This is a genomic window from Georgenia sp. Z1491, from assembly GCF_057652395.1.
In genome coordinates this window covers 3530428-3587303 of record NZ_CM172729.1, presented here as the reverse complement: position 1 = coordinate 3587303, position 56876 = coordinate 3530428, and the positions used below count along the sequence as shown (strand labels likewise).

General features: G+C 73.4%; 49 protein-coding genes (1 of these 49 running past the window's edge). 26 read left to right on the top strand and 23 right to left on the bottom strand.

Features of this window, described 5'->3' with window-relative positions; translation table 11 throughout:
- Nucleotides 1-260, top strand: the 3' portion of a protein-coding gene (locus AC24HA_RS16555) for a hypothetical protein (protein ID WP_425707539.1). The gene continues 235 nt to the left of window position 1, outside the view; the window shows 260 of its 495 coding nt (coding positions 236-495); the start codon falls outside the window, past its left edge; its stop codon occupies nt 258-260.
- 7 nt (nt 261-267) lie between these two features.
- On the opposite strand, the gene AC24HA_RS16550 is transcribed toward AC24HA_RS16555, so the two are convergent.
- From AC24HA_RS16550 to AC24HA_RS16540, 3 genes are all read right to left on the bottom strand, one after another.
- Nucleotides 268-1620 (bottom strand): CoA transferase, encoded by a 1353-nt coding sequence (locus tag AC24HA_RS16550; RefSeq protein WP_425707540.1) that lies wholly within the window; start codon nt 1618-1620, stop codon nt 268-270.
- 106 nt (nt 1621-1726) lie between these two features.
- Nucleotides 1727-2377, bottom strand: a complete 651-nt coding sequence (locus AC24HA_RS16545) for a 4a-hydroxytetrahydrobiopterin dehydratase (RefSeq protein WP_425707541.1) — start codon at nt 2375-2377, stop codon at nt 1727-1729.
- Nucleotides 2378-2513: 136 nt separating this feature from the next.
- On the bottom strand, nt 2514-3632 hold the full coding sequence (locus AC24HA_RS16540) for an NDMA-dependent alcohol dehydrogenase (protein WP_425707542.1): 1119 nt from the start codon (nt 3630-3632) through the stop codon (nt 2514-2516).
- Nucleotides 3633-3823: 191 nt separating this feature from the next.
- On the opposite strand from AC24HA_RS16540, the gene AC24HA_RS16535 reads away from it, so the two are divergent.
- On the top strand, nt 3824-4237 hold the full coding sequence (locus AC24HA_RS16535; protein ID WP_425707543.1) for an MmcQ/YjbR family DNA-binding protein: 414 nt from the start codon (nt 3824-3826) through the stop codon (nt 4235-4237).
- 92 nt (nt 4238-4329) lie between these two features.
- Here AC24HA_RS16535 and AC24HA_RS16530 read toward each other — a convergent pair whose 3' ends face one another.
- The 4 genes from AC24HA_RS16530 to AC24HA_RS16515 all read right to left on the bottom strand — a co-directional run bounded on the left by AC24HA_RS16530 (nt 4330) and on the right by AC24HA_RS16515 (nt 9338).
- Nucleotides 4330-4971, bottom strand: coding sequence for an SDR family oxidoreductase (locus AC24HA_RS16530; RefSeq protein ID WP_425707544.1), 642 nt, complete (start codon nt 4969-4971; stop codon nt 4330-4332).
- Between the two features lie 161 nt (nt 4972-5132).
- Complete coding sequence (locus AC24HA_RS16525; RefSeq protein ID WP_425707545.1) at nt 5133-6521, bottom strand: FAD-dependent oxidoreductase; 1389 nt, start codon at nt 6519-6521, stop codon at nt 5133-5135.
- 184 nt (nt 6522-6705) lie between these two features.
- On the bottom strand, nt 6706-7659 hold the full coding sequence (locus AC24HA_RS16520; protein ID WP_425707546.1) for an aldo/keto reductase: 954 nt from the start codon (nt 7657-7659) through the stop codon (nt 6706-6708).
- Between the two features lie 155 nt (nt 7660-7814).
- Nucleotides 7815-9338: a catalase gene (locus AC24HA_RS16515; protein WP_425707547.1), complete on the bottom strand. Its 1524-nt coding sequence runs from the start codon at nt 9336-9338 to the stop codon at nt 7815-7817.
- Between the two features lie 533 nt (nt 9339-9871).
- Here AC24HA_RS16515 and AC24HA_RS16510 point away from each other — a divergent pair.
- The gene (locus AC24HA_RS16510; RefSeq protein ID WP_425707548.1) at nt 9872-10300 is read left to right on the top strand and encodes a PH domain-containing protein; all 429 of its coding nucleotides are present in this window, start codon (nt 9872-9874) and stop codon (nt 10298-10300) included.
- 13 nt (nt 10301-10313) lie between these two features.
- Nucleotides 10314-10652: a DUF488 domain-containing protein gene (locus tag AC24HA_RS16505; RefSeq protein ID WP_425707549.1), complete on the top strand. Its 339-nt coding sequence runs from the start codon at nt 10314-10316 to the stop codon at nt 10650-10652.
- Between the two features lie 43 nt (nt 10653-10695).
- Here the strand turns inward: AC24HA_RS16505 and AC24HA_RS16500 are convergent, their stop codons facing one another.
- Nucleotides 10696-11775 (bottom strand): DUF418 domain-containing protein, encoded by a 1080-nt coding sequence (locus tag AC24HA_RS16500; protein WP_425707550.1) that lies wholly within the window; start codon nt 11773-11775, stop codon nt 10696-10698.
- Nucleotides 11776-12012: 237 nt separating this feature from the next.
- Here AC24HA_RS16500 and AC24HA_RS16495 point away from each other — a divergent pair, with 237 nt between their 5' ends.
- Complete coding sequence (locus AC24HA_RS16495; RefSeq protein WP_425707551.1) at nt 12013-13788, top strand: gamma-glutamyltransferase family protein; 1776 nt, start codon at nt 12013-12015, stop codon at nt 13786-13788.
- Between the two features lie 61 nt (nt 13789-13849).
- On the opposite strand, the gene AC24HA_RS16490 is transcribed toward AC24HA_RS16495, so the two are convergent.
- The gene (locus AC24HA_RS16490) at nt 13850-14398 is read right to left on the bottom strand and encodes a YqeB family protein (RefSeq protein WP_425707552.1); all 549 of its coding nucleotides are present in this window, start codon (nt 14396-14398) and stop codon (nt 13850-13852) included.
- A 195-nt stretch (nt 14399-14593) separates the two neighbouring features.
- On the opposite strand from AC24HA_RS16490, the gene AC24HA_RS16485 reads away from it, so the two are divergent.
- The 6 genes from AC24HA_RS16485 to AC24HA_RS16460 all read left to right on the top strand — a co-directional run bounded on the left by AC24HA_RS16485 (nt 14594) and on the right by AC24HA_RS16460 (nt 21045).
- The gene (locus tag AC24HA_RS16485) at nt 14594-14869 is read left to right on the top strand and encodes a hypothetical protein (RefSeq protein ID WP_425707553.1); all 276 of its coding nucleotides are present in this window, start codon (nt 14594-14596) and stop codon (nt 14867-14869) included.
- 2 nt (nt 14870-14871) lie between these two features.
- Complete coding sequence (locus AC24HA_RS16480; protein WP_425707554.1) at nt 14872-16755, top strand: ATP-binding cassette domain-containing protein; 1884 nt, start codon at nt 14872-14874, stop codon at nt 16753-16755.
- Nucleotides 16752-18275, top strand: coding sequence for a phytoene desaturase family protein (locus tag AC24HA_RS16475; protein WP_425707555.1), 1524 nt, complete (start codon nt 16752-16754; stop codon nt 18273-18275). Before AC24HA_RS16480 ends, AC24HA_RS16475 begins: the two co-directional genes overlap by 4 nt.
- Nucleotides 18272-18790, top strand: a complete 519-nt coding sequence (locus AC24HA_RS16470; protein ID WP_425707556.1) for a hypothetical protein — start codon at nt 18272-18274, stop codon at nt 18788-18790. Before AC24HA_RS16475 ends, AC24HA_RS16470 begins: the two co-directional genes overlap by 4 nt.
- Nucleotides 18791-18916: 126 nt before the next feature.
- Nucleotides 18917-19870: a hypothetical protein gene (locus AC24HA_RS16465; RefSeq protein WP_425707557.1), complete on the top strand. Its 954-nt coding sequence runs from the start codon at nt 18917-18919 to the stop codon at nt 19868-19870.
- 53 nt (nt 19871-19923) lie between these two features.
- Nucleotides 19924-21045: a trans-sulfuration enzyme family protein gene (locus tag AC24HA_RS16460; protein ID WP_425707558.1), complete on the top strand. Its 1122-nt coding sequence runs from the start codon at nt 19924-19926 to the stop codon at nt 21043-21045.
- Here the strand turns inward: AC24HA_RS16460 and AC24HA_RS16455 are convergent.
- From AC24HA_RS16455 to AC24HA_RS16435, 5 genes are all read right to left on the bottom strand, one after another.
- Nucleotides 21032-22702, bottom strand: coding sequence for an ABC transporter permease (locus AC24HA_RS16455; RefSeq protein ID WP_425707559.1), 1671 nt, complete (start codon nt 22700-22702; stop codon nt 21032-21034). The two genes, AC24HA_RS16460 and AC24HA_RS16455, sit on opposite strands and share 14 nt — an antisense overlap.
- Nucleotides 22702-23607: an ABC transporter ATP-binding protein gene (locus tag AC24HA_RS16450; RefSeq protein ID WP_425707560.1), complete on the bottom strand. Its 906-nt coding sequence runs from the start codon at nt 23605-23607 to the stop codon at nt 22702-22704. Before AC24HA_RS16450 ends, AC24HA_RS16455 begins: the two co-directional genes overlap by 1 nt.
- Nucleotides 23604-24404, bottom strand: coding sequence for a TetR/AcrR family transcriptional regulator (locus tag AC24HA_RS16445; protein WP_425707561.1), 801 nt, complete (start codon nt 24402-24404; stop codon nt 23604-23606). The genes AC24HA_RS16450 and AC24HA_RS16445 overlap by 4 nt, the downstream gene beginning before the upstream one ends.
- Before the next feature lie 188 nt (nt 24405-24592).
- Complete coding sequence (locus AC24HA_RS16440; protein ID WP_425707562.1) at nt 24593-25360, bottom strand: NAD(P)-dependent oxidoreductase; 768 nt, start codon at nt 25358-25360, stop codon at nt 24593-24595.
- On the bottom strand, nt 25357-26418 hold the full coding sequence (locus tag AC24HA_RS16435; RefSeq protein ID WP_425707563.1) for an EamA family transporter: 1062 nt from the start codon (nt 26416-26418) through the stop codon (nt 25357-25359). The genes AC24HA_RS16440 and AC24HA_RS16435 overlap by 4 nt, the downstream gene beginning before the upstream one ends.
- 79 nt (nt 26419-26497) lie before the next feature.
- Here AC24HA_RS16435 and AC24HA_RS16430 point away from each other — a divergent pair, with 79 nt between their 5' ends.
- The gene (locus AC24HA_RS16430; protein WP_425707564.1) at nt 26498-27364 is read left to right on the top strand and encodes a LysR family transcriptional regulator; all 867 of its coding nucleotides are present in this window, start codon (nt 26498-26500) and stop codon (nt 27362-27364) included.
- A gap of 53 nt (nt 27365-27417) precedes the next feature.
- Here the strand turns inward: AC24HA_RS16430 and AC24HA_RS16425 are convergent, their stop codons facing one another.
- Nucleotides 27418-28371: an AEC family transporter gene (locus AC24HA_RS16425; RefSeq protein WP_425707565.1), complete on the bottom strand. Its 954-nt coding sequence runs from the start codon at nt 28369-28371 to the stop codon at nt 27418-27420.
- A 178-nt stretch (nt 28372-28549) separates the two neighbouring features.
- Nucleotides 28550-29212, bottom strand: a complete 663-nt coding sequence (locus AC24HA_RS16420) for a nucleotidyltransferase domain-containing protein (RefSeq protein ID WP_425707566.1) — start codon at nt 29210-29212, stop codon at nt 28550-28552.
- A gap of 210 nt (nt 29213-29422) precedes the next feature.
- On the opposite strand from AC24HA_RS16420, the gene dnaK reads away from it, so the two are divergent.
- From dnaK to AC24HA_RS16390, 6 genes are all read left to right on the top strand, one after another.
- Nucleotides 29423-31306: a molecular chaperone DnaK gene (gene dnaK, locus AC24HA_RS16415; protein ID WP_425707567.1), complete on the top strand. Its 1884-nt coding sequence runs from the start codon at nt 29423-29425 to the stop codon at nt 31304-31306.
- Nucleotides 31303-32064, top strand: coding sequence for a nucleotide exchange factor GrpE (locus tag AC24HA_RS16410; RefSeq protein WP_425707568.1), 762 nt, complete (start codon nt 31303-31305; stop codon nt 32062-32064). The genes dnaK and AC24HA_RS16410 overlap by 4 nt, the downstream gene beginning before the upstream one ends.
- Before the next feature lie 130 nt (nt 32065-32194).
- Nucleotides 32195-33181: a DnaJ C-terminal domain-containing protein gene (locus AC24HA_RS16405; protein ID WP_425707569.1), complete on the top strand. Its 987-nt coding sequence runs from the start codon at nt 32195-32197 to the stop codon at nt 33179-33181.
- The gene (locus AC24HA_RS16400; RefSeq protein ID WP_425707570.1) at nt 33178-33654 is read left to right on the top strand and encodes a heat shock protein transcriptional repressor HspR; all 477 of its coding nucleotides are present in this window, start codon (nt 33178-33180) and stop codon (nt 33652-33654) included. The genes AC24HA_RS16405 and AC24HA_RS16400 overlap by 4 nt, the downstream gene beginning before the upstream one ends.
- A 158-nt stretch (nt 33655-33812) precedes the next feature.
- Nucleotides 33813-34328 carry a DinB family protein gene (locus AC24HA_RS16395; RefSeq protein WP_425707571.1) on the top strand — a complete coding sequence of 172 codons (516 nt, stop codon included), beginning with the start codon at nt 33813-33815 and terminating at the stop codon, nt 34326-34328.
- Nucleotides 34329-34469: 141 nt separating this feature from the next.
- On the top strand, nt 34470-35090 hold the full coding sequence (locus AC24HA_RS16390; RefSeq protein WP_425707572.1) for a hypothetical protein: 621 nt from the start codon (nt 34470-34472) through the stop codon (nt 35088-35090).
- Between the two features lie 57 nt (nt 35091-35147).
- On the opposite strand, the gene AC24HA_RS16385 is transcribed toward AC24HA_RS16390, so the two are convergent.
- Together AC24HA_RS16385 and AC24HA_RS16380 are read right to left on the bottom strand one after the other, a co-directional pair.
- Nucleotides 35148-37274, bottom strand: coding sequence for a prolyl oligopeptidase family serine peptidase (locus tag AC24HA_RS16385; protein ID WP_425707573.1), 2127 nt, complete (start codon nt 37272-37274; stop codon nt 35148-35150).
- 163 nt (nt 37275-37437) lie between these two features.
- On the bottom strand, nt 37438-37635 hold the full coding sequence (locus tag AC24HA_RS16380) for an antitoxin (protein ID WP_425707574.1): 198 nt from the start codon (nt 37633-37635) through the stop codon (nt 37438-37440).
- Nucleotides 37636-37817: 182 nt separating this feature from the next.
- On the opposite strand from AC24HA_RS16380, the gene AC24HA_RS16375 reads away from it, so the two are divergent.
- Together AC24HA_RS16375 and AC24HA_RS16370 are read left to right on the top strand one after the other, a co-directional pair.
- Entirely contained in the window at nt 37818-39290 is a 1473-nt protein-coding gene (locus AC24HA_RS16375; RefSeq protein ID WP_425707575.1) for an amidase, read from the top strand.
- A 166-nt stretch (nt 39291-39456) separates the two neighbouring features.
- Complete coding sequence (locus tag AC24HA_RS16370) at nt 39457-42267, top strand: ATP-binding cassette domain-containing protein (RefSeq protein WP_425707576.1); 2811 nt, start codon at nt 39457-39459, stop codon at nt 42265-42267.
- Nucleotides 42268-42445: 178 nt separating this feature from the next.
- Here the strand turns inward: AC24HA_RS16370 and AC24HA_RS16365 are convergent, their stop codons facing one another.
- Entirely contained in the window at nt 42446-43525 is a 1080-nt protein-coding gene (locus AC24HA_RS16365; protein WP_425707577.1) for a hypothetical protein, read from the bottom strand.
- 178 nt (nt 43526-43703) lie between these two features.
- Nucleotides 43704-44744, bottom strand: a complete 1041-nt coding sequence (locus AC24HA_RS16360) for a type IV toxin-antitoxin system AbiEi family antitoxin (protein ID WP_425707578.1) — start codon at nt 44742-44744, stop codon at nt 43704-43706.
- Between the two features lie 332 nt (nt 44745-45076).
- Here AC24HA_RS16360 and clpB point away from each other — a divergent pair, with 332 nt between their 5' ends.
- Entirely contained in the window at nt 45077-47683 is a 2607-nt protein-coding gene (clpB, locus tag AC24HA_RS16355; protein ID WP_425707579.1) for an ATP-dependent chaperone ClpB, read from the top strand.
- Between the two features lie 124 nt (nt 47684-47807).
- Here clpB and AC24HA_RS16350 read toward each other — a convergent pair whose 3' ends face one another.
- Both AC24HA_RS16350 and AC24HA_RS16345 read right to left on the bottom strand, forming a co-directional pair.
- A complete protein-coding gene (locus AC24HA_RS16350) occupies nt 47808-49799 on the bottom strand; it encodes a vWA domain-containing protein (RefSeq protein ID WP_425707580.1) in 1992 nt (663 codons plus the stop codon).
- Between the two features lie 13 nt (nt 49800-49812).
- Nucleotides 49813-51246, bottom strand: coding sequence for a sigma 54-interacting transcriptional regulator (locus AC24HA_RS16345; protein WP_425707581.1), 1434 nt, complete (start codon nt 51244-51246; stop codon nt 49813-49815).
- A gap of 155 nt (nt 51247-51401) precedes the next feature.
- On the opposite strand from AC24HA_RS16345, the gene AC24HA_RS16340 reads away from it, so the two are divergent.
- The 3 genes from AC24HA_RS16340 to AC24HA_RS16330 all read left to right on the top strand — a co-directional run bounded on the left by AC24HA_RS16340 (nt 51402) and on the right by AC24HA_RS16330 (nt 53885).
- Nucleotides 51402-52046, top strand: a complete 645-nt coding sequence (locus tag AC24HA_RS16340; RefSeq protein ID WP_425707582.1) for a histidine phosphatase family protein — start codon at nt 51402-51404, stop codon at nt 52044-52046.
- A gap of 172 nt (nt 52047-52218) precedes the next feature.
- Complete coding sequence (locus AC24HA_RS16335) at nt 52219-52899, top strand: SCO1664 family protein (protein WP_487563651.1); 681 nt, start codon at nt 52219-52221, stop codon at nt 52897-52899.
- A 167-nt stretch (nt 52900-53066) separates the two neighbouring features.
- A complete protein-coding gene (locus AC24HA_RS16330; RefSeq protein ID WP_425707584.1) occupies nt 53067-53885 on the top strand; it encodes a serine hydrolase domain-containing protein in 819 nt (272 codons plus the stop codon).
- Here the strand turns inward: AC24HA_RS16330 and AC24HA_RS16325 are convergent.
- The gene (locus AC24HA_RS16325; RefSeq protein ID WP_425707585.1) at nt 53882-54673 is read right to left on the bottom strand and encodes an exodeoxyribonuclease III; all 792 of its coding nucleotides are present in this window, start codon (nt 54671-54673) and stop codon (nt 53882-53884) included. The two genes, AC24HA_RS16330 and AC24HA_RS16325, sit on opposite strands and share 4 nt — an antisense overlap.
- Before the next feature lie 156 nt (nt 54674-54829).
- On the opposite strand from AC24HA_RS16325, the gene exaC reads away from it, so the two are divergent.
- Together exaC and AC24HA_RS16315 are read left to right on the top strand one after the other, a co-directional pair.
- Nucleotides 54830-56353 (top strand): acetaldehyde dehydrogenase ExaC, encoded by a 1524-nt coding sequence (gene exaC / locus AC24HA_RS16320; protein ID WP_425707629.1) that lies wholly within the window; start codon nt 54830-54832, stop codon nt 56351-56353.
- Nucleotides 56354-56412: 59 nt separating this feature from the next.
- Complete coding sequence (locus AC24HA_RS16315) at nt 56413-56865, top strand: DUF779 domain-containing protein (protein WP_425707586.1); 453 nt, start codon at nt 56413-56415, stop codon at nt 56863-56865.
- The last annotated feature ends 11 nt before the right edge of the window (nt 56866-56876 follow it).

Below are 56876 nucleotides of genomic sequence, written 5' to 3'. Positions count from 1 at the left end.
AGGTCGCACCGAACTGGGCCCGCTCCGACCGACCCGCGATCGCGAGGTTCTACGCGCAGGACACCGGCAACCACGAGATCACGTGCAGCTCCGACGGCGTGGATCTCGAGGTCGCCGTCGCCGAGGACGGCGCCCGGGAGTGGGACGAGGAGCGCGACGCGCACGAACACCGGATGATCGCCGCGGTGGTGCTCGTCGCGGTCGTCGGCGTCGCACTGCTGCTGGTCGGGACCCGTCGGGTGGTGCGGAGCAGGACCTGAGCAGGTCTCAGCCGCCCGCCCACGCGAGCTCGTCGTCGCCGTACGGGCGCGGCGCCCAGCGGTGCGCCAGGCGCTCGCCGCCGACCGCGAACGGCGGCGGGACGTGCAGCAGCCGCCCGGACGGCGAGTCCGTCTCCGCGAGCTCCGGCCCGGCGTCGTCCGGCGTGCCGCCCGGGCCGGGCAGCGCGAGGAGCTCGGTCGCAGAGTCGAGCAGGGCGAGGTGCGCCGATCCGGCGCCGTCCCGTGCACGTGCGGCGAGCAGCCGCATCGCCGAGGTCGCCACGCGGAACCCCGTGACGTAGTCCAGCGCCTGCACCGGCAGCGCCCCCGGTCTGCCGTCCGCACCCCGGTAGACGTCGGCGATGCCCGACGCCGCCTGCACGAGGCTGTCGAACCCCCGGCGCCCGGCCCACGGGCCGATCGTTCCCCAGGCGCTGAGCGCGACGACCGTCAGCCCCGGGTGGCGGGCCCGGACGCCGGGACCCTCGAGGTCGAACCGCGCAAGCGCGCCCGGCCGGTACCCGGTGAGCAGGACGTCGGCCCGCTGGAGCAGGGTGTGGACCCGGTCGAGCACCTCGCGCGTCGCGAGGTCCGCCTCCGCGGTGCGGAGCCCGAACCCGGTGTCGAGGTGCTGGTCCGGCAGCTCCGGGAGCGCGGGCGGGTCGATGCGCAGCACGTCGGCACCCAGGCTCGCGAGGAGTCGGGCCGCGCTCGGGCCCGCGAGCACCCGGGTGAGGGCCATGACCCGCAGTCCGCGCAGCGGGAGGTCGCCGTCCGCGAGCGGCGGCAGGCGGTGCGCGGCACCGGGGGCGAGCGCGTGGTCCGGCCGGTGGCCGGGCGTGCCGCGCACCGCGACCGGCTCCGCGGCGGCGAGCTCCGCGGCGGTGCGCACGGCGACCGCCAGCCCGCCCGCGGCGGTGCGCACGGCGACCGCCAGCCCGCCCGCGGCGGTCACGCGCTCCTCGGCCTCGAGGCTCGGCAGCGCACCGAGCGCCCGGGCCACGTCGTCGGGTCCTGCGTCGTCGGGCAGGGAGAGGGCGGAGCGCAGCGCCGCGACGTGGTGCGGGTAGTTGGCGTGCGTGCGGACCCAGCCGTCGGCCGTGGCGAAGAACGCCGACAAGGGGCCGAAGCCGATCCGGCGACGCCCGTCGACGCGCAGGTGGTTCGCGGTCGCGACGGCGTCCCAGGCCCACTCCGGACGCGTCGTGACGACGCCGGCGGAGTCCCGCTGCTGGGCGAGGGCCGTCGCGGCGTCGGCGCAGTCGGCCGCGGCGGTCTCCGCGAAGGTCTCGACGTCGAGCGGGCCGCGCCAGGGGCGGCCCCGGCGCTGCGGGCGAGGTGGTGCGGCGGCGGTGCTCACGCCATCATGGTGCCGACCGCTCGGCGGGGACGCCAGAGCAGATCGACGCCGACGCCACACCCCGCCCTGACCGGTCGCGTCAGGACGGCCCGCCGGACTTCGGCCGTCAGCGGTCGAGCACGGTGCAGAAGCAGGCGCGGTTCCCCTGGGCGTCCTCGACCACGACGAACGCCCGGCCCCGGCCCAGGTCCTCCACACGCCGACCGCCGGCGGCGACCGCCGCCTCGACACGTGCGTCGAGCTCGTCGGCCGGGATCTGGACGTCCAGGTGGAACCGCTGTCGCGGCGTCTCGTGGGCGTCGGTGCGCTGGAACCACATCAGCGGCGCCTGCCCGGCGGGGTCGGCGATCTCGTCCCCGTCGACGTTGTCCGGCGAGCCCGTGAGCACCGACGACCAGAAGGTGTCGATCTCGCCCTGGTCGGCGGTGTCCAGCGCGAGGTCGACCTGGGCGGTGCCCGCCGGCGAGGCAGGCACGCCGTCCGCCGCGGCGATCGTGCTGATCCGGCGCGCGAGGTCGACGTCCTTGGCCGTGACGCCACCGGAGTCGTGGCTCGTCAGGCGGATGGCCACCGACGGGTAGGTCAGCGTGATGTCCGGGTGGTGGCCGGCCGCCTCCGCGGCCTCGCCGATCGCAGCGACGAGCGAGAGCCCGCGCGCGAAGCTCCCGGTGTCGAAGCGCGTGTACAACGCGCGCCAGAGGTGTCGCCAGTCCTGCAGGTCGGCGTCCTGGATCTGGGCCGGGGTCAGCTGCTCCATGACCCCAGCGTGGCACCGGTCACCGACATCGGCATCCCGGGTACCTGCTGGTCGTGACGAGCGTCTGCCCCGTGGGCGCCGTCGGGCGTCCCGGCCGACCCGCGTGTGCGGCCGGGACACCGGACGGACCGGGGACTCAGTGCTCGTGGACGACGACGCCGCGGATGTTCTCGCCCGCGTGCATGGCCTCGTAGGCCTGGTTGATGTCCTCGAGCTTGTACTGCCGGGTGGCGAGCTCGCCCAGGTGGAGCTTGTTGTCCTTGTAGAGCTCGATGAGCTTCGGGATCGCGACCCTGGGCGACCAGCCGCCGTAGAGGCAGCCCTGGATGCGCTTCTGGAGCATGGAGATGGAGAACAGGTTGATGCCGTCGATCGTCGAGCTCGTGCTGCCCTGACCGGTGACGACGAGCGTGCCGGCCTTGCGCACGGTGTCGTAGGCCTCGAGCACGTGCTCGCCGGTGGTGACGCCCACGGTGACGATCGTCGAGTCGGTGCCCTGGCCGTTGGTGAGCGACTTGGCGAGCGCGTCGGCGTCGGCGATGGTGGCGAACACGTCGGTCGCGCCCAGCTTGAGCGCCATCTCCCGCTTGAACGGCTGGGGGTCGACGACGATCACGCGCCGCGCCCCCGCGTACGCCGCGCCCTGGACGGCGTTCATCCCGATTCCGCCGGCGCCGAGGATCATCGTCACGTCGCCCGGCTTGACCTCGGCCGCGTTGACGGCGGAGCCGAACCCGGTGGGCACGCCGCAGCCGATGAGGCAGGCGATCTCGAGCGGCACGTCCTTGTCGATCTTCACGCAGGAGGTCTGGTCGAAGACCTGCCAGTTGGCGAACGTGCCGAGCATGGCTGCCTTGGCGACGTTCTGGCCGTCGGCGTCCTTGAGGCGGAACCCGCCGTCGAGCTGGGTGCCCTCGAGGATGAGCGCTCCGTAGTCGCACAGGTTCTGCATGCCCATCGAGCACCACTTGCACTTCCCGCACGCGGGGACGAAGGAGGTGACGATGTGGTCACCGACCTCGAGCCCCTGGACGCCCGGGCCGACCTCGCGCACGATCCCGGCGCCCTCGTGGCCCGCGACGACGGGCAGGTTGGGCAGGGGGGTGTCGCCCTTGGCCATGTGGTCGTCCGAGTGGCACAGGCCGGTGGCCACGACCTCGACGAGAACCTCGCCGTGACCGGGAGCGCTGAGCTCGAGGTCCTCGATGTGCCACCTTCCGGGCTGCTCCCGCAGCACTGCCGCACGAATCTGCATCGCTGAGAATCTCCTCGTCGAGACGGGTCGGCCGCTCGTCGGTGAGCGGCGCGGGGGCAGGCTCTGCCCCGGACCGAATACTGGCACGGCATGCCGTTATATGCCAGGGGTGAGGCGGAGAACTGGCGGGTGCCTCGTCCGCCTCGCCGGGGCTGTCGAACCCATGCGTACCGGAGGTCTACGGTTCCTCCATGGGGCACCCGCGGATGTTCGACGACGCCGACCCCGTGCTCGCCCGGGTGCGGGAGATCGCGCTAGCCCTGCCCGACGCCGCGGAGAAGGTCTCGCACGGCCGGCCGACGTTCTTCACGACGAAGACCTTCGCGACGTACGGCGGCAGCGTCCGGCTCGGGCCGGGTGACCACGAGCGGCACGACACCAGCCTCCTGCTGCGGGCCGCGGACGAGGACGAGCTGCGGAGCATGCTCGCGGACCCGCGCTGCTTCTACCCGGCGTACGTCGGGGCGTCGGGCTGGTACGGCATCGACCTCGACGACGCGACCGGCTGGTCGGAGATCGCCGAGCTGGTCGAGGAGTCGTACCGCGTGACGGCAGGCCCCCGACGGGTCGCACGACTCGATCGCGACCGCGCCTCCCGCGCCTGACTCGAGCTGACCGAGGTCGGACGGATCGACGACGGCCGGTCACCCCGCGGGGTGACCGGCCGTCGTGCCGAGCTGCGTGTGACTCGCGGCGGTCAGGCGAGCACGTCCGCGATCGGTGTGGCGCCGTCGTGGAAGTTGACGGTCCGCCCGATGGACGAGGGCTGCTCGAGCGCCGCGGCGATGACCGCGGCGACGTTGGCGCGGGAGGTGTCGCCCGACTGGTCGGTCTCGGTGATCCTCGCGGTCGCGGGCTCGAGCGTGAGGCCGCCCGGGCCGAGGATCGTCCAGTCCAGGCCGCTCTCGCGCAGGTGGGCGTCGGCGGTGGACTTGGCGTCGGCGTAGGGGAAGAACGAGCTGTCCTCGGGCACGCCGTGGTCGGGTCCGGCGCCCACGTAGGACACCATGACGTATCGGTTGACGCCGGCCGCCTTCGCGGCGTCCATCGATCGGATCGCGGCGTCACGGTCGACGGCGTAGGTCTGGTCCGGGTTTCCGCCCCCGGCGCCGGCGGTCCACACGACGGCGTCGTGCGCGGAGATCAGGTCGGTCAGCTCCTCGGTGGAGAGCTTCTCGACGTCGGCGACGACCGGGATCGCGCCGGTCGCGGTGATGTCGTGCGACTGATCGGCGTCGCGGATGACCGCGTCGACGGAGATGCCCTTGTCGACGAGCAGGGGGTGGAGGAGGAGTGCGACCTTGCCGTGGCCGCCGAGGACGATCACCTTCTGAGTCATGCTCTTCACGCTAGGGGCGCGTGGGCGTGTCACGCACGGGGGCGGGATGGGGTCTCGCTGTGGGCGGAACGGGGAATCCGCGTGGACCCTGCGACCGGGTCGGGCTCGGCGAGCGGGTGAGGCCCGGCGACCGTGTCGGGCCCGGTGCACGGCTCCGGGCGCTACGCGAGGACCTCGTTGAGGGCCTCGGTCGACGAGGGGTGCGTCCAGATGCCGTCGCGCAGATCGCTCGCGGTGATGCCGTGCCGCATGGCGAGCGCGAGGAGGTTGACGACCTCCTGGGCGTCGACCGTGTGCAGGGCCGCCCCGACGATGCGGTCGGTGCCCGCCTCGACGAGCACCTTGATGAGCCCGTGGGTCTCCTCGACCGCCTTCGGGCGTGGCATCGCGGCGATCGCCGCGACCGGCTTGGACCGCACGACGACGTCGATCCCACGCTCGGTGGCCTCCGCCTCGGTGAGGCCCACGCGGGCCAGCGGTGGCGTGAGGAAGGTGGTCGTCGGGACGGCCACCCGGTCCTCGGTCGACCGCGACGACCCGCCGCGCAGCTGGTCCGCCACGATCCGGTGGTCGTCGTAGGAGATGTACGTGAACTGCGGGCCGCCGTTGACGTCGCCCACCGCGAACACGCCCTCGGCGCTGGTGCGCAGGTGCTCGTCGACGGTGATCGCGCCGCGCTCCCCGACGGCGATACCGCCCGCCTCCAGGTCCAGCTCGGCGGTGCGGGGGTTCCGGCCGGTCACCACGAGGATCGCCTCCGCGGTCAGCGTGCGCTCGGTGGCTGCGCCCCCGTCCGGGCCCGCGACGTCGAGGATGAGGTCGGCGGCCTTGTCGCCGTCGACGACGCGGCGGGCCGACGCCCCGAGGAGGAACGTCGTCCCCGCGTCCTCCATGGCGGCGCGCACGCTGGCGGCGACGTCCTCGTCCTCGCGCGGCAGCAGCCGCTCGGCGACGTCGACGACCGTCACCTGCGAACCGAACCGCGTGAACGCGTCCGCCAGCTCGAGCCCGATCGGTCCCGCCCCGAGCACGACGAGCCGCTCGGGCAGGGACCCCAGGAGCTGGACACCGGTGGAGTCGACGACGTATGCGCTGGCCCGCAGGCCCTCGATCGGTGGGAACGACGGCTCGGACCCGGTGTTGACGACGACGTGCGTCCCCCGGACCGTCACCGTGCCGTCCGCGGTGGCGACCTCGACGGTCCGGTCGCCGACGAACCGCGCCGTGCCGATGAGAACGGTCGAGGAGTCGAGGTCGTCGACCATCGCGAGGTTGGCCGCGCGCAGCTTGGCGGTCAGGGCGGTGCGGAAGCCCTGGGCGGACCGGAACCAACCCGCCGCATCCTCGTCCCTGCGTCCGGCGGCGCGGTGGACGAGCGCCTTCGTCGGCACGCAGCCGATGTTGATGCACGTCCCGCCGACCATCTGCGGGTCGGCCTCGACGATGACCACCCGCTCCCCGGCCGTGGCGTGCGCGCGGGCCAGCGTCTTGCCGGCCTTGCCCCAGCCGATGACGAGCAGGTCCGCGTCGATCGAGCTGTCGGAGGTCATGCGACCACTCTTGCAGCCCGTGGTTCTGTTCGGGAGCCTGGAGGGATGGGAGAGCAGCCGTGGACCCTGCGCTTCGTCCTCGGGATCGCCGTGGGCGTCGGCGTCGGGATCGTGCTCGACGACGTGCTCGTCGCGATCGTGGTCGCCGTGGTGCTGGCGATCGTCCTGTCGGGTGTCTCCCGGGTCATCGGGCGGCGGGGCCGACGATCCGGGCGCGGTCGAGACGGTCGATCTGGTCGGGATCCAGCTCGGTCGTGACCGCACGCCACGCGTCCTCGATCTGGCCCACGCTCGAGACGCCGGCCACCGGCCGTACGGGGCGCCCGCGCTGCGTCATCCACGCCAGCACCGTCTGTCCGGCGTCGAGATCGACCTCCGAACCGACCTCGCCGAGCGCGAGGAGCGCCGGGCCGAGTGCGGGTGTGCGGTACTGCTCGGGGATCGGCCGATCCGCCCGGGTGTACGCCCCGGACAGCAGCGGGGAGTACCCGACGAGCGTGAGGCCGGAGCGGTGCGCGAGGTGCGCTACGGCGTCGTCGAGCTGGACGTGGGGTGAGAGGTCCGCACCCGGAGCGGGCCGCAGGTAGGTGAAGCGCTGCTGCAGCGCGGTGAAGCGGTGCGCGGTGGGTACGGACAGCGCGGCGTGCAGACGCTCGGCCGAGTAGTTGCTCGCGGCGATCTCGCGCACCAGTCCCTCGTCGATGAGGTCGGACAGGGCGCCGAGGGTCTCGTCGAGGGGCGTGTGGAGGTCGTCGATGTGGGCGTAGAGCACCTCGACTCGGTCGGTGCGCAGCCGCTGCAGCGAGTCGGTGACCTGCCGTCGGACGGCCGAGGCGCCGAGGCCCGTGGTCCCGCCCGGCCCGGGGCCGCCGGCCACGGGCAGGTTGCCGATCTTGGTGGCGAGGGTGACCTCGTCGCGGGCGATCGGTCCGCGCGAGTCGAACCAGGCGCCCAGCGTGCGTTCGGACTCCCCGCCGTCGCGGCCCACCCAGTGCGCGTAGATGTTGGCCGTGTCCCAGGAGAGCGCGCCGAGGTCGCGGGCGCGGTCGAGCACGTCGTGGGCGATGCGGGCCGGCACGGTCGTGCCGAAGTACATCGTGCCGAGCGTGAGCGGGTGGGCGGCGAGCAGCGAGGTCATCGGGGAGAGTCTGCCCCGTCGTCGGGCCGGGGGTGCCGGCGACCCGCTCGGCTCGCGGTGCCCGGAGCGGACGGGAACGACGACGGCGCACCCCGGGCTCGGGGTGCGCCGTCGTGCGTCGGCCGCCGTTCACCGGCGGCCCCGAAGGTTCGGGATCAGGCGCCCGCCGCGCGGACCTTGTCCTCGATCGCCTGGCCGGTGGCCTGGTCGACGGCCTTGACGTAGAGGTAGACGCGCTCGCGCACGGCCTCGCTCACGCCGCCGAGCAGGGAGCCCGCCACCTGGTCGACGTAGGCGGCGCGCTGGTCGTCGTTCCAGACCTCGCGGACCAGGGTGCCCGGCTGGCCGAAGTCGTCGTCCTCGGCGTGGAGCGCGTACGCCTGGCGCACCATCTCGCCGTCGGCCTCCCAGCCCTCGTCCTCGACGCCCTGGAAGTCGGCGTAGTCGCGACCGTGGGAGTTGGGCACGTAGTTCGGCCGGGCGCCGCTGTGCTCGTACTCCATGGGACCGGCCTGGCCGTAGTTGTTCGTCTCGACGATCGGCTTGTTGACGGGCAGCTGGTTGTAGTTCGGGCCGATGCGGTACCGCTGCGCGTCGGCGTAGGCGAAGACGCGGCCGAGCAGCATCTTGTCGGGGCTGAAGCCGATGCCGGGGACCACGTTCGAGGGCGCGAACGCGGCCTGCTCGATCTGGGCGTGGTGGTTGACCGGGTTCGTGTCGAGCGTCATCGTGCCGACCTCGATGAGCGGGTAGTCCGCGTGCGGCCACACCTTGGTGAGGTCGAACGGGTTGAACCGGTAGGTCTTCGCGTCCTCGTACGGCATGACCTGGACCGAGAGCTTCCAGGACGGGTGGTCGCCGCGGGCGATCGCGTCGAACAGGTCGCGGCGGTGGTGCTCCGCGTCGGTGCCGGCCAGCTCGTCGGCCTCGGTGTTGCTGAGGAACTCCATGCCCTGGTTCGTGTGGAAGTGGTACTTCACCCAGAAGCGCTCACCGGACTCGTTGACCCACTGGTAGGTGTGCGAGCCGTAGCCGTTCATGTGGCGCCACGTGCCGGGCAGGCCGCGCTCGCCCATGAGGTAGGTGACCTGGTGGGCCGACTCGGGGTTGAGCGTCCAGAAGTCCCACTGCATGTCGTTCGAGCGCAGGCCCGAGTCGGGCAGGCGCTTCTGCGAGTGGATGAAGTGGGGGAACTTCATGGGGTCGCGCACGAAGAACACCGGCGTGTTGTTGCCGACGAGGTCGTAGTTGCCCTCGGTCGTGTAGAAGCGCAGCGAGAAGCCGCGGACGTCGCGCCACGTGTCGGGCGAGCCCAGCTCGCCGGCGACGGTGGAGAAGCGGGCGAGCATCTCGGTGCGGGCGCCCGGCTGGAACACGGCGGCCTTGGTGTAGGCGGAGACGTCGTTCGTCACCTCGAAGCGGCCGAAGGCGCCCGAGCCCTTGGCGTGCGGACGACGCTCCGGGACCGACTCGCGGTTGAAGCGGGCGAGGGACTCGACGAGCTTGACGTCGTGGAGCAGCAGCGGGCCGTTCGTGCCGACGCTCAGCGAGTTGCGGTCGCTGACGGCGGGCGCGCCGTTCTCGCGCGTGCTGGCGCCGGTGGGCGCCGTGCCCTCGGGGAGCGGGCCGAGCGTGTCGACGCTCGGGTCGTGCGGGACGGGTGCGTTACCTGCGGTCACGGTGTTCCTCTCGTGGATGTCGTCCTGCCCCGGGCATTCGGGAGTGTCGGGGCGGTCACGTGGTCCGGGCGCGTGATCGGGGGCGCCCGGTGCGTCACGTTCCTGTCCGGTCCAATGTCGTCGGGGGACGAATCATTCCCAGATCCATGAATTCGTATGAAGTTGTCGGCCGCGCTGACCCCGAGCTCTCGGGTGGGGGACCTGGGGGTATGCGCTCCCGGGGATCGCCCCGGACCGGCCTGCGTCCAGGATATGACGCGGTGACAGCAACTGTGGGGTTCGTTCGGCAGACGAGACCGGACGGACGGTTGCGGTCCCGAAGCGGGTGCGCGGTGCGGGGAGGCTCTCCGTCCGTCGGGCGCTCTCGCTCGCCGCCGAACCCACCCGCTGGCCGCCGAACCCACATGCGCCGTCGTCTGTCTCGGCGTTCGATCTGGGGGTTCGGCGCGAACCCGCTGTCGCAGTGTCCGTCGCGTGTCGGCGGTCGGGCCTAGCCTGGGTCGACACGTCACGCCGACCTCGGAGGTTCGACCATGGGGTTCCTGCAGGGGCTCGCCGGCAACATGCAGCAGATGGACGAGAAGGGCGCCCGTGCGACCTACGGCCAGTGGCTGACCGAGGGCGAGCAGCTCCAGTCCGCCTACCGCATGATCCGGGACGGTTTCGCGCTCACGGACCGCCGCATCATCACGACCGACCGGCAGGGCGTGACCGGGAAGAAGGTGCGGGTCTTCTCGATCGCGCTCGACTCGGTCGTGGACGTGACCGCCGAGACTGCCGGCTCGGGGATCGACGACTCCGAGCTGACGATCACCTACATCACGACCCCGCGGCTACGAGCGCACAACTCCGCGACGGCGACCTACACGTTCGAGTTCCCCAAGAGCTTCGACCTTCCCGCCCTGTACCGATACTTCATGACGGTCGCGGAGCGGAACCGGACCGCACTCAACGCGAGCTGATCGGAGGGGAGTCATGGGCGTCGAGATCAAGCGCGTGTACGACGACGCGGCGCGATCGGACGGGTACCGCGTGCTCGTCGACCGGGTCTGGCCCCGCGGCGTGAAGAAGGAGGACGCCGAGCTCGACGAGTGGCTGAAGGACGTGGCGCCGTCCACCGACCTGCGCAAGTGGTTCGGCCACGACCCGGACCGGTACGAGGAGTTCGGCAGGCGCTACGAGGCCGAGCTCGAGGGCTCGGACGCCCTCGACCACCTCGCAGAGCTGGTCGAGGAGCACGAGCGGGTGACCCTGCTGTACGCCGCCAAGGACACGGAGCACAACCACGCCCGCGTGCTCGCCGGGCTGCTCTGAGCGCCGGGGCGCCCGACCCCTGACGAGCGGGCCAGAGGGGCGATCACCGCCGCCGACGGGGCGGTCGCAGGAGCGACTCGAGCGGCCCTCGACCGATCCCGATGCGCCAGGCCGTCGCCCCGGCCACGGCACCGACGACGATGAGCGCGGACAGTGCGTACCCCTGGGTGAGCGTGTGCGGCAGGGGCCGGAGGGCGGCGAGCACGAGCAGGTGCCCGACGTAGATGGTCAGAGCGAGCTGACCCGTTGCCACGAGCGGCCGCGCCCAGGGGCGCGCGAGCTCGTCGCCGAGCAGGAGCGCGACGCCCACGACCGCCACCGCGCTCGCCGCGGAACCGACGAGCCACAACGGCATCTGACCGTGCGCCGCGCTCGTGACGAGGAGGCCCGGGAACGGTTCGCCGTCCGGGTCGTAGAACGCAGCCGCGCCGAGGGCGGAGACGACGGCGGCGCCGACGGTGATGCCGAGCCCCCACGCGGCGAGTCGCCACTGCGTCGGGCGGTCACCGAGGTCGCGCCGGCCGAGCCACATCCCGAACAGGAACGGCGCCAGCCAGGTGACGACCGGGTATGGGCCGGTCAGCACCGCCGATCGCGCCGCCTCGACCGGCGTCATCAGCAGGTCGGGCGCCGGGGAGACGTCGCCCGTCCCGAGCCACATCCACAGCAGCGGGCCGGCGACGACGGCCAGCCCGGCAGCGACCAGCAGCACGCGGTCGGACGCCGCCATGACGAGGCCGCCGACGGCGAACAGCACCGCGTACGTGACGAGGATGACGTCGGACCCGTGGTCCAGGAGCTGCAGAACCAGCCCGATGACGAGCACCAGGGCGGCCCGCCAGGCGACGACCAGCCAGGTGCGCGGCCGGTACTCCCGGCCGCGCGGTCCGCGCACGCGCCGGGTCAGCATCGAGAGCCCGACGCCGGCGAGCAGCACGAAGAGCACGGACGCGCGCCCGTGGGGCAGGTTGTACACGGAGCCCGCCCAGCCCGGCACCCCGGTCGGGCCGACGTTGACGGCGACCATCCCGACGATCGCGACCGTGCGCGCGACGTCCAGGGCGACGATCCGCTCGTCCCCCCGCCGCTCGGACGTCACGGCCCCGCGGTGGTCATCGGTCACACGCCCCCACCTCCCCGACTGTGGACCGACCGCGCCGTGGGCTCTCGGGTGGCCTTGCTGCGAGGTTACCGAGAGCGCGTGCCTGCTGGCGAAAGGGCGCGGCCACCGGGGTTGCGACGACCACCCCGGCCCCGTCGTGCGCGTGCCCGCGGCCCGGGAGCGCCGGCCGACCGGCGCGTGGGGGCGCGGCATGCCAACCTGGACGGTGCCACGACGTCGGTGTGAGGTGGAGGAACGATGACACGACGACGGCACGCGTCCGCGCGCTCCCGCCTCGCGGTGGTGGTGGTCGCGGCGGCGACGCTCGCCGGGGGGTGCACCGCGTCGGAGCCCTCGTCGGGACCGGAGCCCACCACGGAGCCCGGATCCCCGCCCACGCCGACCGTCGGGCCCAGCCCGACGCACGGGACGTCGCCGTCGGAGGCACCCTCGGCAGAGGCGACGGAGACCCCGTCGGACCCACCGGACGAGACGGCCCTGGACTCGATGGGCGTGAGCGCCGGCGACCCCGCCGCGGTCGAGGCGGGAACGGAGGTCCTGGCCGACGGCGGGTCCGCCGTCGACGCGGCGATCGCCACCGCGTTCGCCGTCTCGGTCGTCGAGCCGTTCGCGTCCGGCGTCGGGGGCGGCGGCGCGACACTCGTCGTCCCCACGGTCGGGGACGAGGAACCGCAGGCTTACGACTACCGCGAGGTCGTCCCCGACGACGGCGTCGTCCCCCCGGGCGGAACCGGCGTCCCCGGGTTCGTCGCCGGCATGGCGGAGCTGCACGCGGACCACGGGCGCCTCGAGTGGAGCCGGCTCCTCGAGCCCGCGATCGAGCTCGCGTCCGACGGGCACCCGGTCTCCGAGGTTCTCGCCGGTCTGCTCGACACGCCCACCGGGCGCCAGGTGGCGGCAGAGAACCCCCAGTTCACCACCGGCGGCACGCCCCTCGGCGAGGGGGAGACCCTCGTCCAGGACGAGCTCGCCGCGACGCTGGGCGTGCTCGCGGACGAGGGCGCGGACGCCTTCTACACCGGCACCCTGAGCAGCGACCTCGCCGCCGCTCCGGGGCTCGACCCTGGCTCGCTCGCGGGCTACCAGGTGGTCCGCTCGCAGCCCGCGCGCGGGGCGCTCGGTGACCACGAGGTGCTCGCCGCCGCACCGCCCCTGCCGGGGGCCGCCCTCGTCCAGCAGCTTCAGGTCGCCGAGGCTCTGGGCGTCGCCGACCTCGAGCCGGGCACCGCGGACCACACCCACCGACTCGCCGGCGCCTGGCAGGTGGCGGACGGGACCGCGCAGACCCTGCTGGGCGACCCCGCCTTCGTCGACGTGCCGCTCGACGAGATCACCGACCCCGGGGCCAACGCGGAGCTCGCCGGGGCGCTGCCGATCGACCCGAGCGTCGACGGGCCCGCGCCCGCCGGGCCTGCCCCGGCGGTGCCGGAACGGGCCGACCTCGCGGAGGCGGGCAACACGACCCACGTCAGCGTGGTGGACGCGGACGGGCTGGCCGTGTCGATGACGAACACCATCACGCACTTCTGGGGGTCGGGGCAGAGCGTCGGCGGATTCTTCCTCAACGATCAGCTCACCCGGTTCGAGGCCATCGGGACCACCGACGCCAACGAGCCGGCACCCGGCCGACGGTCGGTCAGCTGGTCGATCCCCGCGGTCGTCGTCGACGGCGAGGACCGGCCCGTCCTCGCGATCGGCACGCCCGGCGGTCGGCGGATCCCCAACATCCTCACCGGCGTCGTCGCCCGGTGGGTGCTCCACGACCAGAGCCTCGAGGAGGCGGTCGCCGCGCCCCGGGCGCACGCCGAGGGGCAGATCCTGCAGATGGAGGCGGCCCCGGACGCTGCCACCGCGGATGCGCTCGCCGGGCTCGGGTACTCGATCGAGGTACCGGACCCCGAGGACCACGTCTTCGGCTCGGTACAGGCGCTGGCGATCGACCACGGCGCCCGCGAGGTGCGCGGTGCCGAGGACACCCGACGCGACGGGACGTTCACGGTCGTCGACCGGTGACGGCCGGCCCCGCGCTCGCACCCCCACTCTCGGCGACCGGACGCCGGGCGACCTGGCGGGGTCAGTCGCGCGGTCCCTCCCACGGGTAGCCGGCCGCGAGCAGCACCTCGCGGTGCCGGCCGCGGTCTCCCTCGAGCTCGTCGTCGTACAGGCGACGGCCGGCGGCGGTCTCGACGACGAGGTGACCCTTCTCGGGGTACACGGCGTCGACCTGGTCGCGCGCGATCTCCCGGACCACCTCGTTGCCGCGCGTCACCGTGATCCGCTCGCGGCTCACCATGAGGACCGTGGCGCGATGCACGACGACGGCGCCGAGCGCCAGGCCCAGCAGCAGCCCGAGCAGCGGCCTGCCCCACGAGAGCCAGGACTGGTCGAACGACCCGATCAGCTCGAGCGGCCCCTGGAACGGCATCCACGGCACCCGCGCGGCCCAGCCCGCCAGCAGCGGGACCAGGGCGCCGACCGCCGCGCCGCCACCGCCGAAGATCGCGTACGTCCACGTCCGGTCGGACCCGTGGATGCCCCCGATCGCGACCGCGGGGTCGTCCGCGCGGGCCGGGTCGTCGTCCCGACCGGCGTCGTCGGGTCCGGGCCGGTGTGCGTCGTCCATGGGTCGACAGCGTAGGGGCGGCACGCGCAGGGTCCGAGCCGTCCGACGCGGCGTCCGCACGTCGTCCGACCCCCGTGTGAGCGCGGTCTTATCTCGGCGGTGACTCCTCTCTCACCAGGGGTTTCTAGCGTTCCAGTCAGCCGGAGACGGCACGCGCGGCGACACAGCGACAGACCGACGGCACGGACCGACGGCGTGGTGTTCGCCGCGCGGGACGCGCTCGGCGCCGTCGCGGGTGTGCGCTGGCTCGCCGACGCCGATCTCCCGCTCCTCGCCGTCAGCGGCCTGCTCACGTCCGCGCCGCTGGCGGTCCGCGAGCTCGAGGCCGTGCACCCGAACATGACTATCGTCGACACGATGGCCCTCGACGAGCCCGAGCAGGCCGTGATGCTGCGCGACGCCGCCCTGGCCACCCGTACCCGGGGTGTGCCGGGCCTCGCCGCGCTCAGCGAGGACGCGAAGGCGGTCTGACCATGACCCGTCCGGTTCCCCGGCCGACGGGCGCGCCGACGCCGTACTCGGCGCCCACCCCGTCCGAGGCCCACGACGTCGCCTCCGTGCGCGCGCCGACGTCCGAGGCCCACGACGTCGGCTCCGCGCACGCGCCGCCGGCCGAGAACGAGCCACCGGTCCCCAAGGCCCCGAGCGTCCCGCGCCCGATCGGCGCCGGTCGACGCCTGCGCTTCGTCCTGCTCATCGGCATCGGCGTGGGCCAGGCGCTCGCCGCCGTCGGCGTCGCGATGCTCACCCAGCGCGGCTTCGACACCCTCCTCGGGTCGGCGGCCGGCGGCCAGGGCTCTCAACCGTCCCCCGGCGCGACGGGCCTGACGACCCTCGTCGTCGGCCTGCTCGCCTGCGTGCTGATCAGCGCCTGGATGCGCGGGGCCGAGCGCACGGAGTCGGAGAAGCTCGGCCAGCACTACGTCACCGAGGTCCGCGCCGTCCTCTTCACGCACCTCACCGCCGTCCCGGCGCGCGAGCTCGGCCGCCGCGGCCGCGGCGACATGCTGATGAAGTTCGTCGGCGACCTGTCCGCCCTGCGGCTGTGGGTCAGCCGCGGCCTCGCCCGCCTCACCGTGGCCGGCGTCGCCATCGCCCTGGCGATCACCGCCGTCGCGTGGATGAACCTCACCCTCGGCCTGGCCGTCGGCGGGGTGCTCGTCCTCGGCGGGGCGCTCACGCTCGCCATCACCCCGTGGATGATGCGCACCGCCAAGGTCTCCCGGCGACGCCGGTCCCGCCTGACCGGCGAGGTCACCGAGCGGCTCACCCAGGTCGCCGTGCTCCAGGCCGCCGGCCAGGAACGCCGCGAGGGCAAGCGGGTCGGCCGGCACAGCGAGAAGGTCGCCGCCGCCATGGTCGACCAGGCACGTGCCTCGGGCGCCGCCCGCGCCATCGCCGAGGGCACCGCCGTCGCCGCGAGCGCAGCCGCCCTGGTGGTCGGCGGCATCGAGGTCACGGCCGGCCGGGCCTCCCCGGGCACGATCGTCGCCGGCGTGAGCGTGGCCGGCATGCTCGCCGGCTACCTGCGGGACCTCGGGCGGGTCGCCGAGTACGCCTCCCGCGCGAAGGTCGCCATGGCGGCCGTGCGCCGGTTCCTCGACATCGCCCCGCTGCCGGTCACGCCCGGCGCGCCGGACATCGAGGTCGACCGCGGCCTCGTCGAGGTCGACGACGTCAGCCTCGGCACCGCGCTGACCGACGTCACCGTCCGCGCCGAGCCCGGCACCCGGGTCGCCGTCGTCGGACCCAACGGCGCGGGCAAGTCCACGCTCACCTCCGTCGTGGCCCGCCTCGTCGACCCCGACGCCGGGACCGTGCGCATCGACGGGCAGGACGTCCGGCACCGCTCGCTGCGCTCCGTCCGGCGCTCGATCGGGATCTCCTCGCCGAGCATGCCCCTGCTCTCGGGCAGCGTCCGGCGCAACGTCACCTACCGGATCCCCAGGGTCGACGACGCCGAGCTCGAGCGCGTGACCCGCCTGTGCGGCCTCGACGAGCTCGTCGCCTCCCTGCCCGACGGCTGGGACACCGACGTCGGCCCCGGCGGCGGCCGGCTCTCCGCCGGCCAGCAGGCGCGCATCTCCATCGCCCGCGCCGCCCTGGGCCGGCCCGCGCTGCTCGTGCTCGACGAGGCCGAGGCCCACCTCGACCCCGAGAACTCACGTGTCGTCGACCGCGTGCTGGCCGACCACCACGGCACCGCCCTGGTGGTCACGCACCGGCACGAGCTCATGGCGTCCTCCGACGTCGTCTGGTGCCTGGAGGACGGCCGGCTCACCAGGGTCGCCACCCCCGCGGAGCTCCTCTCGTCCGACGACGACGCCGCACGGCTCGCCGAGGCGGTGCCGGCATGAGCCGCTCGCCGTTCGACGTCGGGCACGACCCGGCCGTGGCCGGCCGGACCGCAGCCGTCGTCGGGTCGGGCCCCAACGGGCTGGCCGCCGCGGTCGCGCTGGCTCGCGCGGGGATCGCCGTCACCGTCTACGAGGCCGGGCCGGAACCGGGCGGGGCCACCCGCTCCGGGCCGGTCCTCGGCGAGGGGACGACGGTCGACCTCGGCTCCGCGGTCCATCCGTTCGGCATCGCGAGCCCGTTCCTCGCCACCCTCGACCTCGCACGGCACGGGCTGGAGTGGATCCAGCCGGACATCCCCGTGGCTCACCCGCTCGACGACCGTCCGGCCGCCGTCCAGTACCGCTCGCTGAGGTACACGGCCGCCGACCTCGGACGCGACGGCAGGGCGTGGCAGCGCCTCTACGGCCCCGTCGTCGACGCCTGGCAGGAGACGACCGCGGGCTTCCTCGGACCGATGCTCCGCGTTCCGCGTCACCCCGCGGCGCTCGCCCGCCTCGGGCTGCGCGGCGCGCTGTCGGCGACCACCGTCGCGAGGACCCTCTTCCGTGCGGAGCGGGCGCGCGCCCTGTTCGCCGGGACCTCCGCGCACTCCGTCCTGCCGCTGACCCACCCGCTGACCGCCGCCTTCGGCGTCCTCTTCGGCGCCGCCGCCCACGCGACCGGCTGGCCCGTCGCCCGCGGCGGGTCTCGCGCGATCGCGGCCGCGCTGGTCGCCGAGCTCGAGGCGCACGGCGGGCGGGTGGTCACCGGCGCCGAGATCACCGACCTCGCGCAGGTGCGGCCCGCGGACGTCGTGCTGCTCGATCTCGGGCCCCACGCCGTCGCCGACCTCGTCGGCGACGAGCTGCCCGACGGCGTGGCCCGCGGGCTGCGCCGCTGGCGCTACGGCACCGCCACCCACAAGGTCGACTACCTCCTCGACGGCCCCGTGCCGTGGCGCGACGAGCGCGTCGGCCGCGCCGGCACCGTCCACCTCGGCGGCACGCTCGACGAGATCGCGGCCGCCGAGCGCGACGTCCACCGCGGCCGCCACCCCGACCGGCCCTACGTCCTCGTCGCCCAGCAGAACGCCCTCGACCCCGGACGCGCCCCCGCCGGCCGCCAGGTGCTCTACGCCTACGCCCACACCCCGCACGGCTCGGCGGCACCGGTGGGGGACCGGATCGACGCACAGATCGAACGGTTCGCCCCCGGGTTCCGCGACCGCGTGCTGGGCCGGGTGGAATCCGCGCCCGCCGACCTCGCGGCGTGGAACGCCAACCTCGTCGGCGGTGACGTCATCGGGGGCTCGATGGGTGGGGCGCAGCTCCTGCTGCGGCCGCGCGCCACCCTGCGGCCCTACGGGCTGGGGGTGCCCGGGCTGTTCGTGTGCTCGGCGTCGACACCCCCCGGCGGCGGCGTCCACGGCATGAACGGCTACCACGCGGCCCGCGCGGCGCTCGCCCACCTCCGACGCTCGACGAGCCCGGGACGAAGACACGAAGGAGTGGACATGACCAGTATCGAGGTGACCCGATGAACCGGCTCGCCGCGACCTCGCACCGGGGCCGGGCAGCGAGCTCGCCCGGCCGCGCCAAGACCCTCACCTACCTCGCGGGGATCGCGCTGTGCGCGGTCGTGGCCGCGCCGATCCGGCAGAACCGCCGCCCGGCAAAGGAACGGGTCGACGGCTTCCCCCTGTCCTACTACCCGATGTTCTCCGTGCGCCGGACGAGGAACGGCACCGTGCACCACCTGCTCGGCATCGACGCCGACGGCACCGAGCGGATCCTGCACTGCGGCCACGCCGGGACCGGCGGGCTCAACCAGGTTCGCCGCCAGATCAACCGCCGCGTGCGCGAGGGGCGGGCCGAGGAGGTCGCGCGCCTCGTCGCGGCGTCGGTCGCGGCGTCGTCGGCGCGCGACGACGCCGCGGTCCGCCACGTCCGCGTCGTCACCAGCGTGCACCGCTTCGACGACTTCTTCGCGGGGGACCGCACGCCCCGACGCCGCACCGTGCTCGCCGAGGTGCCGGTCCCGCGCACCATGACCTGACCGACCGCGCGATCCCGCCGCCCGGCGTGCCTCCCGCTCGGCGCACCCGGTCCCCGACGTACCAGTGCCGACGCACCCGCCCCGACGTACCGACCCGCCCGTCCCCGGCCCACCTGGAGACCTTCGATGTCCACCCGGATCCGCGCCGGCGCCCGGCGCCTCGCGTCCGCCCTCGACCGGCGCCTCCTGCCCGCCACCGCGGCCGCGCGACCCGCGCTCAACCGGGTCGCGACCGGCGCCTACACCGCCTACTACCTGGGCAGGCGCGTGCGGATGTTCCGCCGCGTCCACCGCACCGACCCCGGCCTGTTCCAGCCCGTCGGCCCGGTGAAGATCCTCCGGCGTCCGCTGCCGGCGCCCGTCGCCGACGCCCTGATGTACGCCACCCTCGCCAGCGACGTCGCGTTCACTCTCGGCGTCCGCCACCGGGTGACGGGACCCCTGCACGCCGCCCTGCTCACGTGGACGCTGTCCTACCGCAACTCGTGGTCGATGATCTTCCACAGCGACAACAACCTCGTCCTGCACACCGCGGTGCTGGGCGTGACCCCGTCCGCCGACGCCGTCTCGGTCGACCGGCTCCTCAGGCGACGGGTGGGCCCGACGGCGACGACCCCGGGCCCGGCTCACCCAGGGGCGCCGGCGCCGTCCTGGCGGTACGCCGCGCCCGTGCGCGGGATGCAGGCCGTCACCGCCGTCAACTACTTCCTCGCCGGCTACGCCAAGGTGCTCGGCCCGATGGGCTGGCGGTGGGCCGACGGCGAGGTGCTGCGACGGCAGATCGCCGCCGACGGCCTGCGCAAGGAGCTCCTCGGCAGCGAGGCCGCCGGTCTCGGCATCCGGCTCTACGACCAGACGTTCCTGTTCACGGTCTCGGCCGCCGGGTCGCTCGTCCTCGAGCTCGCGGCACCGCTCGCGCTGCTCGACCGCCGTCTCGCCCGCCTCTGGGCGGTCAGTGCGTTCTCGATGCACTGGGGCATCAAGGCGATCATGGGCATCACGTTCAGGCACAACCTCTCGGGCGTGCTGTACCTGCCCTACTTCCCGCTCGAGAGGCTTCTGCCGCCCCGTATGCGCTGACACCGCGCCGGGCGGCCGAGCTCGCCGATCGGGCCCCGACCTACCCTGGCCGGGTGAACGAGAACTGGTCCGCCCGCACCCGCGCCGTCGCCCTCGGCCGCCCCGCCGGGCCCGGCGCACCCCTCAACGTGCCGCCGTCGCTGGCGTCGACGCTGCGCGAGGGCGGCACCGACTACACCCGGTTCGGGACCGACGGCACCACCGCCCTGGAGGCCGCTCTCGGCTCCCTGGACGGCGGGCACGCCGTCGCCTTCTCCTCCGGCATGGGGGCGGCCGCGGCGATCGTCGAGACGATGCCGGTCGGCACGCACGTGGTCAGCTCCTCGACGATCTACCACGGCGTGCGCTCGCTGCTCGCCGACCTCACCGCGCTGGGGCGCCTGCGCGACGTCCCCGTCGACGCCACCGACCACGACGCCGTCGCCGCCGCCCTCGACGCCGCGGCCGCAGAGGGTGTGCCGGCGCTGCTGTGGCTCGAGACGCCGAGCAACCCGTTGCTCGAGATCCTCGACGTCGAGGCCCTCGCCGCGATCGCCGCCGAGCGTGGCGTGCCGGTGGCGGTCGACTCGACGTTCGCCACCCCGCTGCGGCTCCGGCCGCTCGAGCTCGGCGCCACGTACGTCGTGCACTCGGCCACCAAGTACATCGGCGGGCACTCCGACCTGCTCATGGGCGTGGTCGTCGCCCGGGACCCCGACGCCCTCGCGCCGATCGTGCGGCAGCGCTCCCTGCACGGCGGCTTCCCCGGCGGCATGGAGACCTTCCTCGCCCTGCGCGGTCTGCGCACGCTCGCCGTCCGCCTCGACCGCGCCGAGGCGAGCGCCCAGGTCCTCGCCGAGCGCCTCGCGGACCACCCGGCGGTCACCTCGGTGGCCTACCCGGGCCTGCCGGACGACCCCGGGCACGAGCTCGCCGCCCGCACGATGGGTGGGTTCGGTGCCGTCGTGTCCTTCTGCCTGAGGAGCGAGGACGCGGCGGACCGCGTGCTCGCCCGCACCGAGCTCGTCATCATGGCGACCTCGCTTGGCGGCGTCGAGACCACCGCCGAGCGGCGCAACCGCTGGGGCGAGGGCACCCGGACGGGCCTGGTGCGCATGAGCGTCGGGATCGAGGACGTGGAGGACGTCTGGGCCGACCTCGCCCGGGCGCTCGAGCCGGAGGTCAGCGCGAGGTGACGTCCCGGCGTCGGAACCCGAGCGCCCCGACGACGACGAGCACCGCGGCGATGCCCGTCAGCACGAGCAGCGGGGCCACCTCGAGATCCTCCGCGGGCAGGGCCGGCGTGCTGTCGAACGGGGACACCGCGAGCGCCCAGCCCGGGATGTCGAGCAGGCCGCCGAGGAACAGCACGAGCGCCGTCCACACCACCAGCAGCCACGCCAGGACCGTCAGGCGAGGCGCCAGGCCGAACGTCGCGACCGCGAGCCCGGCGAGCACCGCGATCGCCGGCAGGTACACCAGCGCGGCGAGGGTGAGCTCGCCGATCCGGGAGGCCTCGCCGACCCCGAGGGCCACGCCGATCCCGGTGCCCAGACCGGAGACCACGGTGAGGAGGACCATGTGCACGGCGACCGTCAGCAGCCACCCCCCGAGGTAGCCGGTCCGCGAGCTGCCGGTGACGATCGTCTGCTCGGTGCGGCCCGAGGACTCCTCGGCCTTGAGCCGTAGCACGCCCGAGACGGCGAGGATCATCGGTGCCACGAGGACGATCGTGAGGATGATGCCCGCGAACTGCGCGGTCATGTCCGTGCCCTCCAGGGCGACCCAGTCCTGCAGAGTGGGGTTGTCCTCGAGCATGTCGTCGATCGATCCGGCGAGGGAACCCATCGCCACGGCGAACAGGAAGGTCCCCACTCCCCAGGCGATGACCGAGCCGCGCAGGAGCCGCTCGGCGAGCCCGGCCGGGGAGAGCAGCGAGCGCGCCGCGTTGGCGGGCCCGGGGGAGGGGCGGCGCAGGCCGGCGCCGAGGTCACGCCTGCGGGCGAGGCTGACGGCCACGACGTACAGGACGACGACGGCGGCCGCCGAGACCGCGAGCGGCCACCACCTGAGGTCGACGAACAGGCGGGTCTGCTGGGCCCAGGCCAGCGGCGAGAACCAGGACAGCCACGAGCCCGTGGGCTCGATGACGTCGCCGATGCCGCGGACGAGGAAGGCGCCCGCGAGGACGGCGGCCGACAGCCCGCTCGCCCCGCCAGCGTGCTCGGTGGTCTGGGCGACCACCGTGGCGAGCGCGGCGAACACCATGCCGGTCAGCGCCGTGGCGAGCCCCAGGGCGAGCGAGTCGGTGACAGCCATCCCGGGGACGACCAGGCTGATCGTCACTGCCGCGCCGACGAGGACGTTGGCGACGGCGACGGTGACGACGGACGCCGTCGGCGCGGCGAACCGGCCGACGGGGAGCGAGCGGATGAGCTCGAGGCGCCCCGACTCCTCCTCGGCGCGGGTGTGCCGCACGGCCAGGAGGATCGACATGATGCTCGCCGCGAGGAGCACGTAGAGCACGAGCTCGTTGGCGACCATCGCGCCGAACGTGTAGTCGTCGAGAGCGAACGCCGGGCCGCTCATGATGACCGCGGCCGGGCTCGACATGAGGTCGGCGCGGCCCTGGAGCGACTCCTGGGTGGGGAACGCGCCTTCGAGGGAGTAGACCGAGCCGAGGACGACGAGCCCGACGGCGAGCGCCCACACCGCGATGCGGACCCGGTCGAGCCGCAGGTTGAGCCGGACCAGGGTCGCTGTCCCCGTGAGGCTTGTGCCGGCGTCGGGCGGTGGTCGGTCCGTGCGGCGTGCCGGCGGGACGTCGGTGCGACCGGTGGCTGTGGCGGTCATCAGGCGGCCTCGCTCACGTCGTCGCCGTAGTGGCGCATGAAGAGGTCCTCCAGCGACGGCGGGGTGATGGACAGGTTCTCGACGCCGGCGTCGGCGAGCACCTGGAGGACCTCGTTGATCCGGGCGTTGTCGATGTCGAAGGTGAGGCGGTCACCCTCGCGGGCGAGGTCGTGGACGCCGTCGAGGCGGGTGAACGCCTCGGCGGGGTGGCTGGTCGTCGCGGTGACGGTCGAGCGCGTGAGGTGGCGCATCTCGGCGAGGGTGCCGGACTCGACGGCTCGGCCCGCCCGGATGATCGTCACGGTGTCGCACAGCTTCTCGACCTCGCCGAGGATGTGGCTCGACAGCAGGACCGTGCGGCCGTCCGCGCGCAGCTTCCGGACCTCGTCGGTGAACACGGCCTCCATCAGGGGGTCGAGGCCGGAGGTCGGCTCGTCGAGGAGGAACAGCTCGGCGTCGGAGGCGAGTGCCGAGACCAGGGCGACCTTCTGCCGGTTGCCCTTGGAGTACGTGCGCGCCTTCTTCGTCGGGTCGAGCTCGAAGCGCTCGATCAGCTCCTCGCGGCGTCGCCGGTCGGCGGTGCCGCCGTGCAGGCGGGTGAACACGTCGATCGCCTCGCCGCCGGTGAGGTTCGGCCACAGGCTCGTGTCGCCGGGGACGTAGGCGAGGCGGCGGTGCACGGCGACGGCGTCGGACCAGGGGTCCTGGCCGAGCACGGTGGCGCGGCCGGAGTCGGCGCGGAGCATGCCGAGCAGCACGCGGATGGTCGTGGACTTCCCGGCGCCGTTGGGGCCGAGGAATCCGGTGACGCGCCCGGTGGGCACGGTGAGCTCGAAGCCGTCGAGCGCGCGGGTGGAGCCGAAGGTCTTGACGAGGTCGGCGACCTCGATCGCGGGGCTGGTCATGCGGTGCTCCTGTGGGACGTGGTGGAAGGTGCGGGATCGGTGGCGGCGGGCGCCGCAGTGGCGGTGTCGTCGTCGGAGGGTGTGGTGGTGGTGCGGTCGGAAGGGTCGGAGTCCTCGTCGTCGAGCCCGTCGGTCGCCCGGCCCTCCTGCGCGGCCCTGGCACCGTCGGGCGTGGCGAGGTAGGCGGCGAGCAGGTCGGGGCTCGTGAGCAGCGGCTCGGTGTACAGCTCGAGCAGCGGGAGCGTCATCGTGTCGGCGTAGGCGCGCAGCATGGCGGGCAGCTCCTCGAGGTCCCAGTGCTCCTGCCGGCCCGGGAGCTGGAGGAGCAGCGCGCCGAGGGACAGGACGGTGAGCGCCCGGGCGCGCGCGGCGGGGGCGCGGCTCGGGCGGACGACGCCGTCGTCGACCGCCTCCTGGACGTAGACGGACGTGTTGTCGACGGAGGCGTTCACGAACCGGTCGGTCAGCTCGCCCCCGTGCTGCAGCGCCCGCAGCACGTAGCCGACGAGCGTCGTGTAGCCCTCGATACCCGCGAGCGGGATGAGCATCGCGGCCGCCCGGGCGTTCGACCGGAGGACCGAGGACTTGAAGTCGCGGATCTGCGCCAGGACGTGCTCGTCGCAGGCCTCGCGGAGGCCGGCGCGCGAGCCGAAGTGGTGGAGGATCAGGCCCGCGCTGACCCCGGCATCGGCGGCGATGCTGCGCAGCGACGCGTCGAGGCCGTGGGCCGCGAACCGGTGGATCGCGGCGTCCCGGATGCGGGCCCTGGTGGTGAGATCCTCGGACGTTGAACTCATGTTCAGGACGCTATACGTGCGTTCAGTCGATGCGCAAGGAGATTCTGGGCGCGGATCGTCCTGGTCCGCCTCGGCCTGCTCCGGGCATCTCCGACGAGGTCGTGCTTGGGGCGGCGAGGTCGTGCGCGCGAGGCACGATCTCGACGGTCCGGGCACGACCTCGCCGAGGCCCGGGCGAGGCGCCGGCGTCAGCGGTCGATGCGGGGGTGTTCCGTGTGGCTTCGCGCGACGGTGATGTGCCGGTCGGTGCCCGGAACCTCGACCTCGTCGATCGCGGCCACCGCGAGATCCTCCACCGAGATGCTCGAACGGCCGTCCGGGTCCGTGAGCAGGGTGGTGGTCCCGCGTCGGTAGCGGCCCGAGCGCTCGCCGGGCGCGAGGACGGCGGGCGGGCTGAGGTAGGTCCACCCCTCGTACGGATGGACGACGCACGCCGCCAGCTGGTCCAGGCTCGCTGCCGCGACGGCACGCCACGATGGCGGGACGAACCTCGGATCGTCGACGACGAGCAGGCCGCCGTCCCCGGGCGCCGGGCAGCCTTCCGTCGGGACCGCTTCCGCATCACCCGGTGCCGGGTCCGCCCGCCCGGGAGAGCTGAGCGGGCCGGCACCCCCGACGACGAGGAGCCGCGTGTCCGTGCGGCGGGCGGCGTCGAGGACCGTTGTCGTGAGCGGGCCGATTCTCCGCTCTGCCCCCGACGGTGCGCGTGCGGCGAGGATCGCGGCGTCGGCCCCGGCGAGTACCGCGTCGGCCGCGCCTGGTCGTGAGACGTCGAGGGCGACGGTGCGCACGGGTGTGCCCCGCCGTGCGTCGTCGTCGGTGGTGGTTCGAGGACTGCGCGTGCGGGTGCGCCCCGGGCTCCGCGAGACGGCGACGACGTCGTGCCCGCGCCGCGTGGCCTCGCTGGTGAGCTGGGTTCCGACCATGCCGGTCGCGCCGATGACGACGATCCTCACGATGCGACCTCCTGCGTCGTCGGGGTGTGCGGAGCGTGCGCGTCGATGCGGGAGCGTCGAGGGGACGGCTGGCTGCTGCGGCGTGCGCCAGGCCTTCGGCGCCGCGGCGCGAGCTGGCCCGCGGCGAGGGCGGCCAGGGCGAGGGCGAACCCGACCAGCTGGACCGGGGTGAGGCGCTCTCCGACGACGGCGGCCCCGAGGACCGCCGCGACGAGGGGGGAGAGCAGGCCGAGGAGTGCCGTCGCGGTGACCGGGCGGGAGCGGACCCCGGCGAACCACAGCGAGTAGGCGATGAGCCCGCCCACGAGGCCGAGCCACGCGTACCCGGCGACGGCCGGGGCGTCGATGCCGGTGGGAACGCCGTCGACGACGAGGGTCGGGACGAGCAGGACGAGGCCGCCCGCGGTCAGCTGCCAGGAGGCGAACCCCACGGGCCCCACGTCGTCGGGCCGGCCCCACCGCTTGGTGAGCACGACGCCGGTGCCCATGGAGGCGGCGCCGAGGATGCCCGCGGCGATGCCGACCGGGTCGAGCGCCGCGTCGGGTCCGAGCACGACGAGACCGACCCCCAGCACGCCGACGACGCCCCACGCGAGCCGCCACCGTGAGAGACGCTCCGAGAGGATGAGGACCGCGAGGAAGGTGATGAGGATCGGCTGAGTGGCGCCGAGGGTCGAGGCGACGCCGCCCGGCAGCCGCTCCGCGGCCACGAAGAGCAGCGGGAAGAAGATGGCCATGTTGAGCGTGCCGAGCACGGCGGACCGCCACCACCACGCGCCGCGGGGCAGCCGGCGGGCGACGAGCAGGCCGAGCAGGCCTGCCGGGAGCGCGCGCATGAGCGCGGCGAACATCGGGTGGTCCGCCGGGAGCAGCTCGGTGGTCGCGATGTAGGTCGTCCCCCACACGGCCGGCGCAAGAGCGGTCGCCAGGGTGAGCGCGGTGGTGCGGCCGGGTGAGGGGTGAGGCGTGTCGACGTCGGGCGTGGTGCCGCGTCCGGGCGGTCCGGTGGGCGTCGCGTCGGGCGCCGATGTCCCCGGGCGGGGTGCTGTCGTCGTCATGCGACCAGCGTCGGCCCGCCTTGGTTGATGAGTCCAACACATCGTTGTCATCGGATCGATCGCGTAGCACGATGGATGGATGGAGCTGCAGCAGCTGCGCTACGTCCTCGCTGTGGCCGAGACCCGCAGCTTCACCCGCGCCGCCGAGCGCTGCTTCGTGGTCCAGTCGGCGCTCAGCCACCAGGTCAAGGCGTTGGAGCGGGAGCTCGGCGTCGATCTCTTCGCCCGGACGAGCCGGCGGGTGGAGGTCACCGCCGCCGGCGAGGCCTTCCTCCCGGCGGCCCGTGCCGCGCTCGATGCTGTCGAGCGCGCCGCTGCCGAGGCCGCGTCCGCCGCCGGCGAGGTGCGAGGGACGCTGCGCATCGGGCTGATCCCGACCGTCACCGCCCTCGACGTCCCCGCGCTCGTGGGCCGGCTGCGCGACGAGCACCCCGCGGTGCGGGTGACGATGCGCGGCGGTGGCAGCGACGAGCTCGTCGCCGCGATCCGCTCCGGCGAGCTCGACCTCGCCGTGCTCGGCCTGTCCGACACCCGCTCGCCGGTCGGCGTCGCCTCCCGTGAGCTCGCCCGTGAGCCGCTCGTCGCCGTGCTCCCGGCCGGGCACCGGCTCGCCCGGCGACGCCGACTCGGGCTCGCCGAGCTGGCCGACGAGACGTTCGCCGACTTCGGCGCCGGCACTCCGGGCCGCGCGCAGAGCGACATCGCGTTCGCGGCCGCGGGCGTCGCGCGGGAGGTGGCCTTCGAGTCGATCGGTCCCGAGCTGCTCCTCGGTCTGGTCGCCGAGGGGCTCGCGGTCACGCTGCTGCCGGCCGCCGTCGTGCCGGACGACGCCCGCACGGTGGTCGTCCCGGTGGTCGACGGACCGGTCCGGGTCGAGCACCTGGCGTGGAGCGACTTCAACCCCGGCCCCGCGACGCTGGCGTTCCTCGACCTCCTCGACGCCTGAGCGAGCGGTACCTCGCCCGCTCGGCGAGGACCTGTGCGGTCGGCGCTGCCCCGTTACAGCCAACCCATCGCGCGCAGGCCGAGCATCCACCCCGAGAGCGTGAGGAACGAGCACGCCGTCTGGAGCATCATCGACGCGGTCGGGACGTCGGACTCCCCGTACCCCTCGCCGAGCGCGGGCAGCACCGAGTACGTCGGCAGCGCGCACATCAGCACCGCTGCCGCCCGCAGCTCGGCCGGCAGCGGGGGCAGCCCGGCGGCGTCGAGCAGGAGGATCAGTCCGACGGCGATCGCCGGCATCACGGCCAGCTTCCCGACGACCGTGGTGGCGATGTCCCCCACCGCCCCGCGCACGCGCAGACCGACGAACATCCCGCCGACGGCGAACAGCGCCACCCCCGTCGACGCGCCCGCGAGGAGGTCGACGCCGCGGTCGAGCGTCGTCGGCAGGTCGATGCCGGCCGTGCTCAGTGCGAGCGCGGCGACGATCGCGATGACCATCGGGTGCAGGACGACACCGCGCAGGGTCGCGACGAGCCGGTCGCGGACGGTGCCCGTGCCCGTCGCCTGCTCGGCCAGCAGCAGCGTGAGCGGGATGATGAGTACGTTGTCGACGATCATGCCCATCCCGACGGCGGCCCCCGCCCGCTCCGCGAACAGGATGAGGAAGATCGGGAACCCGATGAACCCGTTGGCCGTCCCCGCCATGCCGGTGCCCATGAAGATCGCCCGCAGCCTCGACCTGCCCCGCGCGCGGGCGTAGGCGGCAGCGAGGCCGAACATCACCAGCGCGGCGATCGCGTAGGTGAGCAGGTACACGGCGTGGAAGACCTCGCCGGGGGAGCGGCCGGCGATGTTGGCGAAGATGAGGAGAGGCAGCGCCACCTTGACGACGAACCGCGACAGGACCGCAGCGTCCTCGCGCCGGAACATGCCGGACCGCGTGAGGACGTAGCCGAGCGCGACGACGAGGAAGACCGGCACCGTCGCCGAGAGCACGTGCTGCACACTGCCTCCCTGGTCGTCGTAGTGGCTGGGCCGGCCCGCCACCGTGGTCGTCGTGGTGCGGCCGGACCGGCCCGCCGCCGTTCGTGCACGTCGTCGACGACGGAGGGGCACCGCTCGGCGCCGTTCGTCGTCGTCGGGGAGATTGTCGCCCGTCCCGGCGCGGCGGAGGCGCGGATGCTCAGAGGGTGTCGAGCCAGGCGTGGTCGGCGTCCAGGCGCGCGACGACGTCGCGCAGCCACCGGCGCGCCCGGGCGTCGAGCAGCGGAAGCGCGGCCCGGGCGTCCTGCCGGTCCTTCTCCCGAGCCTGGGCGGCCTTGAACATGAGGGTCACCTCGGGCCGTGCGTAGCGCAGCCCGTCGGGCGCGACCCACGTGACGTCGTCGAGGTCCTCGGTGTGGGAGGCGAGGCGCTTGTTGGTCCAGCGGCCGCCGGTCTCCGGGGTGAACGGCACGTCGAGGATCCACGGCGAGCGCGCGTCACGTCGCACCCACAGCTGGCTGTCGGGCCGCAGCTCGCCGAAGCGCCCGTCGAAGGGGCGCAGCCACCCCTCGTCGACGTTCCACGGCGTCCACCGGTCGCCGAGGAAGCGGCGGAAGGCCCCGGCGTCGCTCGACAGGATCGAGACGTCCAAGTCCTCGTGCGGGCGCGCGACGCCGGTAACGACCTCGATGCTCCAACCGCCCACGATCCACCACGGCCGGTCGAAGCCCCGCATGAAGGCGCCGACGGTGGTGGGGTCGAGCGGGTCCCAGCCGCCGTACCAGCGCGAGAACTGCTCGGGCGGCAGCGGGCGGGCGAAGCGCGGTTGCGCCGCGGGAGGACGTGGACGGCGTGGTGGCACAGGGCGAGAGGCTACGGGCCGGGCCTTCTGCGCGCCCGGGAATACCCACCCCACCTCCAAGGTTGAGCCAGGCAGACTCAGCTTCACGCCCGGTCGGCTGGACAACGGAACCGGCGCGGGTGCAGAGTTGAGTGCATACGACTCAAGACCAGTCGGAAGCCGCGGCCAACCAGGTCACGCAGCCGGCGCAACCACTAGGGAGCACCACACATGGCACGAGCAGTCGGGATCGACCTCGGCACCACGAACTCCGTCGTCTCCGTCCTCGAGGGCGGCGAGCCGACGGTCATCGCGAACGCGGAGGGCCAGCGCACCACGCCGTCCGTCGTCGCGTTCAGCAAGTCCGGCGAGGTCCTCGTCGGCGAGATCGCCAAGCGTCAGGCCGTCACCAACGTCGACCGCACGATCTCCTCCGTCAAGCGCCACATGGGCACCGACTGGTCGGTGGACATCGAGGACAAGTCCTACACCGCGCCCGAGATCTCCGCGCGCATCCTGGGCAAGCTGAAGAAGGACGCCGAGTCCTACCTCGGCGAGCCCGTCACCGACGCCGTCGTCACCGTGCCCGCGTACTTCAACGACGCCGAGCGGCAGGCCACGAAGGACGCCGGCCAGATCGCCGGCCTCAACGTCCTGCGCATCGTCAACGAGCCCACCGCGGCGGCGCTCGCCTACGGCCTGGAGAAGGGCAAGGAGGACGAGCTCATCCTCGTGTTCGACCTGGGTGGCGGCACGTTCGACGTCTCCCTGCTCGAGGTCGGCAAGGACGAGGACGAGTTCTCCACGATCCAGGTCCGCGCGACCTCCGGGGACAACCGCCTCGGCGGCGACGACTGGGACCAGCGGGTCGTCAGCTGGCTCGTCGACACGGTCAAGGGCCGCGGCGGTCCCGACCTGTCCAAGGACAAGATCGCGCTCCAGCGGCTCAAGGACGCGGCCGAGCAGGCCAAGAAGGAGCTCTCCTCGGCGACGTCGACGAACATCTCCCTGCAGTACCTGTCGATGACGCCCGAGGGCCCGATCCACCTCGACGAGCAGCTCACGCGCGCGAAGTTCGAGGACATGACCAAGGACCTCCTCGACCGCACCAAGGCGCCGTTCGAGAACGTCATCCGCGACGCCGGCATCCAGCTCTCCGAGATCGACCACGTCGTCCTCGTCGGCGGCTCGACCCGCATGCCGGCCGTCACCGAGGCCGTCAAGGGCCTGACCGGCGGCCGCGAGCCCAACAAGGGCGTCAACCCGGACGAGGTCGTCGCCGTCGGCGCCGCCCTGCAGGCCGGCGTCATCAAGGGCGACCGCAAGGACGTCCTGCTCATCGACGTCACCCCGCTCTCCCTGGGCATCGAGACCAAGGGCGGCGTGATGACGAAGCTCATCGAGCGCAACACGGCCATCCCGACCAAGCGCTCCGAGGTCTTCTCCACGGCCGAGGACAACCAGCCGTCGGTGCTCATCCAGGTCTTCCAGGGCGAGCGCGAGTTCGCGAGGGACAACAAGCCGCTCGGCACGTTCGAGCTCACCGGCATCGCACCGGCGCCGCGCGGCATGCCGCAGGTCGAGGTCGCCTTCGACATCGACGCCAACGGCATCGTCCACGTGTCCGCCACGGACAAGGGCACCGGCACCGAGCAGTCGATGACGATCACCGGCGGCTCGGCGCTGCCCAAGGACGAGATCGACCGCATGGTCAAGGAGGCCGAGGCGCACGCCGCCGAGGACGCCAAGCGTCGTGAGGAGGCGGACGCCCGCAACACGGCCGAGCAGCAGGTGTACTCGGTGGAGAAGCAGCTCACCGACAACGCCGACAAGCTGCCCGAGGACGTCCGGGGCGAGATCCAGGAGTCCGTCGACGCCCTGAAGAAGGCGCTCGAGGGCGAGGACGTCGAGGCCATCAAGACGGCGCAGGACGACCTCAACACCAAGGCGATGAAGATCGGCGAGGCGCTCTACGCCGCGCAGGCCGACGAGAACGTCGGCGCGCAGGAGCAGCCGGACTTCGGTGACGCCGGGGGCGAGCAGGCCTCGGACGCCGGCGCCGACGAGGACGTCGTCGACGCCGAGATCGTCGACGACGAGGAGGACCGCAAGTGACCGAGCAGCCCGACCGACCGAGGGAGGAGCCGGTGGTCAACGACCGCCGTCGCCTCGACCCCGAGACCGGACGGGTGCGCCCGCCGGCGGGCGGCCCGGCCGCGGGCGGACCGCAGGGTCAGGCGGTTCCCGACGACGCCGCGGCGGCGCCCGGTGCCGGTGCGCCCGGCGCGGGCGGCCCCGCGGGTGAGGGTGCGGCCGCGGGCGGTGGCCCAGCCGGTGGGGCGTCCGACGTGCCGGCCGGTGCGCCTGCTGGTGCGCCGTCCGGCGGGCCGGAGGGTGACCAGGTCGCGGCGGAGGAGGACCCTCTCGCCGTCGCGCAGGCGGAGGTGCTGGACCTGCAGGACCAGCTGGCGCGGCGCAAGGCCGACGTCTACAACGTCGAGCAGGAGTACGCGGCGTTCGTGCGTCGCTCCCGCACGGAGGCCGCCGGTCACCGGCAGGCCGGCGTCGAGTCGGTCGTGGAGTCGCTGTTCGGCGTCCTCGACGACATCGCGCTGGCCCGCAGCCACGACGACCTGAGCGGCCCGTTCGCCTCGATCGCCGACAAGCTCGAGCAGACGCTCCAGCAGAGGTTCTCCCTCGAGCGCTTCGGCGCCGTGGGCGAGGAGTTCGACCCGAACGTGCACGAGGCGCTCATGAGCTCCGAGAGCGCGGAGGTCGAGGTCCCCACGATCGACCAGGTCCTCCAGCCGGGCTACCGGATCGGCGACAAGGTCGTCCGGGCCGCCCGCGTGGCGGTGCACTCTCCCGCGTGAGCCGGGTGACGATGCCCGTGGGCGCCGCCGGGCGGCGCCCACGGGCACGCAGCACATGCAGGACGCCGGGCGTGCGGCGCACGCCCGGCCCGCGAGATCGACAAGACGCAGCCGAGGGAGGTGGTGAGTGATGGCGGGACAGGACTGGCTGGAGAAGGACTTCTACCAGGTGCTCGGCGTGAGCAAGGACGCCGACGCGGACACGATCAAGAAGGCGTACCGCAAGCTCGCCCGGACGCACCACCCCGACCAGAACCCAGGTGACGCCAAGGCCGAGGAGACCTTCAAGAAGGTCGGCGAGGCCTACGCGGTGCTCTCGGACCCCAAGGAGCGCAGCGAGTACGACGCGCTGCGGGCCATGGCCGGGGGCCGGCCGCGCTTCTCGGGCGGACCGGCCGGCGGCGCCGGCGCGTCGGGCTTCGAGGACGTCTTCTCCTCCGGCTTCGGAGCCGGGGGCCGCGGGCAGGGCTACGCCTCGGCGCAGGACGCGCCCGGGTTCGACGACATCCTCAGCTCGATGTTCGGCTCGGCCGCGCCGTCGGGCTTCGGGTCGAGGCGCCGCGCCCAGCGCGGCCAGGACGTGCTCGCCACGACCACGCTGCCGTTCCGGCAGGCCGTCGACGGCTCGACCGTGGAGCTCACCGTCGACGGCCGCGCGGTGACCACCCGCATCCCGCCCGGCGTGCGCGACGGTCAGAAGATCAAGATCCCCGGCAAGGGACGCCCCGGCAGCGGCGGTGCACCGGCAGGCGACCTCATCATCACCGTCGAGGTCACACCCCATCCGGTCTTCACCCTCGACGGCGCGAACCTGCGCCTCACCGTGCCGGTGACGTTCGACGAGGCCGCGCTCGGGGCGACCGTGGAGATCCCCACGCTCGACGGCGAGAGCGTGCGCCTCAAGGTGCCGGCCGGTACGCCGTCGGGCAGGACCCTGCGCGTGCGCAAGCACGGCGTGAAGCGTGCCAAGGGCGTTCCCGGCGACCTCCTGGTGACCGTCAACGTCGTCGTGCCCTCGCGGCTCAGCGCGGCGGCACGAAAGGCCGTCGAGGACTTCGCCGCCGCCAACGGCGACGTGAGCCCGCGGGACCAGCTCTTCGAGCAGGCGAGACGATGAGCCCGGGCCGGGCGGGGCGCGGTCGCGCCCGGGGCCGGGTGCGCGCCGAGGACCAGATCGGTCCCGACACCGCGGTGCTCACGATCTCGGTCGCCGCCGAGCTCGCCGGCATGCACCCGCAGACGCTCCGGCAGTACGACCGGCTGGGCCTGGTGGCCCCGCACCGCACCGCCGGACGCGGGCGCCGCTACTCGCTGCGCGACGTCTCCCGGCTGCGCGAGGTGCAGCGCCTGTCCCAGGAGAAGGGCGTGAACCTCGCCGGGATCGAGCAGGTGCTCAGGCTGCGCGACGAGCTCGACCGGGTGACGGCCGAGCTCGAGGCGTTGCGCGCGCGGGTCGAGCCGGGCAGCAGGGTGTTCACCGCGAGCTCGACCGGCGTCGTCGTGGCAGGACCGCGCGGCCGCCGGGTGCGGGGCGAGCGCCGGGAGACCGGCGCGCTCGTCCTGTGGCAGGGCCACCGCCGCACGCGCTGACGCCGCGAGGTGCCGCGCCTCGCCCCTCGTCGGCGCGAGATCAGGGGAAGTCGGCGAGAGCAGGGTCTATATCCCGTGTCCTCGTCAGCTTCCCCTGACCTCGTCGGGGTGGGCGGCGTAGCGTGGCCGGTGACCGCGCCACGAGAGGGAGGATCGCCGTGATCGAGCCGGAGACCAAGGACTGGACCTGGGTCCTGCGGGAGCGCTGCGCGGAGTGCGGTACCGAGGCGTCGACCCTCGCGCCCGACGACGTCGCCCGCGAGCTGTCCGCCGCCGCGAGCCGCTGGGCCGACGTGCTGCGGCGCGACGGCGTCGCCGACCGGCCGGACGACTCCACGTGGTCGCCCCTGGAGTACGGCGCGCACTCGGCCGACGTGCTCGAGGTCATGTCCACCCGCCTCGCGCTCATCCGGTCCGGCGACGGTCCGACGTTCCCCGACTGGGACCAGGACCGCGCGGCGGTCGAGGGCGACTACGGGTCGCGCGAGCCCGCGGAGGTGGCGCGGACCTTCGCCGAGCGGGCGGAGGAGACCGGCATCGTCTTCGGCGCCGTCCCCGAGGCCGCCTGGGAGCGCCCCGGCTACCGCTCGGACGGCGCCGCGTTCACCGTGCGCACGCTCGCCCAGTACCTCCTGCACGACATCCGGCACCACCTGCACGACGTCGCAGGCTGACCGCGCGGGGCGGCCCGCCCCTTCGCCCGTGCCCGCCTCGCGCAGTGCTCGGGTGAGGTCCGGGGTCCCGATGGGGGCGCTCGACCCTTCTCCCGCGGACCCTCGGACTCGGCGGGCCGCAACGCTTGGCACACTGTGCGGGTGACAGCCACGCCCGACGAACCGTCGACGACCGACGAGCAGCCGGTGCCCGACGGCACCGACGACACCGCCGGTCCCCGACGCCGTCGCATCCGCCCACGCACCACCCGCGCGTCCGTGCTGTGGATGGTCGTCGGCGTGCTCGTCGGCTCCCTGGTCCCCGCGTTCGCCCTGGCCGCCGGGACGGGCGCGGCCACCGGCATTGTGCGCGAGGCGGTCGACTCGGCCGAGCCGCTGGGCGCCGGACGGCACGACCTCGCCGGCGAGAGCACCTACCTCATCGTCGGCGAGCGGGGGACCGAGGGGCAGTGCGTCGTCACGGGCCCCGACGGCTCCTCGCTCGACATCGAGCTCGAGGAGGTCTTCCAGGCCGGCGCCGGCAGTCACGAGGTCACGCTCGGCAGCTTCGCCGCCGGATCGGACGGTCAGTACGACGTGGACTGCGACGCCGGCGGGGCCGAGCTGGGGATCACCCGCTCGCCGTCGCTCGGCGGCTGGTCGGTGCTCGGCGGGCCGCTCCTGGTCGGGCTCCTGGGGCTCGGCGCCGGGTTCGCGATCGGGATCATCGGCCTGTTCGGCTGGATCCGCGCGCGCCGCGAGCGCTGGAACACCGGCCCCTGACGCACTCGCCGTCGAGAGTGCGGTGGGGTGGACGCACCGCACTCTCGACGGGCGGGGTCAGGCGTCGCCGAGCTGCTGCCAGAGGAACTCGTACGCGAGCGCGTTCAGGTGGGCGCGCTGCGCGTTCGTCGCGGCCCCGCCGTGGCCGCCCTCGATGTTCTCGTAGGAGCGCACGTCCTTGCCGGCCTCGAGCATCCGGGCGGCCATCTTCCGGGCGTGCCCGGGGTGGACCCGGTCGTCCCGCGTGGAGGTCGTCAGCAGGAGCGGCGGGTAGTCCTTCTCGTCGTCGAACAGGTGGTACGGCGAGAACGTCTTCATGAAGCTCCACTGCGCCGGGTCGTCCGGGTCGCCGTACTCCGCCACCCACGACGCCCCCGCGAGCAGGCGCGAGAACCGCCGCATGTCCAGCAGCGGGACCTGCGCGACGATCGCGCCGAACTTCTCCGGGTAGAGCGTGAGCATGACGCCCATGAGCAGCCCGCCGTTCGACCCGCCCTGGATGCCGAGGTGGGCGGGGTCGGTGACCTGACGGCCCACGAGGTCGTCCGCGACGGCGGCGAAGTCCTGGTAGGCCCGGTGCCGCCGGTGCGTGAGCGCGGTGCGGTGCCACCTCGGCCCGTACTCGCCGCCGCCGCGGATGTTGGCCACGACGTACACGCCGCCCCGCTCGAGCCACGCCCGACCCACGGTGCCGGAGTACAGGGGGAGCAGGGAGATCTCGAAGCCGCCGTAGCCGTACAGCAGCGTCGGCAGCGGCCTGCCGCCCTCGCGGCGCCACTCCGCGGTGCCGACCCCCTTCTTCCCGATCTGGAAGTACGGGACCTGCGTGCCGTCGTCGGACGTGGCGAAGAACTGCTCGACGACGAGGCCCTCGTCGTCGAAGAACTGCGGCATCATCTTCAGCGGCTCGACGGCCTTCGTCTGCCCGGCGCCCGTGAGGCGCACGAGGCCCAGCGAGCTCGGCTGGAGGAAGTCGTTCGTCGTCAGCCACACGTCGTCCGACTCGAGCTCGTCCACAGCGGACACCGCCAGCGCCGCCATCCGCGAGACCGCCAGCCGGGGAGACCCGGACGCCGACAGGGCGAGGGGACGTTCGCGCCACTCGCCGTCCGAGGTCGGCGGCGGGGTGCGCATCTCGAGGCGGTTCGTCACGTCCTCGAGGATGTTGAGCACGAGGTGGTGGCGCGTCCACGAGTAGCTCGCGAGCGCGGTGGTCGGGGTGGGGACGAACAGGGTCGTCACGGTGCCCTCGCCGGCGAGGAACTCCTCGAGGTCGACGCCGAGCAGCGTGCCGGCGCGGTACATCGTGCCGCGCAGCTTGCCGGTCTCGCGCAGCAGGATCGTCAGCCACTCGCGGTGCACGTCGACGGACGCGGTGGTGGGGACGTCGATGCGGACCTTCTCGCCGTCCTCCCGCTCGAGGTAGACCTCCTCGTCGAAGAAGCCCACCGCCCGGCTGAAGAACGTGCGCTCGAACCCGGGCGTGGCGTCGTAGGAGGCCCCGACGACGACGTCGGACTCCTCGCCCGCGTACACCTCCGGGGCGTCGGCGAGCGCTGTGCCACGCTCCCAGCGGCGCACCGTGCGCGGGTACCCGGACTCGGTCAGGGTCCCCTCGCCGAAGTCGCGGCCGACGAGCAGGACGTCGCCGCTCGCGTCGCCCCACCGGGCGAACCCCTTGGACTCCTCGAGCCGGAAGCCGTCCTCGACGAACTCGCGCGTGGTCAGGTCGAACTCGCGCACGACGTCGGCGTCGGACCCGCCGCGGGACAGCGCGACCAGCGCCACGTCCCACTCCGGGCGGCGCACGGTCGCCCCGTGCCAGACCCACTGCTCGCCCTCGGCCTCAGCGAGGGCGTCGACGTCGATGAGGACGTCCCACTCCGGCTCGCGCGTCCGGTAGGACTCCCACGTGGTCCGGCGCCACAGGCCGCGGGGGTGCTCCGCGTCGATCCAGAAGTTGTAGAGGTGCTCCCCGCGCTGCACGACGCCGGGGATCTTCTCCGTCGAGTCGAGCACCTCGAGGATCTGGGAGCGGATCTCCTCGAACCGCGGCGCCGAGGCGATCTCGTCGGTGACCTCGGCGTTGCGCTCCTCGACCCAGGCGAGGGCCTCCTCGCCCTCGACCTCCTCGAGCCACTCGTAGGGGTCGTCGTCGGACTGAGCAGGAGCCGTCGAAGTCATGCGCACATTCCACCACGTCGTCATGCAGGTCACACGGCCGCCGAGCGCGGTTCTTCGTCGTCGGCGTCGTCGAGGCGCGCCGGGCGCGCACAGCGACGGCCGGCCCCCAGACTGGGGGACCGGCCGTCGAGCGTCGGGGGCTAGCTCCCCGAGAGTGAGTGGATCAGGCCTGCGACGTGTCGCCGGCGCCCTCGTTGCCGATGCGGCCGTCGAGGTTGTCACGCACGCCGTCGATCTTGTCGCTGTGCTTCCCGCCGGAGACGTTGTCCGCGGCGTTGCCAGCAGCGTCGAGACCCTTGTCCGAGTACTCCTCACCCTTGTCGCTGGAGAGTGCGTCCTTGGCCTTGTCGAAGATTCCCAATGTGATCTCCTTCCGTCGGGTCAACCGCCCGGATGGCACGGCCGCGGTCCATCCTTGCGCATAACCCCGGTTGCGGGTCAAGGGAGAAGAACGACGCTGCACCGTCGGGCGCCCGCTCAGGCGCGCTCGGGCGTCCGCTCGGCCCCGCTCGGGCGTCCGACGAGGCCCCGTAGTCTCGGGCCATGGCCCAGATCCACGAGCTCCCCGCCCTCGACCTGGCTGCCGCGATCCGGTCCGGGCAGGTGTCGCCGACCGAGGTCGCCGACCACACGCTGCGTCGGATCGAGTCGCTCGACCAACATGTCGGCGCCTTCATCCACGTGGCCGCGGACCGGGCGCTGGACGACGCGCGGGCCGCCGAGGCCACGCTCGCCGAGGCGTCGTCCGGCCCCGGCGGTGCCCCCGACCACCGCGACCTGCCGCCGTTCCTCGGCGTGCCCGTGCCGATCAAGGACCTCAACCAGGTCGCCGGGCTGCCCATGCGCATGGGGTCCGCCGCGTTCGCGGACAACGTCGCGCAGCTCGACGACGGCATCGTGTCGCTGCTGGCCGACGCGGGGACGACGATGGTCGGCAAGACCACGACCCCCGAGTTCGGCATGCCCCCCTACACCGAGCCGGACGTCGGGCCGACCGCCCGCACGCCGTGGGACCTCGACCGGTCGGCCGGCGGGTCCTCCGGGGGTGCGGGTGCCGCCGTGGCGGCCGGCCTCGTCCCCGCCGCGCAGGGCTCCGACGGCGGTGGATCGATCCGCATCCCCGCCTCCGCCTGCGGTCTGGTCGGTCTCCTGCCCACCCGCGGCCGTGTCTCGCCGGGCCCGTACCAGACGGACGGTCCCGGACTGGGCCGCAACGGTGTCCTCACCCGCACCGTGCGCGACACCGCCGCTCTCCTCGACGTCCTCGCCGTCCCCCGAGCGGGCGACATCTACCGGGCACCCGAGCAGCTCGGCACGTTCCTCGCCGCCTGCGACACCCCGCCCGCACGGCTCCGGGTCGGGGTCCTGCGCGAGCCCATCTCGATCGGGACCGACGTCCACCCCGAGGCGCTCGCCGCCGTCGACCGTGCGGTCACCCTGCTCGAGGGAATGGGCCACGAGACGGTGGAGGTCGGCGTGCCGTTCGCCGTCGAGGACTGGGAGGCGTTCCAGCCCGTCTGGGCGACGGGCGCCGCTGCCGCACCGCTCGATCCGGCGCAGGAGGAGCTGCTCGTGCCGCTCACCCGTCTCCTCCGCGAGCGCGGGAAGGAGGTGACCGGCGTCGAGTACGCGAGCGCGATCACCTCGATGCACCTGCTCACCCGACGCACCGCGCAGGTATGGGCGGGAGTCGACGTGATCCTCAGCCCCACCCTGTCGGGGCCGCCCGCCCCGGTGGGCTCGATGCGCGACGACGCCGACCCGTGGCAGGACTTCCTCGACCAGCGCGCGTTCACCCCCTGGACGTCCACGTGGAACATCACCGGCGCGGCCGCCATCTCGCTGCCGCTCCACCGGGCACGGGTCGACGACGACGGGCCCGAGCTCCCCTTCGGCGTCCACCTCGGGGGGAAGGTCGGTTCGGAGGCACTCCTGCTCGGCCTCGCCGCCGCGCTCGAGGAGGCCGACCCGTGGCCGCACGTGGCGCCGGCGTGGGAGCGCGTCGACCCGCGGTGATCGCCGTCCCGGATGCGTGCCGCCCGGCGTGGTGGCGAACGCGACCCGGTCCGGGCACCTCTCACCCGTCGTCGGGGTCCGGCGCGCACTAGCATGCCGGGGGGCGCGCCCGGCAGGACGGCGCCCGGCGGTCGTACGACCCACGCTTTTCGAGAGGAACCACTGCATGCGGACGGGCATCGAGATCGCCTCCCCGATGGGGACCGCCACGCGGCCCCCGGGCGGACGCGCGCTGGTCGGCAGCGCCCCGCCGGCCGACCTCATCATCGGCCACCCCGCGGTGGCTCCCCAGAACCTCGAGATCGCCGAGACCCCGAACGGCTGGATGATGCGCGTCGTCGGGGGTGCGGCGTTCGTCGACGGACGGCAGCTCACCGCGCCGATCGCGATCGGGCAGGGCGTCGTCGTGCACCTCGGACACCCCGCCCAGGGGCCCGCGCTACGGATCCGGCCCGTCGGCGCCCCGACCGGTGCAGCCGGTCCGGGCGGTCAGGGTGCCGGTCCGTCCGCGGCGTCGGCCCACTCCGCCGGTCCGTCGGCGGCGTCGGCCCACTCTGCCGGTCCGTCCGCGGCGTCGGCCCACTCCGCCGGTCCGTCCGCGGCGTCGGCGCACTCCGCGGGGCCGTCGGCCGCGTCGGCGGCGAGCGCTGGCCCCGTCGGTGCATCGTCGGTCCCGACCCCCGCGAACCCTCGCTCCACCCCGGCCCCGGGAAGCCCGGGCGGTGCCCCCGCCGGTAGGCCGCCGGCCGGACCGGCGACCGGTGCGCCGACGTCGGGCCCGTCGCGTCCGGCCGCCCCCGCCCCGCAGAACGCGGAGCCGTTCAGCGGCGCGAGTGGCCCGGACGCCCCCGGCGCTCGCCGGCCCTCGACCCAGGAGCTCCACGTGGGTGCGCCCCTGGCTCCGGCCCCGTCCGGCAGCCCCGCCGGCGGTTCGCCCGCGTCGGCAGGGTCGGGCCGACCGCCGGGCACGCTGACGATCGGTCGCGCACGCAGCGCCGACATCACGCTCGACGACCCGCTCGTCTCGGGCCGGCACGTCGACCTCGTGCCCACCCAGGGCGGCTTCCGGGTGATCGACCGCGGCTCGCTCAACGGCACGTTCGTCAACGGCGCGCGCGTCACCCAGGGCATGCTGCAGATGGGCGGGATCCTCGGCGTCGGGGGCTCGTTCCTGCAGCTCGTGCCCGGCGGGCTCGTCCCGATCGACATCTCCGGCGGCGAGGGCAGCCTCGAGGCCGAGGACCTCACGGTGCGGGTGGACGCGTCGTCGGAGGAGAAGAAGCGGCTCAAGGACCAGGGCGCGCCGGACCCGTCGAAGAAGACCATCCTCGACGACGTCACGTTCTCCCTGCCCGGCCGTTCGCTGCTCGCCGTCATCGGCCCGTCGGGCGCCGGCAAGTCCACGCTGTTGCGATCGCTCGTGGGGCGGCCGACCGCCGACGAGGGCATCGTCCGGTTCTCCGGCCTCGACGTCTACGAGCACGAGGCCACCATGCGCAACCGCATGGGCGTGGTCCCGCAGGACGACGTCGTGCACCGCACCCTCACCGTCCGACGCGCCCTCGACTACGGCGCCGAGCTGCGGTTCGACGAGTCCGTGCAGCGGCGCGACCGGGAGCAGGCCGTCGATCGCGTGATGAGCCAACTGGGCCTCACCGAGCACTCCTCGACCCGCATCGACCGGCTCTCCGGCGGCCAGCGCAAGCGCGTGTCCGTCGCACTGGAGATGCTCACCCAGCCGGACCTGCTCTTCCTCGACGAGCCGACGTCGGGCCTGGACCCCTCGCTCGACGCCGAGGTCATGCACCTGCTCGCGGAGATCGCCCACGGCGACGACTCGCGCGGGGTGCGCGGCCGCACGGTCGTCGTCATCACGCACAACGAGGTCAACCTCGCCCAGTGCGACAAGATCCTCATCCTTGCCCCCGGGGGCAAGACGGCCTTCTACGGGGCGCCGCACGAGGTCAAGCCCTACTTCGCCAAGGCGATGCGCTACCTCGGCCGCGAGGTGAAGGACCCCGACGACCTGACCTACGCGCAGATCTACGCCTTCATCAAGGAGGACCCGACCCGGTCCAAGCAGATGTTCGAGGGGGCGTCGGCCCGGCCGCACGTGCGCCGCGTCAACGTGGCCCGCCCGCAGCAGCTCGAGCGCCGCAGCAAGCAGTCGATGGGCAAGCAGGTCTCCACGCTCGCACGGCGTCAGGTCAACCTCATGGCGGCGGACGGCAAGTACCTGTTCTTCCTGCTCGTCCTCCCGGTGCTGTTCGCGCTGCTCACCGTCGCCGTGGGAGGTGAGCTGGGCCTGCGGCAGCCCGACCCCGGCGAGGACATCACCGGCGAGTCGATGCAGATCCTCACCGTGCTCATGGTCGGGCTCGCCTTCGCCGGCCTCGCGGTCTCGGTCCGAGATCTCGTCGGCGAGCGGCACATCTACCGGCGGGAGTCCGCGGTCGGACTGCGACCGGACGCCTACCTCACCGCCAAGGTCGTCGTCCTCGGCGCGTTCGCCGTCTACCAGGGTGTCGTGGCCTCGGTGGTCACGCTCATGCTCCATGACCCGCCGACGAACTCGGCGCTCCTGCCGGCCGGGAGCGCGGAGATCGTCGTGGCCGCCGTGGTGCTGGCGTTCACCTGCATGGTCATGGGCCTCATGCTGTCCGCGATCGCGTCGAACTCCGAGCAGATCATGCCGCTGCTGGTCGTCGCCGTCATGCTCCAGCTCGTGCTCTCGGGCGGCGTCATCGACGTCGCCGGTCAGCCGGTGTTCGAGCAGCTCGCCTGGTTCATGCCGGCGCGCTGGGGGTTCAGCATGGCGATGTCGTCGGTCGGCATCACCGACTGGCACCCTTACCAGGACGACCCGCTGTGGTCCCAGGAGCCGGGCATCTGGTTCCTCGGGCTGGCCATGCTCATCGTCTGGGCCGTCGTCTACGCGCTGATCGCGCGGTGGCGGCTCGTCAAGCAGGCCGACTAGACGGAGCCGAGGCTTCGCCGGTCGTGTCGTCGCGGCGGCGCTGAGCGAGGCCGACGCTTCGCCGGTCGTGTCGTCGCGGCGGCGCTGAGCGAGGCCGTCGCGTCCCCGGACGGCCGCCCGCCCGGCGAGACCCCGGCCCGTCGGGAACGGGCCGGGGCGCGCGGTCCGGTGGCGTCGGTCAGCGACCGGGCACGACGACGCCGAAGTGCTCCGACAGGACGCCGAAGAGCACGTCCGAGTTGGCGATCTCCACGGGTCGGACCGTCGCGGGCGTACCGCCCGACCGGTCCCGGACGTGAAGCTCGAGGCCGTCCTTGCCCTTCACCGGGGTGATCGCGGCCAGGGAACCGGCGTCCAGCTCCTTCTTTCCGACGACCACGGTGCGACCGGCGAGCGTCACCTTGCCGAAGTCCACCGGCGCAGCTGTTCCGGCACTCTCCTGCACGCGTGCGCGAGCGGCGCTGTTGATCCGGGCCCGCATCGTCGCGAAGAACTCCTTGTCGTCGATCATGAGCTGGCGCTTGAAGCCCACCCAGCCGAGCTGCATGAACGTCGTCGACTCGAGGTCGACGAAGTACTGCAGGTCCGCCCACGGGACCTCCTGCGCCCTGCTCTGCGTGACGACGCGGACGCCCGAGTCGTAGGCCCTCACGAGCGTGCTGCCTTTCGGCCGGGCCGCCCACACGATGAGCAGCGCCACGACGACACCGACGCCGACGATGGCGAGGCCGATCCAGCTCTCGCCGGACACGCCGCCCATGCGCACGCCCATCGCAAGGGCGATGCCGGCGACCGCGGCCGCGCCGAGGAAGCCGAGGCCGACACCCGTGCCGGTCGTCGCGGAGTAGGTGGCCAGCGGCTCCTGCCCGCCGTCCAGCGTGCGGGCGAGGGCGGTGTCGCGGCGCCACCGGATGACGACGAGCGCGATCAGGATCGCGGCGATGACGGCGACGGCGACGCCCACCCACACCCAGGACTCGTGGGCCCGGGCGGAGGCCGTCAGCCGCTCCTCGTAGGACTGGATCGACGTGCTCGAGGAGATCCGGCGGCGCCTGCGCGACGTCATCTGGCACTCGTCGCCGGGAGCCATCGGGTCGTCTCCGCACATGGCGACGGCGTCGGCGCCGAGGTGGCGGTACGCCAGGAACAGTCCGCCCACGACGAACAGGCCGAGGAAGACGGTGATGCCGGTGGGGAACCGGCGGAAGGCGGCCAACGGGTCTGCCGTCGGGCCTGGAACTGTCGATTGTGTGGTCACGAGCGGATAATAGACCCGGCACGGAGCGACCTTTCCGCACGGCCGTGCGGTTCATGGCTGAACGGGTGTCTCTGCGCAGCCGCCTTCCTTGTGGCTCCGTGGAGTCATCGAATGGGCTCGACCTGGCAGGATCCGGCCGCTCCGGGCGCCACGTTGAGCCCAGTCGACGAGGCGGGCACTAGTTCGCCAGCAGCTCACGCACGGGGTGCAGCCGCTGACCCGATGTGTGGCGCACCTTCGCTGCCACGACGCGGGCGACCTGCGCCGGACTGCGTGCTCCTCGCCGGTCGAACCGGGCCATGTCGTCGCCCAGGGCGAGGATCGCGCGCTCGCGGTTGCGCTCGGCGATGAGTCCGGCTGCGGTCTGCCCGGCGTCGGCGACGTGGTACTTCAGCTCGCCGTCGTACTCGATGTGCAGCCAGCGTTGCGTCCCGTCGGGACGACGACCGTCGGGCAGCGCGAGGTCCGTGAAGTAGGTGTTGCCCTCGGCCTCGACCCGGCACTGGGCCACTGCGTCGCGGCGCCCCCACACCAGCAGCGACCAGCGCAGGAACGTCTCCGGCGCGGACTGGGCCCAGGGACTCGCCCACTCGACCACCACGCGGGCACGTCGCGCTCCACGTGCGCCGCGCGGCAGGGCGTCGATGCGTGCGAGGAGGCGGCGTCGGACGTCGGCAGCCTCCCGCTCGGTCCGCACGCGCTGGTAGGTGTCGGCGTGGCTGAGCAGCGCGAGCACATGGTCGACGACGACGAGCGCGTCCAGCGGATCGAGGTCACGCGCACAGTCGACGGCGGTGCGCTCCAGCGAGGTGCACGGTACGCCGTCGATACGGACGACGTCCTCGAGCGGGAGGGCGCGCGTCTGCCTGCGGTAGTCGGTCGTGCGGGCGGAGCTGACCTTCTGCGGGGACGTCAGGACCGGCCGTCCGGGCAGCTTCCACACGCGCAGCCCGTGGGCGAGCGCTGCGGTGACGCCGCTGAGCGCGTGCCGGACCCGGGTGCGTCGGCTCACGGCGAGAGCGGTCCCGAGGTGGACCTGCTCGGCCCGCTCGAACCTGTCGAGGTCGTCGGCAACGATGGCGACGGCGCCGTCGCGCAGCCGGACGACCTCGCAGCCCGCCGGGACCGTTGCCCTGAACGCGTTGCCGCGGGCGGTCCGCCAGTGCCCGAGGACGACGGCGGGGAACGGTCGAGGTCGATAGATCGCTGAGCGCAGCACGAGAGGACGATCTCCCGGCTCGCGAGAACGGGACCGGGTGCCGTCGTCGCGCTGTGGACAAAGCTGCGAGGAGCGGGTTGTGCACATGTCGCGGGACATCGATGCGGTGCGACGGCGGAGCGGCGGAGGTGGGGTGCCGGACGAGCGTCAGATCGTCGAGTGGGCTCGACATGGCGCCCAGAGCGTGCGGAACCTGCCATGTTGAGCCCGTTCGACGCGGGGAACGGGCGCCTCGGTCCCCACCCGAAACGGTGGCGCCCCAACCTTGAGCGGAATAGACTCAACTTTGCGTTCGTTTCACACACAGGACCGAACTCACCGATTGGGGACCGATGGACACCAAGCTCACCACCCGCTCGCAGGAGGCCGTCGCCTCCGCGCTCCAGCGCGCCACGACGGCCGGCAATCCGCAGATCGAGCCCAGCCACCTGCTCCGGGCGCTCCTCGACCAGGGCGAGGGCATCGCGATCGCGCTGCTCGACGCCGTCGGGGCGGACCGCGCCGACCTCGCCCGTCGCACGGACGCGGCGATCGCCGCCCTGCCCGGCGCCTCCGGCGGATCCGTCGCGCAGCCGCAGACCTCGCGCGCGTTCCTCACCGTCATCGCCGGCGCCACCGAGGAGGCCGGCGCGCTCGGTGACGAGTACGTCTCCACCGAGCACCTCCTGCTCGGCCTGGCCGCGGCGCCCGGCACGGACGAGATCCTCCGGCACGCGGGCGCCACCCCGGACGCCCTGCGCGCCGCCGTACCGTCCGTGCGCGGCAACCGCCCCGTCACCAGCGCCGACCCCGAGAACACGTTCGACGCGCTGGAGAAGTACGGCCATGACCTCACGGCGGCCGCGCGGGAGGGCAAGCTCGACCCCGTCGTCGGGCGCGACGCCGAGATCCGCCGCGTCGTCCAGGTGCTGTCCCGGCGCACGAAGAACAACCCGGTCCTCATCGGTGAGCCGGGCGTCGGCAAGACCGCCGTCGTCGAGGGCCTCGCCCAGCGCATCGTCGACGGCGACGTCCCCGAGTCCCTGCGCGGCAAGACCCTCGTCGCGCTCGACATGGCGGGCATGGTCGCGGGCGCGAAGTACCGCGGCGAGTTCGAGGAGCGGCTCAAGGCGGTCCTTCAGGAGATCGCGGACTCCGACGGCGAGGTCGTCACGTTCATCGACGAGCTGCACACCGTGGTCGGGGCGGGCGCGGGCGGCGAATCCTCGATGGACGCCGCCAACATGCTCAAGCCGATGCTCGCCCGCGGGGAGCTGCGCCTCGTCGGCGCCACCACGCTCGACGAGTACCGCGAGCACATCGAGAAGGACCCCGCCCTCGAGCGCCGCTTCCAACAGGTCCTCGTCGGCGAGCCCAGCGTCGAGGACACCGTGACGATCCTGCGCGGCATCGCCCCGAAGTACGAGGCGCACCACCAGGTGACGATCTCCGACGGCGCGCTCGTCGCCGCGGCCACCCTCTCCGACCGCTACATCACCGGCCGCCGCCTGCCGGACAAGGCCATCGACCTCGTCGACGAGGCCGCCTCCCGCCTGCGCATGGAGCTCGACTCCTCCCCGGAGGAGGTCGACGTGCTGCGTCGGCAGGTGGACCGGCTCGGCATGGAGGAGGCCTACCTCGCGGAGAACCTCGACGACGACGACGCCGCCACCGCCGAGCGGCTGGACGCCCTGCGGGCCGAGCTCGCCGACCGGCGCGAGGAGCTCGACGGCCTGACCGCACGCTGGGAGAACGAGAAGGCCGGGCACAACCGGGTCGGTGACCTGCGCGCCCGCCTCGACGAGCTCACCACGAAGGCCGAGCTCGCCGAACGGGAGTCTCGCTACGAGGACGCCGGCCGGCTGCGCTACGGCGAGATCCCCGCGCTCCAGCAGGAGCTGGACGCCGCCGTCGCGAGCGAGGAGGCCGAGTCCGCCGACGCCGCCGGCTCCGACCCGATGATCGCCGACAAGGTCTCCGCCGAGGAGATCGCCGAGGTCGTCGGCGCGTGGACCGGGATCCCGGTCGGACGACTGCTCCAGGGCGAGTCGGAGAAGCTCCTGACGATGGAGGACGAGATCGGTCGGCGCCTCATCGGGCAGACCGCGGCCGTGCGCGCGGTCTCGGACGCCGTGCGGCGCTCCCGGGCCGGCATCGCGGACCCGGACCGGCCGACGGGCTCGTTCCTGTTCCTCGGTCCCACCGGGGTCGGCAAGACGGAGCTCGCGAAGTCCCTGGCGGACTTCCTGTTCGACGACGAGCGGGCCATGGTCCGCATCGACATGTCCGAGTACTCGGAGAAGCACTCTGTGTCCCGCCTGGTCGGGGCCCCGCCCGGGTACGTCGGATACGAGGAGGGTGGCCAGCTGACCGAGGCGGTCCGGCGTCGGCCGTACACGGTGGTGCTCCTCGACGAGGTCGAGAAGGCGCACCCGGAGGTCTTCGACATCCTCCTGCAGGTGCTCGACGACGGTCGGCTCACCGACGGGCAGGGCCGCACGGTGGACTTCCGCAACGTCATCCTCGTGCTCACCTCGAACCTGGGCTCGCAGTTCCTCGTCGACGGGTCGGTGGCCGAGAGCGAGCGCCGGGAGAAGGTGATGGAGATCGTGCGGGCGTCGTTCAAGCCGGAGTTCCTCAACCGGCTCGACGACGTCGTCATGTTCGACGCGCTCGGCCTCGACGAGCTGGGCCACATCGTCGACCTGCAGATCCAGCGGTTCGCGGAACGGCTCGCCCCGCGGCGCATCACGCTCGAGGTCACCGGCGCGGCGCGCGAGTGGCTCGCGTTCGAGGGCTTCGACCCGGCCTACGGGGCGCGGCCGCTGCGTCGTCTCGTCCAGCGCGAGATCGGCGACCGGCTCGCCCGGCTGCTGCTCGGGGGCGAAGCTGCGGACGGCGCGCACGTCGTCGTCGACCGCACCGAGGGTGCCGACTCCCTGGAGGTGCGGACCACCTAGCCCCCTGGTCACCGAGGGTGCGGTGGGGAGCCCCGAGAGTGCGGTGGGGAGCCACCGAGGGTGCCGTGGGCAACCCACCGACCGCACTCTCGACGAGCCCCGACCGCACTCTGGGCGGAGGGGGTCAGAGGTCCCAGGGGGAGCGAGCCTGCACGTACTCCCCGACGACGGCCGCGCCGAGGTCGTCGAGGTCCGGCGCCACCACGCGGCCGCGCGCCCGGCGTGCCATCGCGTCGAGGAACCGGGCGAGGCCGGGGTCGTCGCCGAGCCGGAAGAACGTGGTCTCGGCGCCGAGCCGCGCCGCGCGGTCGAGCTCGGCGACGGTGAGCCGCAGCGTCTGCGGCGCCGGCGGGTAGTCGAACCACGACTCGCCGCCGGGCTCGAGGTGGGCGGTGGGCTCGCCGTCGGTGACGACGAGCAGCACGGGCTGCATCGTGGGGTGCTGCCGGAAGAACCGGGTCGCGAGCATGAGCCCGTGGTGGAGGTTCGTGCCCTGCTCACGGAACGGCGGCAGGGCGGTGAGCTCGGCGAGGTCGACCCGCTGGGCGTACCTGCCGAACTGGACGAGCTCGAGCCGGTCGCCGCGGAAGCGCGTGGACAGCAGCTGGTGCAGGGCGAGTGCGGTCCGCTTCATCGGTAGCCACCGCCCCTCGGCGGCCATGGAGAACGACGTGTCGACGAGGAGAGCCACCGCCGCCTGCGTCCGCGCCTCGGTCTCGGCGATCTCGACGTCGGCGACGTCCAGCCGCAGCCCCCGGCGCGGGTCGCCGCCCTCGCGTGCGGTGCGCAGGATGGCATTCGTCAGCGAGCGCGTGACGTCCCACGGCTCCGTGTCGCCGAAGGCCCAGGCCCGGCTCGACCCGGTCTGCTCGCCTGCCGCTCCCGCCTGCCGGGTGTCCCGCGATCCGCTGCGCCCCGACAGCCGACCCGCCGCGTCCTTGAGCAGCGACCGGCCGAGCCGCCGCATCGCGCGCGGGGACAGCCGCAGGTCGCCGTCGGAGCCGCGGTGCAGGTAGTCGGAGTCCCGCAGCGCGCGCTCGAGCTCGGCGAGGGTGCGGGCGGAGACGGCGGCGTCGTCGCCGAGGTGGCGGCCCAGCGCCTCGAGGTCGAGGTCCGAGAGCGGGGACCCCGACGACGCCTGGTCGATCTGCTCGGCGAGGCGGTCGAGGTCGGCGAGCTCCTGCAGCGCTCCGGTGCCGTCGCCGAGTCCCAGGCCCTCCTCGCCCTCGAACTGCTCGGAGCCGGTCCAGTCCTCGCCGGGTCGCAGGGCCCGGAGACCGGCGTCGACGCGGGCGAGCTGCTCCATCAGCTGCGGCGAGCCGAACGCCTGCTGGGAGAGCTGCATGAGCTCCTCGCGCTGCTCCGGCGTCATCGAGCTGAGCATCCGGCGTGCTGCGGCGGAGCGCTTCGCGAGCGTGTCGATGAGCTCGTCGACGTCGCGGGGGTTCTCCGGGAACTGGTCGCCGTGCTTCGCCATGAAGTCCTCGAAGTCTCCAGCGGTGTCCTCGCCGCGGGCGTGCTTCTCGAGCAGGTCGCCGAGGTCGGAGAGCATCTCGGCGACGGCCCGCCGATCCTCCTCGGTGGCGCCCTCGAGCGCCTGCTTCATGCCGGCGAACCGCTGCTCGAGCACCTCGCGGCCGAGCAGGTCCTTGATCTGGTCGTACGTCTGGCGCGCCTCGTCGGACGCCCAGTCGTAGGTGGCGAGCTCGCTGACCGCTGCGGCCGTCGACCCCGGGAGGTTCTGGATGACCATCTCGCGGAACGTGCGGTCGGTATCGTCCATGGCGACGTCGCGCGCGAGCTGGCCGCGCTCGGCGAGCACGGCCGAGTCGAGCAGGGCCCTGACCTCCTGCAGCGTGCCGTCGAGCCGGTGCCGGCCGAGCAGGTCGCGGCGGCGCTGCTGGACCCGGCCGGCGAGGTCGTCGAGGCCCTGGGCGCCGCGGCTGCCGCGCCGCAGGAGCTCGCGGAGGGCCTGGTCGGGGCTGTAGCCGGACATGACGTCGTCGGCGATCTCGTCGAGCGCGGCCCCGAGGTCGATCGGCGGCGCTAGCGGGTCGGGACCGCCGGCGTAGCGGCCGTACCGCGCGGGGCGCGGTGATCGGGGCTGCGGGGTCATGTCGTCGCTCCGGTCATCCGTAGACGGTCTCGCCGTCGCCGGTCTCCTTCGAGATCCGGCGGGCGAGGAAGAGGCCCTCGAGCGCGAGCTCGATCGCGGAGGCGCGCGAGCCGTCGTCGTGGGCGTCGAGCCGCTGGGCGATCAGGTCGTACACGGACGGGTCCGCCCCGTCCTCGCCGGCACTCGAGGCCGCCACCGACCCGCCCGTGTACCCCGGCAGCGAGGCGAGGAAGTCGGCGGCGGTCACCTGCTCGCCCGTGGTGACGACCTCGTCGGCGGCCTCGATCGCCGCGACCAACGGTCCCAGGTCGATGCCCGCGAGGTGGGCGCGCACCGTCTCCGCCGTGGCGGTGCGCAGGACGTGCTCGAGGAGCTCGGCCTCGCGGCCCTCCTCGCCGACCTCGAACTCGACCTTGCCGCCGAGGACGTCGACGGCGGTGCGGACGTCGACGACGCGCGCGACCGCCCGCTCCTCCCCGCGCACGGTGGCGCGGTGCAGGGCGGCGGCCGCCACCGTCTCGGCGCCGGCGATCGCGAACCGCGCCGAGACGCCGGAGGACTGGTCGACGGCGGCGGAGTCGCGCAGGTTCCGCGCGAACCGGGCGAGGATCTCGAGGACGGCCGGCGGCACGTCGGCTCCGAGGTGCGCCTCCTGGGTGATGATGGCGATCTCGTCGTCGAGCTCGATCGGGTAGTGCGTGCGGATCTCGGCGCCGAAACGGTCCTTGAGCGGGGTGATGATCCGGCCGCGGTTCGTGTAGTCCTCGGGGTTCGCCGTGGCGACGACGAGGACGTCCAGCGGGAGCCGGAGCACGTAGCCACGGATCTGGACGTCTCGTTCCTCCATCACGTTGAGCAGCGACACCTGGATGCGTTCAGCCAGGTCGGGGAGCTCGTTGATGGCGACGATGCCGCGGTGCGAGCGCGGGACCAGCCCGTAGTGGATGGTCTCCGGGTCGCCGAGCCGCCGGCCCTCGGCCACGCGCATCGGGTCGACGTCGCCGATGAGGTCCGCGACCGAGGTGTCAGGTGTCGCGAGCTTCTCGACGTACCGCTCGTCGCGGTGCCGCCAGAGCACCGGCAGGTCGTCGCCGAGCTCCGCTGCCCGGGCGCGCGAGGCGTCGGTGATCGGGGCGAACGGGTGCTCGCCGAGCTCGGAGCCCTCGATGACCGGGGTCCACTCGTCGAGGAGCCCGGCGAGCGTGCGTAGCAGCCGGGTCTTGCCCTGGCCGCGCTCGCCGAGCAGCGCGATGTCGTGCCCCGCGAGCAGGGCGCGCTCGACCTGCGGGAGCACGGTCCGGGAGAACCCGTGCAGGCCGGGCCAGGGGTTCTCGCCGGCGGCGAGCGCGGCGACGAGGTTCTCGCGGATCTCCGTGCGCAGCGTGCGGAAGGTGTGGTCGGAGGAGCGGAGCTCCCCCACGGTGCTGATGTCCGGGCGATCGCTCACGCCTCCAACGTACGTCGTGCCCGGCGTCGGCGGACAGTGCGTCGTTCCGTCTCCTCTCCTCCGAGATGCCCGACGGCGAACGGCTTGTCGTCCCGGCCGTTCCCCGCCCCGGTGCCGGACGGCCCGGTGGCAAGGACGTGCCTAGGCTGGAGGCGATGACCGAGGAGAAGGCAGCCCCGCCCACGCTGGTCCTGCTGGTGCGGCACGGCACGACGCCGACCACCGGACGTGTCATGCCCGGACGTGCACCCGGTCTGAATCTGTCCGAGCGGGGCCGCGACCAGGCGGAACATGTCGCGGAACGGCTCGCAGCGGCGTCGCCGTCGACGATCCTCTCCTCCCCGCTCGAGCGCGCGCGGGAGACCGCGGAGCCCCTGGCCCGCCGCACGGGTCTGTCGGTCGTGGAGGAGCCGGGGCTGCTCGAGTCCGACGTCGGCGACTGGACCGGAGAGCCGCTCGCCGACCTCGCGCGGTTGCCCGAGTGGCGCACGGTGCAGGAGCGTCCCGCCGAGTTCCGCTTCCCCGGCGGGGAGAGCCTGGTCGAGATGCAGGAGCGGATGGCGGCCACGCTCGACCGGATCCGGGCGGAGCACCGGGGGTCGACGGTCGTGTGCTTCTCGCACGCCGACCCGATCAAGGCGGCGCTGTCCTACGCGTTCGACCTGTCCCTCGACCGGTTCCAGCGCCTCACCGTCGCCCCGTGCTCCGTCTCCGCGATCGCGTACCCGCAGGCGGGCGACCCGGTGGTCCTCACCGTCAACTCCACGCTCGAGTCGCTCGGCGACCTGCGGATCTCCTGAGGGCGTCCCGGTGGACGCGGAGCGTGCGGTGGGCGGCCCGGCGGGGGAGCACGCGAGGGCCGGCGAGGAGGCGCAGGGTGGCGCGCCGCGAACCGCGGACCTGACCGGATCACCCGGAGCGGCCGCCGCGACCGACCCGTGCGGTGCCACCGACCCGTCCGGTACCACCGACCTGCTCCTGCACGGCGACATCACGGTGATCGGGCGGCTCGCGGACTCCAGCAACGAGACCTTTCTCGTCGAGGTCTCCGGGGAGGGCGACCTGACGTGGGCGATCTACAAGCCCGAGCTCGGCGAGGCGCCGCTGCGCGACTTCCCGCCCGGTCTCTACCGCCGCGAGCGCGCCGCGTACCTGCTCAGCGAGTCGCTCGGCTGGCACCTGGTCCCGACCACCGTGCTCCGTGAGGAGGTGCCGTTCGGCGTCGGCTCGCTCCAGAGGTTCGTCGAGCACGACCGGTCCGCCCACTACTTCACCCTCGTCGATGACGCGCCCGAGACCCACGACGACCTGCGGCGGATCGCCGTGTTCGACGTGCTGACCAACAACACCGACCGGAAGTCGGGCCACGTCCTGCGCGGCGAGGACGGCCGCGTCTGGGGCATCGACCACGGGCTCTGCTTCTCGGCCCGGCCGAAGCTGCGCACCGTCATCTGGGACTTCGCCGACGAGCGCATCGACGCCGACCTGCTCGCCGCCGTCGCCCCCGTCGTCACCGAGGTCGACGACGAGATCGCCGCGCTCCTCGACGACGACGAGGTGGACGCTCTTCGTCGTCGGGCGCTACGGCTGGTCACCGAGGGCCGGCTGCCGGTGGACCTCACCGGGATGGCCTTCCCCTGGCCGCTCGTGTAGCGGTCGGCCGCCCGGTCCGAACCGCGCCAACGGGTTCGAACCGCGCCGACCGGTCCGAACCGCGCCGCCCGTGCCGCCCGTCCCGACGGTGACCTCCCGTCCCGAAGGTGACCTCCCGGCGCGAGGGTGCCGCTCCGGCGTCGGGCGGTCCGTGACACCCTGGAGGCGTGGCCACCTACCCCGCACTCGACCGGTTCGACTTCGACGTGGCGCTGCTCGTCGCCACGCACGAGGACGGCGTGGTCTCGTCCGACGGCGACGTCGAGCGGGTCCTGCCGTGGAAGTCGACGACCAAGCTGCTGACGGCCACGGCCACCCTCGTGGCCGTCGAGGCCGGGCACCTCACCCTCGACGAGTCCGCCGGCCCCGAGGGCTCGACGGTCCGTCACCTGCTCGCGCACGCCTCGGGCCTCCCGATGGACGCCGGGGGCCCGAGCCAGGCGCCCGGGAAGCGCCGCGTGTACTCCAACCTCGGGTTCGAGACGCTCGGCGAGCTCGTCGGGAGCCGCGTGGGCGCACCGATCAACGAGTGGGTCCGCGCGCAGGTGGTCGAGCCGCTCGGTCTGACGTCCGTGGTGACCGAGGGCAGCTGCGCGCACGGCTACTCAGGCTCGACCGCCGACCTCCTCACCTACGGGTTCGAGCTGCTGGACCCGGCGCTGATCTCGGCCGAGCTTCATGCCGAGGCCACCGCGACCGTCTTCCCCGGGCTGTCCGGGGTGCTGCCCGGCTTCGGGCGGCAGGCGCACAACGACTGGGGGCTCGGGTTCGAGGTCCGCTCCGACAAGGACCCCCACTGGACGGGGCCGGGCGTGGCCCCGACGACGTTCGGCCACTTCGGCCAGTCCGGCTCGTTCCTGTGGGCGGACCCGACCCGCGGCGCGGCGGCGGCGTTCCTCGGCGCGAAGCGGTTCGACACCGAGGTCCACGGCGTGATCTGGCCCGAGCTCAACGAGCAGGTCGTGGCGGCGCTCGACGCGCGCTAGTTGACCAGGTCGAGATCCACGATCACCGGCACGTGGTCCGAGGCGCCCTTGCCCTTGCGCTCCTCGCGGTCGACGTAGGCGTCGGTCACCTTCGTCGACAGCTCGGGGGAGGCGTACACGAAGTCGATGCGCATGCCCTCGCCCTTGGGGAAGCGCAGCTGCTGGTAGTCCCAGTAGGTGTAGACGCCCGGCGTGTGCGGGCGCGTGACCTCGGCGTACCCGGCGTCCTCGAACGCGGCGAACGCGGCCCGCTCCGGGGCGGTCACGTGGGTCCTGCCCTCGAAGAACTCCATGCTCCAGACGTCCTCGTCCTGGGGCGCGACGTTCCAGTCGCCCATGAGCGCGATGCGTCGGTCGGCGTCGTCCTCGAGCCAGCCGCGCGCCACGTCCTTGAGGGTCGCGAGCCACTCGAGCTTGTAGGCGTAGTGCGGGTGGTCGATCTCCCGGCCGTTGGGCACGTACAGGCTCCACAGCTTCACGTCGCCGCACAGCGCGCCGATCGCGCGCGCCTCGGCCACCGGCGGGTCACCGAACTCGGGCATGCCGGGGAAGCCGACGGCGACGTCGCTCAGTCCCACCCGCGAGGCGATGCCCACGCCGTTCCACTGGTTGAGGCCGTGCAGCGCCACCTCGTAGCCGGCCTCCTCGAACGCCGCCATCGGGAACTGCTCGGGCTTGCACTTGAGCTCCTGCATGGCCAGGACGTCGACGTCCCACCGCTCGAGGAAGGCGACGACGCGGTCGACCCGCGTGCGCACGGAGTTGACGTTCCAGGTGGCGATCCGCATGCGCCCACGGTAGCGCCGCCGTCCGACACGCGGCCCTCGACCTCCGCACATCTGCGCGACCTGCCGACCCACCCTGCCGCCGAGCGCCTCGCGAACCTATGCTCGAGGGACCCGCCACGAGGACGTGGCACCGAGGCCGAAGGAGTCGTGACCCGAATGACCGTCTACGCCAACCCGGGAACCGAGTCGAGCATCGTCAGCTACCGCTCCCGCTACGACCACTGGATCAACGGGGAGTACCGCGCCCCCGTCAACGGCCGGTACTTCGAGAACCCGAGCCCCCTGACGGGCAAGACCTTCTGCGAGGTCGCGCGGGGCGACGCCGACGACATCGAGGCCGCCCTCGACGCCGCCCACGCCGCCGCGCCCGCCTGGGGGAAGACCTCGGCCACGGAGCGCGCGATCATCCTCAACAAGATTGCCGACCGGATCGAGGAGAACCTCGAGGAGATCGCCGTCGCGGAGACGTGGGAGAACGGCAAGCCCGTCCGCGAGACGCTGGCCGCCGACATCCCGCTCGCGATCGACCACTTCCGCTACTTCGCCGGGGCGATCCGCGCCCAGGAGGGCAGCCTCACCGAGATCGACGGCGACACGATCGCGTACCACTTCAACGAGCCGCTCGGCGTCGTCGGGCAGATCATCCCCTGGAACTTCCCCATCCTCATGGCGGTGTGGAAGCTGGCCCCGGCGCTCGCGGCCGGCAACGCGATCGTGCTCAAGCCGGCCGAGCAGACCCCGGCGTCGATCCTCTACCTGGTGGAGAAGATCGCCGACCTGCTGCCCCCGGGCGTCCTCAATGTGGTCAACGGGTTCGGCGCCGAGGCCGGCAAGCCGCTGGCCTCCAACCCGCGCATCCGCAAGATCGCCTTCACGGGCGAGACCACGACCGGCCGGCTGATCATGCAGTACGCCAGCCAGAACATCATCCCGGTCACCCTCGAGCTCGGCGGCAAGAGCCCGAACATCTTCTTCTCCGACGTCGCCCAGGCCAAGGACGACTTCTACGACAAGGCCCTCGAGGGCTTCACGATGTTCGCGCTCAACCAGGGCGAGGTCTGCACGTGCCCGTCGCGCGCGCTCGTCTCGGGCGACATCTACGACTCCTTCATGGCCGACGCCATCGAGCGCACCCGCGCCGTCAAGGCCGGCAACCCCCTCGACACCGAGACGATGGTCGGCGCGCAGGCCAGCAACGACCAGCTTGAGAAGATCCTCTCCTACATCGACATCGGCAAGCAGGAGGGCGCCAAGGTCCTCCTCGGCGGCGAGCGGCTCGAGCACGACGGCGATCTCGCGGACGGCTACTACATCGCGCCGACGATCTTCGAGGGTCAGAACTCGATGCGGATCTTCCAGGAGGAGATCTTCGGCCCGGTCGTGTCCGTGGCCAGGTTCGACGGCTTCGACGACGCGATCTCCATCGCCAACGACACCCTCTACGGGCTCGGCGCCGGCGTCTGGTCCCGCGAGGCCACGACCTGCTACCGGGCCGGCCGCGCGATCCAGGCCGGGCGCGTGTGGACGAACACCTACCACCAGTACCCGGCGGGCGCGGCGTTCGGCGGCTACAAGGGCTCGGGCATCGGGCGGGAGAACCACCAGATGATGCTCAGCCACTACCAGCAGACCAAGAACCTCCTGGTCAGCTACGCACCGAAGCGGCTCGGCTTCTTCTGAGCCGTCCCGACGGCGGGTGCCCGGCCCGGGTGGGCCGGGCACCCCGGGAAGGATCTGACATGACGACGACGGAGCGGGTCGCGCTCACCGACGACGCGGCGGCGCTGCTGCGGCGGCTGCGCGCCACGCACGGCGAGCTGATGTTCCACCAGTCCGGCGGCTGCTGCGACGGGTCGTCCCCCATGTGCTTCGCGCAGGGCGACTTCCTCACCGGCGACGCCGACGTCCACCTCGGCGACCTCACGGTCCCGGGGGAGGCCGGAGGAGATCCCTCGTCCGACGACGCGTTCACCGTGCCCGTGTGGATGAGCCGGAACCAGTTCGAGGTCTGGCGCCACACGCACCTGACGATCGACGTGGTGGCGGGCCGCGGCGCCGGCTTCTCCCTCGAGGCGCCCGACGGCGTGCGGTTCCTCATCCGCTCGCGCCTGTTCACGGACGCCGAGGCGGCAGAGCTGGGCGACGACGACGCCGAGCGCGTGGGCGTGGGCGCGGCGGCCGGCGCGGGGTGAGCGTCGGCGTC

Excerpts from the sequence above, each read along its gene's own strand:
- AC24HA_RS16545 (WP_425707541.1), bottom strand. The coding sequence starts at position 2,377 with ATGGAGCAGCTGACCCCGGCCCAGATCCAGGACGCCGACCTGCAGGAC.
- AC24HA_RS16540 (WP_425707542.1), bottom strand. The coding sequence starts at position 3,632 with ATGCAGATTCGTGCGGCAGTGCTGCGGGAGCAGCCCGGAAGGTGGCAC.
- AC24HA_RS16535 (WP_425707543.1), top strand. The coding sequence starts at position 3,824 with ATGGGGCACCCGCGGATGTTCGACGACGCCGACCCCGTGCTCGCCCGG.
- AC24HA_RS16530 (WP_425707544.1), bottom strand. The coding sequence starts at position 4,971 with ATGACTCAGAAGGTGATCGTCCTCGGCGGCCACGGCAAGGTCGCACTC.
- AC24HA_RS16525 (WP_425707545.1), bottom strand. The coding sequence starts at position 6,521 with ATGACCTCCGACAGCTCGATCGACGCGGACCTGCTCGTCATCGGCTGG.
- AC24HA_RS16520 (WP_425707546.1), bottom strand. The coding sequence starts at position 7,659 with ATGACCTCGCTGCTCGCCGCCCACCCGCTCACGCTCGGCACGATGTAC.
- AC24HA_RS16510 (WP_425707548.1), top strand. The coding sequence starts at position 9,872 with ATGGGGTTCCTGCAGGGGCTCGCCGGCAACATGCAGCAGATGGACGAG.
- AC24HA_RS16505 (WP_425707549.1), top strand. The coding sequence starts at position 10,314 with ATGGGCGTCGAGATCAAGCGCGTGTACGACGACGCGGCGCGATCGGAC.
- AC24HA_RS16495 (WP_425707551.1), top strand. The coding sequence starts at position 12,013 with ATGACACGACGACGGCACGCGTCCGCGCGCTCCCGCCTCGCGGTGGTG.
- AC24HA_RS16490 (WP_425707552.1), bottom strand. The coding sequence starts at position 14,398 with ATGGACGACGCACACCGGCCCGGACCCGACGACGCCGGTCGGGACGAC.
- AC24HA_RS16480 (WP_425707554.1), top strand. The coding sequence starts at position 14,872 with ATGACCCGTCCGGTTCCCCGGCCGACGGGCGCGCCGACGCCGTACTCG.
- AC24HA_RS16475 (WP_425707555.1), top strand. The coding sequence starts at position 16,752 with ATGAGCCGCTCGCCGTTCGACGTCGGGCACGACCCGGCCGTGGCCGGC.
- AC24HA_RS16470 (WP_425707556.1), top strand. The coding sequence starts at position 18,272 with ATGAACCGGCTCGCCGCGACCTCGCACCGGGGCCGGGCAGCGAGCTCG.
- AC24HA_RS16465 (WP_425707557.1), top strand. The coding sequence starts at position 18,917 with ATGTCCACCCGGATCCGCGCCGGCGCCCGGCGCCTCGCGTCCGCCCTC.
- AC24HA_RS16455 (WP_425707559.1), bottom strand. The coding sequence starts at position 22,702 with ATGACCGCCACAGCCACCGGTCGCACCGACGTCCCGCCGGCACGCCGC.
- AC24HA_RS16450 (WP_425707560.1), bottom strand. The coding sequence starts at position 23,607 with ATGACCAGCCCCGCGATCGAGGTCGCCGACCTCGTCAAGACCTTCGGC.
- AC24HA_RS16445 (WP_425707561.1), bottom strand. The coding sequence starts at position 24,404 with ATGAGTTCAACGTCCGAGGATCTCACCACCAGGGCCCGCATCCGGGAC.
- AC24HA_RS16435 (WP_425707563.1), bottom strand. The coding sequence starts at position 26,418 with ATGACGACGACAGCACCCCGCCCGGGGACATCGGCGCCCGACGCGACG.
- AC24HA_RS16430 (WP_425707564.1), top strand. The coding sequence starts at position 26,498 with ATGGAGCTGCAGCAGCTGCGCTACGTCCTCGCTGTGGCCGAGACCCGC.
- dnaK (WP_425707567.1), top strand. The coding sequence starts at position 29,423 with ATGGCACGAGCAGTCGGGATCGACCTCGGCACCACGAACTCCGTCGTC.
- AC24HA_RS16405 (WP_425707569.1), top strand. The coding sequence starts at position 32,195 with ATGGCGGGACAGGACTGGCTGGAGAAGGACTTCTACCAGGTGCTCGGC.
- AC24HA_RS16400 (WP_425707570.1), top strand. The coding sequence starts at position 33,178 with ATGAGCCCGGGCCGGGCGGGGCGCGGTCGCGCCCGGGGCCGGGTGCGC.
- AC24HA_RS16385 (WP_425707573.1), bottom strand. The coding sequence starts at position 37,274 with ATGACTTCGACGGCTCCTGCTCAGTCCGACGACGACCCCTACGAGTGG.
- AC24HA_RS16375 (WP_425707575.1), top strand. The coding sequence starts at position 37,818 with ATGGCCCAGATCCACGAGCTCCCCGCCCTCGACCTGGCTGCCGCGATC.
- AC24HA_RS16370 (WP_425707576.1), top strand. The coding sequence starts at position 39,457 with ATGCGGACGGGCATCGAGATCGCCTCCCCGATGGGGACCGCCACGCGG.
- clpB (WP_425707579.1), top strand. The coding sequence starts at position 45,077 with ATGGACACCAAGCTCACCACCCGCTCGCAGGAGGCCGTCGCCTCCGCG.
- AC24HA_RS16350 (WP_425707580.1), bottom strand. The coding sequence starts at position 49,799 with ATGACCCCGCAGCCCCGATCACCGCGCCCCGCGCGGTACGGCCGCTAC.
- AC24HA_RS16340 (WP_425707582.1), top strand. The coding sequence starts at position 51,402 with ATGACCGAGGAGAAGGCAGCCCCGCCCACGCTGGTCCTGCTGGTGCGG.
- AC24HA_RS16325 (WP_425707585.1), bottom strand. The coding sequence starts at position 54,673 with ATGCGGATCGCCACCTGGAACGTCAACTCCGTGCGCACGCGGGTCGAC.
- exaC (WP_425707629.1), top strand. The coding sequence starts at position 54,830 with ATGACCGTCTACGCCAACCCGGGAACCGAGTCGAGCATCGTCAGCTAC.
- AC24HA_RS16315 (WP_425707586.1), top strand. The coding sequence starts at position 56,413 with ATGACGACGACGGAGCGGGTCGCGCTCACCGACGACGCGGCGGCGCTG.